Here is a 57,033-nt window from a genome sequence, read left to right as displayed (position 1 = left end):
GCGGGCTCGAGTTCCGCGGCGGTCGCACCCAGCGTCGGCAGATAGAAGTACGGGTCGTAGCCGAAGCCGTTCGCACCGCGCGGCGCGTCGAGCACCTCGCCATGCCAGCGACCTTCGGCGATGAGCGGCTCCGGGTCGTCGGCGTGACGCACAAGCGCGAGCACGCAGTAGTAGTAGGCGCGCCTGTCGCTCTGGCCCGCAAGTTGTTCGACGAGATACGCGTTGTTCGCCGCATCGCTTTTTTCGCCGCCCGCGCGTTGCGCATAGCGCGCCGAATACACGCCCGGCGCGCCGCGCAACGCGACGACACACAGACCGGAATCGTCGGCGAGTGCGGGCAGCCCGGTGATTTTCGCTGCGTGCCGCGCTTTCGTGAGCGCGTTTTCGACGAACGTCGGATGCGGTTCCTCGGCTTCCGGCACGTTCAGGCGCCCCTGCGGAATCAGCTCGATGCCGACGGTTTCAAAGAGTGCAGCGAATTCGCGCAGCTTGCCCGCATTGTTCGACGCAAGTACAACCTGCTTCAGTGACGAAGCGATCGTACCGGCGCCTGTTTCCCGATCATTCACCCTTCGACTCCAGCGCTTCCTTCTGTTTCGCGATCAGCGTCTCGATGCCGCTTTGCGCGAGATCGAGCAGCGCGTTCATTTCATCGCGCGAAAACGGTACGCCTTCGGCGGTGCCCTGAATTTCGACGAAGCCGCCGTCGCCGGTCATCACGACGTTCATGTCGGTGTCGCATTGCGAGTCTTCGTCGTAATCGAGGTCGAGCACCGGCAGACCGTCGAACACGCCGACCGAAATCGCCGCGACGTAATCCGTGATCGGCGACGTTTCGATGCGGCCGGTCGCGAGCAGCTTCGCGACGGCGTCATGCGCGGCGACAAACGCGCCGGTGATGCTCGCCGTGCGCGTGCCGCCGTCGGCCTGGATCACGTCGCAGTCGATGTGCAGCGTGCGCGCCCCGAGCTTCTCCAGATCGAACACCGAACGCAGCGCGCGGCCGATCAGGCGCTGGATTTCCTGGGTGCGGCCTGTCTGCTTGCCGCGCGCGGCTTCGCGGTCGCTGCGCGTGTGCGTGGCGCGCGGCAGCATGCCGTATTCGGCGGTGAGCCAGCCCTGTCCACGGTCGCGCAGGAAGCCCGGCACGGTTTCAGCGATGCTCGCCGTGCAGATCACCTTGGTGTCGCCGAATTCGACCAGAACGGAGCCTTCTGCGTGCTTCGTGTAATGACGCGTGATGCGCACGTCGCGCAGCTGGTCGGCGGGGCGGCCGCTGGGACGTTTTGTGGAATGTGTCATGGTCGGGAGCCGGGGAAAGGAATAGAGGAGGGGAAACCGGGATTTTACCGCCGATCGGCGCGGCGGGCCCGGGCGAACCGGTCGCGCGTGGACGAAGCGTTGCCGCCAAAGATGGGATAATGCGCGTTCTTCGCCCCGCGTCTCGTACACGCCGGGCGGCTCGAATCCTCAGGTCTGTCTGCCGGCATGAGCGCCGGCAGACAGACCGCCCTTCGCGAGACGAATGATGATCTACAGCATGACTGGCTATGCGAGCGCCACGCGCGAACTCGCAGCGGCTTCAGGTACAGGCGGCGTGAGCGTCTCGGTCGAGCTGCGCACCGTGAATTCGCGCTTTCTCGACCTCAACTTCCGCATGCCGGAAGATGTGCGCGTCTGCGAACCGACGTTGCGCGAAATGCTGATGAACAAGCTTTCGCGCGGCAAGGTCGATATCCGTATCAACCTGCAGCGCAGCGAGCAGTCGGCGAACGCGGGTTCGGTGAGCCGCGAGACACTCGACCAGCTCGCGCTGCTCGAGCGTGCGGTGCTCGGCGTATTTCCGGAAGCCGGCCGTCTGCGCACGGGCGAAATCCTGCGCTGGCCGGGCGTGCTCGCCGAAAGCGGCGTGGCGCCGGAAACGCTGCGCGACGCGGTACTCGCCTGCGGCAAGCAGGCCATCGCCGACCTGATTGACGTGCGTGCCCGCGAAGGTGCGCAACTCGCGACGATGCTGATTGCGAACGTCACCGAAATGGAAGCGATCGTCACGAAGATCACGCCGCTCGTGCCGGAACTGATCACGAAGCACCAGCAAAAAATCGTCGAGCGGCTGCAGGAAGCGCTCGGTATCGCGGCGCCGGACGGCGCGGCCACGATCGTCTCGCGCGAGGAAATCGCCGAGCGTATCCGCCAGGAAGTGACGATCTACGGCATCCGCATCGACATCGCCGAAGAGCTCACACGTCTCACCGCGCATCTGAACGAAACGCGTCATGTGATCGAGAAGGGCGGCAAGGTCGGCAAGCGTCTCGACTTCATGATGCAGGAACTGAATCGCGAAGCGAACACGTTGGGATCGAAGGCGGCCGCGAAGGAACTGGCCGATTCGTCGATGACGCTGAAGCTCCTGATCGAGCAGATGCGCGAACAAGTACAAAACCTGGAGTGACACGCCCATGACTGGCCAGACACGCGAAGGCAACGCGCCGCGCAACCCTTACGCCGGCGCTTATCCGGGCAACCTGTTCATGGTCGTGGCGCCGTCGGGCGCGGGCAAATCGACGCTCGTGAACGCGCTGCTCGCGAAAGATCCGCAGATCCGTCTGTCGATTTCCTACACGACGCGCCCGCCGCGTCCGAAGGAACAGGACGGTCAGCACTATCACTTCACGTCGGTCGATGACTTCCTGTCGCGTCACGCGCAGGGCGAGTTTCTCGAAAGCGCCGAAGTGCACGGCAACTACTACGCAACCTCGCGCGTGTGGATCGAGGAACAGATGAAAAGCGGCCACGACGTGCTGCTCGAAATCGACTGGCAAGGCGCGCAGCAGGTGAAAAAGCAGTTCCACAATGCCGTTGAAATCTTCATTCTGCCGCCTTCGCTCGATGCGCTCGAAGAGCGTCTGAAGAAGCGCGGCCAGGACGAGCCGAACGTGATTACGCGGCGTCTCCTCGCAGCGGGTAGCGAGATGGCGCATGCTGCCGAAGCCGAATACGTCGTGATCAACGAGAACTTCGATCGCGCACTTGCCGAGCTGCAATGCCTCGTCGCGGCGACGCGTTCACGCTTCGCTTCGCAGTACGCGCGCCACACCCAGCTTTTCGTGCAACTCGGCATTCATTTGCCGCACGGCGGCTAACGGCGGGGTTTCCGGCACATAAGGTAGAATAAGCAACATACTGAGAAGGAATTTCCAACATGGCCCGCATTACCGTCGAAGACTGTCTGAAACAGATCCCGAACCGTTTCGAACTGGCGCTTGCCGCAACCTATCGCGCGCGTCAGCTCGCACAAGGCCACACGCCGAAGATCGAAAGCCGCGACAAGCCCACCGTTGTCGCGCTGCGCGAAATCGCGGCTGGTCAGGTCGGCGTCGAAATGCTGAAGAAGGTGCCGGTTTAAGGCGCTTCATCTGCATTCGATTGCTGAATTATTGAATCAACGCGTGCAGACCGGCTTGTCGCCAGCACGTATTCCGGCACGGAGGCGAACATGAGCACGACCCCATCGCCTGCCGCATCGGAAGCGGAGCACGATTCCCACGACAACGCCCAGGAAGGCGATTCGCCTTCTACTGCACGCCGCTACATCGACGCGGTCCTCGAACAGTCGTTTCGCCATCTGTTCGGGCCGACCGCCACGCCGGAGCAGCCGCGCCGGCACGACGTCGTTTCGATCGCGAAGCTGACGTCGGCGCTCGCCGAATTCATCACGCCGGAAGAGATCAAGGACGTCAAGGCGGCCTTTCATTTCAGCGATGAGGCCCATCTCGGCCAGTATCGTCAAAGCGGCGAACCCTATATCACGCATCCAGTCGCCGTCGCGGAAATCTGCGCCGGCTGGAAGCTCGACGCCCAGTCGATCATGGCGGCGCTCCTGCATGACGTGATGGAAGACCAGGGCGTGACCAAGGCGGAACTCGCCGAGCGCTTCGGCGCGAAGGTCGCCGAACTGGTCGACGGGTTGTCAAAGCTCGACAAGATGGAATTTCGCAATCGCGAAGAGGCGCAGGCGGAAAACTTCCGCAAAATGCTGCTCGCAATGGCGCGTGACGTGCGCGTGATTCTCGTCAAGCTGGCAGACCGCCTGCACAACATGCGCACGCTGGGCGCGGTGCCGCACGAAAAGCGTCGCCGCGTGGCGCGCGAAACGCTCGATATTTACGCGCCGATCGCGCACCGGCTGGGCCTGAACAATACATATCGCGAGCTGCAGGACCTGAGCTTCGCGAATTTCAACCCGCATCGCTACGCCACGCTCGAAAAGGCTGTGAAGGCGGCGCGCGGCAATCGTCGCGAAGTGGTCGGCAAGATCATGGAGTCGGTGCAGCGCGCGATCGCCGACGCAAAGCTCCTTGCCGAGGTCACCGGCCGCGAAAAGACCATCTTCAGCATCTACAAGAAGATGCGCGACAAGCAGCTGTCGTTCTCGCAGGTGCTGGACGTGTACGGCTTCCGCGTGGTCGTCGAGAGCGCGCTGGAGTGCTACACCTGCATTGGCGCGCTGCATGCGCTCTACAAGCCGGTGCCGGGCAAGTTCAAGGATTACATCGCGATTCCGAAGGTCAATGGCTATCAGTCGCTGCACACCACGCTCGTCGGCCCGTTCGGCGCGCCGATCGAGTTCCAGGTGCGCACGCGCAAGATGCACGAGATCGCGGAAGCGGGCGTCGCCGCGCACTGGCTGTACAAGAACGGCAGCGCCGATCTCAACGATGTGCAAAAGCGCGCGCACCAGTGGCTGAAGTCGCTGCTCGATATCCAGAGCGAAGCCGGCGATTCGAGCGAATTCCTCGAGCACGTGAAGATCGACCTGTTCCCGGACGCGGTCTACGTGTTCACACCGAAGTCGAAGATCATGGCGTTGCCGCGCGGCGCCACGGCGCTCGACTTCGCGTATTCGATCCACAGCGATCTGGGCAACCAGTGCGTCGCGGTAAAGATCAACAACGAACTGCTGCCGCTGCGCACCGAGCTGAAAAGCGGCGATATCGTCGAAGTCATTACCGCGCCGTATTCGAAGCCGAATCCCGCGTGGCTCGGTTTCGTGCGGACGGGCAAGGCGCGTTCGGCGATCCGTCACTACCTGAAGACGATGCGCCTGAACGAGTCGGTGCAGCTGGGTGAGCGTCTGGTCGATCAGGCGCTGAAGGGCTATGGTTTTGCGCTGTCGGACGTGACACCGGAGGTCTGGGAAAAGCTGGTGCTGTGGACGGGCAACAAGAATCGCCAGGAGATTTTCGCGGACATCGGTCTTGGTCGGCGCGTCGCAGCCGTCATGGCGAAGCGCATCGAAGTGCTGATGAGCGGCCGCGACGCCGACGACGACGGCACGCGCCACGATTCCGGCGGCTCGCATGCGCCGCCGGTGGTGATCACGGGCACCGAAGGCATGTCGGTGCAGTTGTCGGCGTGCTGCCGCCCGATTCCGGGCGACGACATCATGGGCTACATCGGCATCGGCCTCGGCATGGCGATCCACACCACCGATTGTCGCGTCGCGCAGCGTATTCACCGCCGCGATCCGGGCCGCTGGATCGACGTTGCGTGGGCGCCGCAGCCTGGGCGTCTCTTCGACGTCGCGATCAAGGTGCTGGTGAAGAATACGAAGGGCGTGTTCGCCCGCGTCGCCGCCGACATTACCTCGGCCGATGCGAATATCGTTCACATCGCGATGGACGAGGACCTCTCACAGGAATCCACTGTCCTGCGCTTCGTCATCCAGGTCAGCGACCGGGTGCACCTCGCCAACGTCATGCGCCGGGTGCGTACGAACCCGGACGTCATGCGCATCGCGCGCGAGCGTCCGAGCGAAGAAGGCCATCATCGTCACGACGGCGGCATGCGGATCGACCGCGAACGCGGGGACTACTGACGGCTTCATCCACGTCCGGGTTGGACCCGCGCGTAGTTGCGGCCGTGTCAGCGTCTGCGGCAGGTACGGCAAATGCGTCTTTCATCCATTATCTGAATCAGGGTCGTCACGCTTTGAGACGGCTTCGGTCGCGTACCTGTCGTGCCGCGATTTGAAGTTTTGACGTGCGCGACGGTCGTCCCATTCTCGCAGCGAAAAGGTAAGCCGATGAACGTTGCCGATCTGACCGATGTCGCGCTCGATTATTGGGTGGCGCGAAGCCTCTACGACTTTGTCCGCGAAATCCATTTCACCGACGGCGGCCGCACGGTAGCGATCCGCGGCACCGATCGTGGCCGTCCGTGGGACGGACGGTTCACGCCGTCGGGTTCGTGGGAGGCGGCTGCGCTCGTGCTCGATCGCGCACGGAGGCTGGAAATCGTCGCGGGCGCGCACGGGACCGACGCACACTGCGTCGCCGATTTCGAGGGCGGATTGCGAGCGGTGGAAGGGCGCGGGGAATCGACGCGGATCGCGTTGCTGCGGGCGTTCGTCGCGAGCCGCTTCGGCGATACGGTCGCCGACGGCATGTTGCGTGAGCCTCAGGCCCTGATGGGGGCGATTGCCGAGGTGATTGGCGAAGCGTCAGCGCAGCCCTCGCCGGAAGACGTGCCGACACCGAACGGCCGCATCGGTGACATCCAGTCGGCGCCGCGCTGATTCCCTCGGCACAAAAAGCAAAGGGCCTTCCGACGGAAGGCCCTTTATAGGTGGTGCGGCTGGCAGGATTCGAACCCACGACCCCTTGGTTCGTAGCCAAGTACTCTATCCAACTGAGCTACAGCCGCACGCGAAACAGGTAATGCTTGCACTCAGACGCTTTGCCGTACAAAAACCAGACGAAACGCCGGTGAAACAAAAGGGCCTTCCCGGAGGAAGGCCCTCGAATAAGTGGTGCGGCTGGCAGGATTCGAACCCACGACCCCTTGGTTCGTAGCCAAGTACTCTATCCAACTGAGCTACAGCCGCACGCAGAAACGAGATTATAGCAAAGCCTCGAAAAAAGGGAAGCCACAAACGCCAATTTGTCTCATTATCCTTGTTATGTATCTTGATGGACGGGGCCTCGCCCCCTCGAAGCACCATGAACAAAGCCTTTGTCAAAGAGTCGACCGACGATCAGGACGACGACGCCGATGTCGCCCAGCCCGAGATTCCCGCGGGCGCGAAGAATTACATCACGCCCGCCGGCTACCGGCGGTTGCGTGACGAACTGCTGCATCTGATCGACGAGGCGCGTCCGGAAGTCGTGAAGCTGGTTTCGTGGGCGGCGTCGAACGGCGACCGCTCCGAAAACGGCGATTACATCTACGGCAAACGACGTCTGCGCGAAATTGACCGACGCATCCGTTTTCTGACAAAGCGGCTCGATCTGGCGGAAGTCGTCGACAGCAGCCGGCAGGAAAGCGTCGACCAGGTATTTTTCGGCGCGAGCGTCGATTACGGCACCGTAGATGGCGAAACGCACACGGTGACAATCGTCGGCGTGGATGAGGTGAACCTGGACATCGGGCACGTAAGCTGGGTGTCGCCCATCGCGCGCGCGCTCCTGAAAGCACGGATCGGCGACGAGGTCACGTTGCACACGCCTGCCGGTCCGGAACCCATCGATGTGCTCGACGTCCGCTATCCGCCGCCCGATACGGGCGGTTAGGGCTTAAACCTGGATGCGGTTACTGTCGTCGGAAAGCAGGCGAGGAGCACTTCCCTTACAGCTATTGCGGGTCGGTACGTGCGCTGAGATCAATAAAAAAGGCGCCGCAAGCGGCGCCTTTCAATACTGCAGATACTGACTTGAAGCTTAGAAGCGGTGACGCAGACCAGCCGTCACAGCAATTTGCTTGTTGTTGCTCGAAGCGGCCAGGCCGTTGATGACTGCATTGACCGGCGCGCCGTCGTTGACTTCCTGGTATTCGCCTTGCAGGTACACGTCCGTGCGCTTCGACAGCGCGTAGGCGGTTTGCAGGTTGAACTGGTTCCAGTGCGGGCTCGTGCCTTCCAGGTTGCCACGCGTATACGTGTACGAACCAGCGATGCTCAGAGCCGGCGTCAGCGCGTAGCGTGCGTTCGCTTCGAAGTTCTGGAAGCGTGCGCTGTCGCCGTTCGTGGCGATGCCGCCCGTCACGCCCGATGCGCCTGCGCCGATGCCGGCCAGACCGTTCAGGTTCGTTTGCGAGTACACGAGGCCAGCCGTTGCCGCGCCGAACGTGTAGCTTGCACCTGCGCCCCACGTTTGCTGACGCGCTGCGAAGAACGTGTTGTCGCTCGACACCGCGCCACCTGCGTTGAACGCTGCAGCCGCGCCCGTTGCGCCGTTGCTGTTCAGTTGCAGGTAAGCCGCGCCGACGTTCAGGCCGCCGTAGTTATACGATGCGCCCGCGCTGTATGCACGGTTGTTCGCAAAGCCGTCTGCCTGGTTCGAGAAGCCATACAACGCGCCGAACTTGAAGCCGCCGTAAGCCGCGCTCTGGTACTTGACCGAGTTGTTCACGCGGAACGAGTTGTTCAGGTTGTCGTTGTCGAACGGGTGGGCGAACTGCGTGCCGCCGTATTGCGTGCCGGTCAGCGCCAGCGGGCCGACGTAGTCAACCATGCTGTCGTATTGACGGCCGAGCGTCACGGAACCGAACTGGTTGCTCGACAGGCCGACGAAAGCCTGGCGACCGAATTCACGGCCGCCTTGCTTCAGCGAGCCGTCGTTGATGCCGAAGCCATTTTCCAACGTGAAGATGGCCTTCAGACCGCCGCCCAGATCTTCCGCACCGCGCAGGCCCCAACGGCTGCCGTTCACCGAGCCGCTCGTTTCCTGCCAGTTGCTGTGACCGTTCTGATTATTGGTATAAGTGATGCCAGCATCGATCAGGCCGTACAGTGTGACGCTGCTTTGTGCATGAGCGGCAGTAGCGAACACGCCCGACAGGGCCGCGACCATGAGTGTCTTTTTCATCTTTGTAGCTCCGAGAACAGGATGGGTTTTCGAAAAACCCAGGCTTCAAGGAAACAATCACGCAACGCTGCGAGAGGCGGAATGCACGTGAAAACGCGCGATACAACAAGCGCGTTTGTTTCCGGGACAGACAAAGTGTAAGTAGGTGCGTTGTGATGCGCTCATTCCGAAATGCACAATAAAGTATTACTGGATCGGAAATGATAATTAGCCCCGGCTGAAGCCTTGCTGGTAAAGGCTTGAGTGGGTTTTTGACGTTACACGGGAGGGCGTGTCAACCTTTGGACGTTGTTCAATTACGACAGCAAAAGTGGCACAAAAACGACAATGATTGGCCAGAATTGCAATTGTTGTCGTTTTAGAAATGGTTGATTGTTGTTATTGCGGCTAATTGGCTTTCATGGCGGCGCTATACTAAACTTTCTGCTTTTCGAAGCAGACTTTTTCGTTGATGAAAAAGATCTCCAAACCTTTGTCGGCGCGGCTTTCCAGCCGCGCTCTTTTTTTGTCCCGCCGTTCTGTCATTCCTTCCTAGCCAGCGCCGGTTGCCACCGGATCCGGCTCGTCGAACCCGAAGTTGTCTGGCACGCTCCAATCTTCCATGACGTAACGACGTGCGTCCATAGGGGAAGACAGCAGGTTCTGCCAGTGATCGCCGTGCCACATCGGGTCGAGCGCAAAGGCCGAAGAACTGGCCGTTTCCATGGGGATGGCCGCCTGTATCGAAGACGGTCGCGAATGAAAAAGCCGGGTGGCCAGTCGTCCGAGTTCCTTTAAAAACATGGCGATCTCCCGTTGCTCGCTGCGTACATCCGATCGTGAAGTGAATGCGTTACATGAACAACCCGGATAAACACTTACCAAATACACCATATGTTACATAACGGCAATTATTCCCGAATTTAAATTCAGTAAATCTTTAAGATGTAATAATGACCTCGAGCTTTAAAGATGCGTTTTGTATCAGGCGACCGTGTCATTCTGGCTTTGCATTCCTGCTGCTAAACAACTACCGGAATATCTCTTGACGGATTCTCATCGTTCCCCGTATAACGGCAAGGCTGAATTCCGGAGCCCGATGTGTGCCTGGCAGGCCCATGGAGTTGGCATAAAGGGCATTGCCCGTTTTACTTAAAATCTTGAAGGAAACTGGAATATGGAAACCGGTATCGTCAAATGGTTCAACGATGCTAAAGGCTTTGGATTCATCACGGCTGATTCGGGTGGCGAAGATCTTTTCGCGCATTTTTCGGAAATCCGCTCGGAAGGATTCAAGTCGCTGAAAGAAAATCAGCGCGTGTCGTTTGAGGTGAAGACCGGGCCGAAGGGCAAGCAGGCTGCAAACATCCAGCCGCTGTAAGCCTCGGCGCACGCCTCGGTACGCCGCGCGCAGACGCCGCGGTGACCTCTGGAGCCCTCGCATCTGTCGGGGGCTTTTTTACGTCCGCGAATGATGTCCTGTATGGTCGGATGCGGCAGAACATGAGGTTCCTCAATTAGCGAGGGCGCGCCATGTTGGTTAATGATAAAACCGCATTTTTGTCCGATCGGTTTATAGATTCCCAATAGAAATATCGAATACTAAAAAGCGTGCTGGCGCGCCCCGTTTTAATGCCCGGCCGCGCGATAAAAATTTCCCCGTGCAATCCTGCTGATCTGCCAAGTGGTGCATACTTGCGCGAAGTCACGCCTACAACGCCTTCCCATGCCTGAACAGTATCTGGCGGCTTCCGCCATCGACGTACCCATTGTCTTTGTCGACCTCGAAACCACCGGTGGGTCTGTCGGCGAGCATCGGATTACCGAAGTCGGCGTCGTCGAAGTGGGGCCGCAAGGTGTTTCGCGCTGGAGCACGCTGCTCGATCCGCAGCAGCCCATTCCGCCCTTCATCCAGCAGCTCACCGGCATTACGGATGCGATGGTGCGTGGCGCGCCGACGTTCGAGTCGATCGCGCCCGCGCTGTTCGAGCACCTGAAGGGCAAGCTTTTTGTCGCGCATAACGCCAGTTTCGATCGCGGCTTCCTGCGCGGCGAGTTCGCGCGGGTGGGGCTGACGTTCAATCCAGACGTGCTTTGCACGGTGCGGCTCTCGCGCGCCCTGTTTCCGGCCGAGAAGCGCCATGGCCTCGATGCACTGGTTCAGCGTCACGCGCTCGTGCCGTCCGATCGCCATCGTGCACTGGCGGACGCCGATCTGCTCTGGCAATTCTGGCAGCGTCTGCACAACCTCGTGCCAGTCGACGCACTGCGCACGCAGATCGAGCGCACTACGCGTTATTTCCAGCTTGCCGGCGATATCACCGAAGATCTGCTCGACACCGCACCCGCCGGTTGCGGCGTCTACGTGTTCTACGGCGAAGATGATCTGCCGCTTTACGTTGGCCGGAGTGTGCGTGTCCGTCAGCGGGTGCGGGCGCATCTCACGGCTGAACGGCGTTCGGCGAAGGATGTCCGTCTCGCGCAGCTGGTTCGGCGCGTCGAATGGCGTGCGACGGGCGGCGAGCTTGGCGCGTTGCTCGCCGAGGCGCAATGGATCGCGACGCTGCGACCGCGGCATAACCGGGCACCTCGCGTCGGCCGGAACGATCCCATCGATGCGCCCTGGCCGTTCACCGGGCCCATCGTCTTCGAGGAACGCGACGCGCAATCGCAGGCCTCGGCGTTTCATGTGATCGACCGCTGGCGGTATCTCGGCGGTGCGGCGACGCGGAAAGAGGCCGCCTTACTCGTCGTGCCCGGCGTTGCGAGTGCGTTCGAACTGTCGACGTACCGCATCCTCCAGACGCATCTCGACCGCGGCCTCGCGGTTTCGCTGCTGGGCACAGCCGCGTCAGCGCCGCTCGCCGCAAGCGATGCCGCCACGGTCTAGCGGCCGTTTCAACCCGTCGCGCCGACGCCGCCCGATTCGCACACGTGCGAGAGCGCGTGCGTGAGCGCGCTCGAATGCGCGGCGTCGTAGCGCGTCAATGACTTCCAGTTTGCAATGCCCTGCGCGACCCGCGACGGACAGTCCGGCGCGCCGCGTAGCGGCTGAACTCGCGCAAGGCCGGCCATCATCGACTGGGTCAGGCGGTCCACTTGCGGGCGCGTGCTGGTGGCGAGGTCTGGCGCGGCGCCAGCGGGCGGCTGGCCATTGCGCCATGCTTCGAACAAGGCGTTCTGCACATCTTTACTGGCATCGATCTGATCGCGGAAGAACGCCTGCGCGAAGGCGGGATCGACATTCGCCGCCATCGCGCGCTTCGCGACATCCTGTAGCAGCGCGTTTTCGCGCGGCGTGTCGGTAATCGGCTGGTGCGTGGCCCACTTGTAGCGCGCAACCGGCTCCGCAAGTGCAAGACGTTGCGACGCAAGCGCGATGAGATTGGTGAGCGCCGTGTCGTCGCCATCGGCGGAGGCGGGAAGCGGGGCGACGGCAAACGTGGCCGCGAGCAGCGTCGCGCAAAGCACGCGAGCGCGTTTTGGAAGTGTCATGAGGAATAGCGGGCCAACAGGCCAGAACGTAAACAGCAGAAGAATAGACCATCAGCGCATCGGTGCGGTCAAGGCGACGCGCGCAACCCTGCACGCCGGGTTCTGCAACCCGGCGCGCATGCAACAATCAGACGGCAGCCGCTTGCGCGAATGCGCGCGGTACGCGGCGCACCCAGGCGCCTGCGCACGACAGCCATCTCCGCGCGGATTGGGCGTAACCCAGCGCGTATCCCGTATTGCCGTGTCTGACCACGCTTACTTCTGGTCGCACGACTTGCGTTGTTCGTCGAAGAATGCGCGAACGTGTTCTGGAAGTTCGGCCCCGAGGAACTCAACGCCTGCCGGTTCCGGATCCGGACTCAACACCTGGTCTGGGGTCGGAATTCTTGGCGGTTTGGTATCCATGATCTTTCTCCTTTACAAACCGATTATCTGCCTCGGTCTTCGTTTTGCACCAGTGCTGCGAAGCGGCAACTCTGGTTTCGCCGTTTCACTGTTGCTTTAACGGCACAGCTCTTCCGGAATTGAACTTGAGTGAATAGAATTTATCGGTTGTCTGCTAATCCTCTCGCTTCAGTCCCGCCCTTACAACCGGTCTCCCCTTGCTTCCCGCCCTTGTTCTGTGCGCCTGCATACATGTGGGCCATCGAAACAGATAACGCTTTTATTGTGCGCTGCAGCGAAAAGACGCTCGACTTCACATTCATGCGAAATACGATCTTGCGTGATCTTTCATTAACGGATCATTAAGGCGTGCCGTTGACGCCCACATATATTTTTCTGTGCCGTTTTTTGTGAATGAGGGCGCATTCGACTTTAAACGATCATTCGTTCGAAAATCAGTTTGCACAAATATCGCTAATATTTTTCGGGCACGCCGACATGCGTCGGGTTTGCGGACGACGCGCGCGTTATCGGGCAGCGACATGGCCGCCGCCCGGTGCGGGCTCGTCGTTTCGTCGCCCCTTTCCTGACCTACGGGGTTTCGACAGGTGTTTTGTCCGGGGCCGGTACGCGAACCGGGCGGTCATAACCCTCAGGCTTGCCGACCACGTCGATCTGACCGTGGATGCGCGCCTGATGTCCGTCGGCGAACATGTAGTACGGAAACGGCCGGGCCGGTTCCGAAACAGCGTCGAGCCGCGCGAGGTGTTCCGGCGCGAGCATGAAATCGAGCGCACCGAGCGATTCCTGCAACTGCTCCGCTTTCGTCGCGCCGACGATGATGCTCGACACGCCGCGCTTCTGATGCAGCCAGTTCAGCGCGACCTGCGCCATCGGGCGGCCGGCCTCGTTCGCGACCGCTTCCAGTTCGGCGACGATACGGAAGTTGCGTTCGGTGAGCTTGTCGAAGCCCGGGGGCGGCGCAGCCGCAAGGCTCGCAAGCCGCCCGTCGCCTGAAAATCCCTTCGTCTGGAACGATGCGGCTTGCGACGGCCGGTATTTGCCCGACAGCACGCCCATGCCAAGCGGACTCCAGGGCACGAGCCCCATGCCGAGATTGGCCGCGAGATCCGCAAACTCGTTTTCCGCATTGCGCTCGATCATCGAGTATTCCAGCTGCATTGCCGCGACCGGTTCGAAGCCGCGCCAGTCGGCGAGCGTTTGTGCGCGTCCTGCGAACCATGCCGGTGTATCCGAGAGCCCGACGTAGCGGATCTTGCCCGCGCGCACGGCGTCATCCATTGCACGCATCACTTCGTCGACGGGCGTCATGCGATCCCACGTGTGCAGGTAGTACAGATCGATGTAATCGGTGCCGAGGCGTTTCAGCGAGCCTTCGAGCGCGCGGATCAGATTCTTTCGATGATTGCCGCCCGCGTTCGGATTGCCGCTTTCGGCGTTGTAGCTGTACTTGGTGGCGATCACGAGGCGTTCGCGCAATCCGCGCTGTGCCGCGAACCGGCCGACCCACTGCTCGCTCGTGCCCTCGGTGTACAGGTCGGCCGTATCGATAAAGTTGCCGCCTGCGTCCACGTACAGATCGAAGAGCCGCTGGGCGGCTTTCTCGTCGGCGCCCCAGCCCCATTCGGTGCCGAACGTCATCGTGCCGAGTGCGATCGGGCTCACGCGCAGGCCGGAGCGACCGAGCAGGGTATAGCGTTGCATCGTCATGAGTTGTCTCCTTGGGAACGTTCAGGTTGCATTCCGCGAAAGCCGGAAGTGCGAAGGCGATGAACGTATCGTGCGCCGAATATTTTTGTGGAAAAATCGGGTCTTTCTGAATGAATTGTGAAGTGATACTTCACAATGGAGCGCAGCCATGGATCCGTCTCATCTGCCCGGGTTAACGGCCTTCGTCGCGGTCGCCCGGCACGGCAGCTTCACCCGCGCGGCAGGCGAAACGGGGGTATCGCCTTCCGCGTTGTCGCAGACCATCCGGGCGCTGGAAACGCAGCTCAACGTGCGGCTCTTCAATCGCACAACACGCCGTGTCGCATTGACGGAGGCGGGCGCGCAGTTTCTGGAGCGCGTGCTTCCCGCGCTCGCGACGCTGGAGGCGGCGTTCGATTCCCTCGATGAAACGCGCAATCATCCGGCGGGCACGTTGCGCATCAATCTGCCGCGCATTGCGAGTGAAATGCTCGTGCAGCCGTATCTCGCGGAATTCACCCGCACTTATCCGCATATCCGGCTGGAGTTGACGCTCGACGATGGTTTCGTCGATCTCGTCGGCGAGGGCTTCGATGCCGGAATTCGTCTGGGCGAACGCGTTGCGCGCGATATGGTTGCCGTGCCGCTGAGCGGCGAGGTGCGTATCGCGGTGGCCGGATCGCCGGCGTATTTCGAGCGCCATCCGAAACCCGCGACGCCCGGGGATCTCGTCGCGCACGATTGCCTGCGCTACCGGTTCTCGACAAGCGGCGGAATGTATCGATGGGAGTTCGCGCAACCGGACGATCCGCGTCGCGTGTTCGAAGTGGAGACGCAGGGGAGCCTCGTCACCAACGATCTGCGCACGATGGTGAAGGCGGCTGAGCAGGGCGTCGGGCTGTTGCATGTGATCGACGGATACGTGCGTGAGCAACTCGAGGATGGCCGGCTGGTGAAAGTGCTGGAGGCGTGGTGTCCTGTGTTTCCCGGCTTCTATCTGTATACGCCGGGCCGCGCGCAGATGCCGCTCAAGGTGCGTGCGCTGATTGATTTCTTTCGGGCTAAGCGGGCGCTGCGGGAGTGATGGTGTGGCGCGTCGTGTCGAGCGCGGTGTTCGTCATTCAGGATTCTTAAACATTGCTACGAGGTATGACGACAAGGATAAGCGCGCTCGCATGGTTCGCTGACGATGCTCGGTGGTGTGTGGACCTATCGTGCGTTGCGCCGTCGTCGATGTCGTTCAGGCGTGACGACAGGGCTCGGGATATCCGTCGACGCCCTCTGCTTGTGTATCAACGGATTCCAGAAAGCAAAAAGCCCAGTCGCAATGACTGGGCTAAGTGCTTGAATCTTATGGTGCCGGAAAGAGGAATCGAACCCCCGACCTTCGCATTACGAATGCGCTGCTCTACCGTCTGAGCTATTCCGGCATCAGAGAAACGAGATTATAGGGACTTCTCCGATACTTTGACAAGCCCCCTCAATCAACTTTTTCAACTTTTTGTTTCATGGTGGTAGCGGGTCACCCGATCGACCTCGTTCTTCGAGCCAAGGAACACCGCCACACGTTCGTGCAGGCTCTTCGGCATCACGTCGAGAATGCGTTTCTCGCCGTTCGTCGCGGCGCCGCCCGCCTGTTCGACGATGAACGCCATCGGGTTCGCTTCGTACATCAGGCGGAGCTTGCCGGGCTTGTCCGGCGTCCGCTTGTCGGCGGGGTACATGAAGATGCCGCCGCGGTTCAGGATACGGTGAACGTCCGCGACCATCGATGCGATCCAGCGCATGTTGAAGTCCTGCTGGCGCGGGCCGTCGGAGCCCGCGTTCAACTCACCGATGTATTGCTGGACCGGCGCATGCCAGTGGCGCGCATTCGATGCGTTGATCGCGTATTCGCGCGTTTCGACCGGAATGCGCATGTCGCTTTGCGTGAGCACCCACGAGCCGAGTTCGCGATCGAGCGTGAAGCAGTTCACGCCATTGCCGGTTGTCAGCACGAGCACGGTTTGCGGACCGTACACGGCATAACCCGCGGCGACCTGCTGCGAACCGGGCTGCAGGAACGACTGTTCGGTCGGCTGCTGGCCGTCCGGGCAGCGCAGCACCGAGAAGATCGTGCCGATCGAGACGTTCACGTCGATGTTCGACGAGCCGTCGAGCGGATCGAACACCAGCAGGTATTCGCCCTTCGGATAGTTGCTCGGGATCGGGAAGAACGTTTCCATTTCCTCCGATGCCATCGCGGCCAGGTTGCCGCCCCATTCGTTCGCATCGAGCAGGATTTCGTTCGACAGGATGTCGAGGTTCTTCTGCACTTCGCCCTGCACGTTTTCACTGCCAGCGGTGCCGAGCGCTTCGCCCAGCGCGCCCTTGCTGACGTGATAGCTGATCGACTTGCATGCCCGCGCAACGACTTCGATCAGGAGGCGCAGATCGGCAGGCAGGTTATTGTTTTCGCGTTGCTGCTCGATCAGGTACTTCGTAAGAGTGGTACGGCGTTGCAAAGACATTGCTTACTCCGGAGAGGCGAAGGAATGCGCTGATTTTACCCGCTTGCACCCGCGTGCCTCGCGTTTTGAGATGGCGTGCGTGCTTTTCGCATCACAGCAGTTCGCGCTGTAGCGGGTCGCAACGCCCGTTTCCCGCAAGATGAAGATGAATTGAGCGGCGTAAGGCCGTTTTGAGCGCGCGGGCAACGAGGAGCCGGCACCGCACGCCGGCTCCTTTCCCAGGCAGTTGCGCCGGAAAATCAGCCCAGCGCTTTCTCCACGATCTCGCGCACGTCGCGCGATTTCACTTTCGCGGCGACGGATTCCAGCGCCGCGCGCATGCTATCGCGCAGCGTGGGCGTGAACCGGCGCCACAACTCCAGCGACCTTGCGAGACGTGCCGCGACCTGCGGATTCATCGCGTCGAGCGCGATGACCTGTTCGGCCCAGAAGCGGTAACCCGAACCATCCTCGGCATGGAACTGCGACGGATTCGCCGTGCAGAAACTGGAGATCAGCGAGCGCGCCCGGTTCGGGTTCTTCAACGTGAACGCCGGATGCGCCATCAACCTGCGCACGATGTCGATCACCGGTCGCTGCGCGCTTCCGCGTTGCGTCGCCTGAAGGGCGAACCACTTGTCGATGACGAGCGGTTCTTTTTCGAAGCGTCGATAGAAGTCGTCGAGCGCGGCATCGGCAAGCGTTCCGCCCGTCGCCGCCGACGCATTCAGCAGCGCCGACAGTGCCGCCGACCGGTCCGTCATGTTGTTCGCCGCGTCGTACTGCGCGCGCGCGAGCCGTACGGCTTCAGCAGGGTCGTCCAGGTCGGCGAGATATGACAGCGCGAGATTCTTCAGTGCGCGATGGCCCGATGCTTCGGGCGTTGCTTCGTATGCGCCCGGCGTCTGATGGCGATCGTAGATCGCGAGCCAGTCGGCGCGCAGCGCGTTCGCCAGATGGTTGCGAACGAACTGCCGGGCCCGGTGCACAGCGGCCGGATTCGACTCGACCATCTGCTCGGCCAGGTAGGCTTCCGATGGCAGCATCAGCGCGAGTTCGCGAAACGCCGGCGAAAGCGTTTCGTCGCGCAGCACACGGGCAAACGCAGCGACAATGGAATCGTCGAGCTGTAACGGGGCGCCTGTTGCGGCGCGCGAAGCAAGTGCGAGCAGCTCGCGCGTCGCGAGGCGCTGACCGGCCTCCCAGCGGTTGAACGGATCGCTGTCGTGGGCGAGCAGGAAGGTGAGATCTTCGTTCGAGTAGTCGTATTCGACGATCACCGGTGCCGAGAAATTGCGCAACAGCGAAGGCAGCGGCCTGTCGGCAACATCGACGAACGTGAAGGTCTGCCCGGTCGTCGTGAATTCGAGCACGCGTGTTGTGCCGGCACCCGGGGCAGTTTCGCCTTCGAGGCGCAGCGGCAGATCGGCGCCGTCCTTGCCGATCAGGCCGATTGCAAACGGAATCAGCAGCGGACCCTTCTGCGTTTCGCGGGCGGCCGGTGAACTCTCGCCATAACCCTGCGTCAGTGTCACGCTGTAGCGGCGCTGCGCTGCGTCGTAAGTGGTCTTGACGGACACGCGTGGCGTGCCGGCCTGGCTGTACCAGCGTTCGAACTGCGCGAGATCGCGACCGTTGGCATCGGCGAGTGCGTGGCGGAAATCGTCGCACGTCACGGCCTGCCCATCGTGGCGCTCGAAATACAGGTCCATGCCGCGGCGAAAGCCGTCGCGACCGAAGAGCGTCTGATACATCCGCACGACTTCCGAGCCTTTTTCGTACACCGTCATCGTGTAGAAGTTGTTGATCTCGACGTAGCTTTCCGGGCGCACCGGATGCGCCATCGGGCCTCCGTCTTCGGCGAACTGCATCTGGCGCAGCACGCGCACGTCCTCGATGCGCTTCGTGGCACGCGCTGCTTCGTCCGTTGCACCGCCGGCCATGTCGGCGGAAAACTCCTGGTCGCGGAACACGGTCAGGCCTTCCTTCAGGCTCAACTGGAACCAGTCGCGGCACGTCACGCGGTTGCCGGTCCAGTTGTGGAAGTACTCGTGGCCGACCACGGCCTCGATGTTCGCGAAGTCGGTATCCGTTGCGGTTTCGGGGTTCGCCAGCACGTACTTCGTGTTGAAGATGTTGAGCCCCTTGTTCTCCATCGCGCCCATATTGAAGTCGCTCACGGCGACGATCATGAAGCGGTCCAGATCGAGTTCGAGCCCGAAGCGCTGCTCGTCCCAGCGAATCGAATTCTTCAGCGAATCCATCGCGTGCTGCGTCTTGTCGAGATCGTGCGGTTCGACCCACACCTGCAGCAGCTTTTCCTTGCCCGAGCCGGTCTTCACGCGTTCCTCGAGCGCGACGAGTTTGCCCGCCACGAGCGCGAACAGATAGCTCGGCTTGCGAAACGGATCCTCCCAGCGCGCGAAGTGACGGCCGTCGGGCAGGTCGCCTTCCTCGATCAGGTTGCCGTTCGAGAGCAGCACCGGAAACGCCGCTTTATCGGCGCGCAGTGTGACCGTGTAGGTCGCCATCACATCGGGGCGGTCGAGGAAGTACGTGATGCGGCGAAAGCCTTCGGCTTCGCACTGGGTGAAGAAGTTGCCGCCCGATACGTAGAGACCGGAGAGCGTGGTGTTCTCCGCCGGGTTGCAGACGCTCACGAGCGTCAGTTCGAAATCGCCGGGCACGTCGTCGAGCGTCAGGCCGCGCTCGTGAGGATGCGCGGCGGCATGCGCGTTGCCGTCGATCGTCGCGCTGACGAACTCCAGCTGTTCGCCCATCAGTTCGAAATGCGGCGCGTGCGCGGCGTCGGGATTGCGGCGCACGCGCATCGTGTTGCGGACGACCGTGCGCCCGGGGACGAGATCGAACTCCAGCGCGACGGTTTCGATCAGGAAGGCGGGCGGCGCGTAATCGGCGCGGCGGATCACAGCGGGCGTAGCGGTGTCGGACATGGCGGATTCAGTAGAGAGTGCAGGGCGGCCGACGGCCGCGCGGGATGCGCGGCGACAAGCCAGTCGGACCATTGTACAAAGCCATTTGAGATCGTGCGCCTCGAACTTTTTACCGGTGACGCGGGTCAGCGTAATATCGGGTCAAGGTGAGATGGCGCAGGGCGCTGACCCGATGCCGAAGATGCTGAAAACGAGGAAGACCATGAAGCTCGACCGTTGGACCCGCCGTGTCGCCATGTTGCTGGCTGCCATGGCTGCAACCCTTTCTGGCTGTACCACCTATGTGGCCACGCAGGTTACTGCCTTCTCCGACTGGAACGGCAACGACGCGACCCGAACCTATGCATTCACCCGCGCGAGCGACCAGCAGAACAATCTGGAACTGTCCACTTACGAAGCGCTTGTCGCTGACGAGCTCGCGAACCAGGCATTCCACCGCGTGAGCGCGCAGGACGCGCACTATCTGGTTGGGCTCGGGTACGGCACCCGCAGCGACATGGTGACGGTTTCGCAGCCGGTCTATTACTACAACCCCTGGCCGGGCCCGTACTACTGGGGGCGCCCGATTGATCCGTGGGGCCCGTTCGGACCGTTTCCGGGTGGCTACATCGACCAGAGCTATCCGGTCTACACCCACCTGCTCAGCATCCGCATCACGGACCGCGCGTCGGGCAAGGAGGTGTACAACGTGACAGCCCGCAACTCGGGCGCCGAGTCGTCGCTGGTGCGCGCCATGCCCTATCTTGCGCGCAGCGCGCTCGCGGATTTTCCGCTGGGTAACGGGGTCGTGCGTACGGTGCGCATTCCGCTCGATGGCAGCGGCGCTGCGTCGTCGAACGAAACGGCGGCGGCCGCGGCGCCACCGTCGCCGGCTTCTGCGGTCAAATCCGTCCAGTAAGCCACGCGTCGCAGCTTACGCCTCGCGCAGCGGCTGCAGCGCAACATCAGGGGAAAAAGCCGGCCCCGCGTCATACGCGGGGCCGGCTTTTTTGTCTCGACCCGTCGGGGCGTGGAGCGCGCCTCAAAGTCCCACGCCGAAGAGTGCCATTGCGCCCAGCACGACGAACATGACCGCGGCGATACCGTGGACGACGTTGGTCGGCAGCCTGTGGGCGAAGCGGTCGCCGAGCACGATGGCGGGCACGTTTGCGATCATCATGCCAAGCGTCGTGCCGGTCACCACGCCGAAGAAATCGTGGAATCGTGCGGCGAGTGCGACGGTTGCGATCTGCGTCTTGTCGCCCATTTCGGCCAGAAAGAACGCGACGACGGTTGCGCCGAACACGCCGAGGCGCGTGCGGTTCGCATTGGCTTCGTCTTCGTCGAGCTTGTCAGGCACGAGAATCCACAACCCCATGCCGATGAACGATACTGCGAGCGCCCAGCGCATGATCGTCGGTGTGACGAGCGTGCCGAGCCACGCGCCGAGCGCGCCGGCGCCGGCGTGATTGACGAGCGTAGCGACGAGGACGCCGAAAATGATCGGCAGCGGCTTGCGATAACGGCCGGCGAGGACGAGCGAAAGCAGCTGTGTCTTGTCGCCGATTTCGGCAAGCGCGACGGCACCCGTCGAGATAAGAAAGGCTTGATCCACGTTGTGATGGTTTCCTCGGGCCGTGTAATGAGCGAGCGACGACCCACAACCGGCCGGGCCCTATAGCGGCAGCTGTGGATCATCGGTCTCGCCAGGCCTCAAGGCTGCGTCTGCCATGGCCGTACTGGCCAAGTCTGTTGACAGGCGCCCCCGCGTGACACGTGCGCGGCGCGATCTTCAACTCTGAAAGACTGCGCGGACATGCAGCAGGGCGGCTACTCCCCAATGAGGGGCAGATTATAACACGCGCGTTTTGTGCCACTGCGCTGCCAGGTATGTTTTTGTCCGGGCAGTTGCGCCTTCTGGCCCGATATTCCGGACGCCAACGAAGGACGTAAGACGGCGGCGCAAGGTTCTTTCAGAAAGTAAAAGGGCGGAATGAGAAATCGCGTCTACGCACACCACATTTCGCCAATGTCCGAAAGGGTTTGCGGCTTTCCAGGATTGCATTTACGTTTTCGTGGCGGCGTTCAGACGGATACAGATGGATACGTCTTTTGTGGCTGATTTAATTCACAATATTCAGTATGATGCCGGCGACCGCCGGGGAATCTGAGTCTAACTAACATCATTGTCCGGCGAGTCCGCCCCCTAAATAATCCCGGGGATTGGCCGTTAATTCGCCTGAACATATAACAAGACTGGATTCACCTCGGTGGCGTCTGCCTCGGGCTGGGCGGCGCCCGTGCGCCGCCTCCGGCCGGCGTGCCTGATGGGGCGCCAGCAGCCTTAGCCGCATTCAATCGCGCGAACACCGATATGCCCGATCTGCACTGGACTATTCCGGTTGCTCGCTGGTCTTCCTGGCCTGCCGCCGCAGCCGCTGCCCCCGATATTGGCTTCATCGAGCCGATCGTGCGCCGGCGGCTGAGCACATTGTCGCGCGCCGCGCTGAAGGTGGCGCACGACTGCGTGGGCGAGGACGTCGCTGCCGTGCGCACAGTGTTCGCCTCGCGACACGGTGAACTGCGCCGCACGACCGACATCCTCCGTAATATCAGCGCGGGCGAGCCCGTATCGCCGACCGCGTTCAGCCTTTCGGTTCTCAACGCGATGACAGGCGTGTTCGGCATTGCCCGAGGCGACCGGTCACCGGCGAGCGCGATTTCGGCCGGCGCCGAAACGCTCGGCTACGCATTGCTCGAAGCGCACGCGCAATACGCGACCGATTCCACGACGCCCGTCCTGCTCGTCTACGCCGACGAACCCGCCGACCCCGCGTACGGCACGATCGAAGACGAAGTGCAGGGCGGCGCGCTCGCCATCCTGTTCGATGCCGCCGCGGCCGCGAGCCAGTTGACGTGTACGATTGCCCGCGGACCGGACGCCGCCGACGGGTCGTTCGCGGTTTTTCCGACGCAGAGCCAGGCCGTGCATCACTGCCTCGACACGCACGCGAGCGCGGCGTGGCAGGGCGCCGACGCAACCTGGCAATGGAGCTGGCACCATGGCGCGGCTTGAATTCGTGTGGCGGCTGATCGCAACCGGCCTCGCGATGGCCGTGTTCGGTGTGTGCGGTGTCCTGTTTTCCGCGATCGTGTTCCCGCTCGCGTGGCTGTGGCCGCACCGGGCGTCGCGGCAGCGTGCGGTGACCGCGGTCATTCACGGCTTTTTCCGCGCGCTCGTAGCGGTGCTGCAGTTCGTCGGCGTGATGAAGCTCGAAGTTAAAGGCGGCGACGCGTTGCGCACGCGTCATCCGGCGATTGTCGTGGCGAATCATCCGACGTGGCTCGACGTGATGGTGCTGCTTTCGCTCACGCCGCGCGCATGCTGCGTCGTCAAGAATGCGCATTGGGGCAACCCGTGTTTCTACGGCATCGTGCGGGCGGCCGAATACGTGAGCAACGCCGATCCGGTCGAACTCGTCGAAGCGGGCTCGCGACAGCTCGAAGCCGGCTATACGATGATCATCTTTCCGGAGGGCACACGCAGCCCCGCGCCGAACCGCCTGCATGCGTTTTCGCGCGGGTTTGCGCATATGGCGATCAAGGCGGGCACGCCGATTTTGCCCGTGCTGATGGATTGCGATCCGCCTGTTTTTACGAAGCAGCTGCGCTGGTACAACGTGCCGGCGCGCGCATTTCGTATGCGGGTCAACGTGCTCGAGCCCGTTGGCGTCGAACAGCTTTCAGACCACGAGACTTCGCCGGCACTTGCCGCGCGTTCCGTGACCAGCGCCATCGAGGCCCACATTACACAGCATCTGTTCGACTATGGATTCTTTAAAACTGGAAATTAAGCAGCTTCTGATCGCAGCACTGGATCTGGAGGACCTGACACCTGCCGACATCGACGACGATGCGCCGCTCTTCGATACCGACGGCATCGGTCTCGATTCGATCGATGCGCTCGAAATCGGCATCGTGCTGCGCAAACAATACCAACTGACCATCGCTGCGAACGACGAACGCACGCGCGAGCATTTCCGCTCGATCAACACGCTGGCGGCATTTGTCGCCAGCCAGCGCGAGCCCGTAGACGCAGCGAACGAAACCGCAAGAAAAGGGGAGTAAATCGTGACCGAGGCAGATATTCTTGAGCGCATCCGCGCCATCTTCAAGGAGAACTTCGCGATCGAGCCCGAGCGCGTGACGCCCGAGGCGAATCTGTTCGAAGATCTCGATCTGGACAGCATCGATGCAGTCGATCTCGCGATCAAGCTGCAGGAAATGACAGGCCGACGCATCAAGCCCGAAGAGTTCAAGTCGGTGCGCACGGTCGGCGACGTGATCGGTGCGGTCGAATCGCTGCTGGCGGCGCAGGGCTGATGCAGTCTGCTCCATCAGGCGCGGCGGAGGTTGCGGCGGGCGGGGCACGTCGGGTGCTGGGCGTGACCATGCAGGTGCTGTTGAAGCTGGCGTATCCGGCGCTGATCCTGTGCGCCTGGAAGTGGGACACGCCGCGCTACGTCGGGCTCATGCTGTTCGCCATCCTCTGGCTGCAGCGCTGGGCGGGAACGGGCAGTGTGGCGTCGTCGCTGCGCAGGCTGACGGCCGTCGACTGGTGCGTCGCCGGTCTCCTGAGCTGCGCCTCGGCCGCTATCGTCGCGACCAACAGCGAGATGCTGTTGCGTATCTATCCGTCGCTCGTCAATCTGGGCCTGTTGATCGCGTTCGGCGCGACGCTCGTGCGCGGACCCACGATGATCGAAAAATTCGCCCGCATCCGGACGCCCGATCTCAGCGCGCCGGCCGTGCTGCACACGCGCCGCGTCACGCAGATCTGGTGTGGGTTCTTCGCGCTCAACGGCTCATTCTCCGCGTATACGGCGTTCTTCTGGACGCGCGAAGCGTGGTCGCTCTATAACGGCGCGATCGCGTACGGTCTGATCGGCGTGCTGCTGGGCGGCGAAATCGTCTGGCGCTATCTGGTGGTGCTGCCGCGCGCGGCGCGCTCGGGCGCGGCATGAGCACACTGACCGCGCTGCACGATCTGCTGCAGTCCACCCGCACGGACGCGACACCCGTCTGTCGCGACGGCGACACGGTGACCGGTTTCGCCACGTTTCGCACACGGGTGCTCAGTCTCGTCGATACGTTGCGCGCGCAACCTTCAACGCGCTACGCACTGTGCGTCGACGACGCTTATGACTTTGCGTGTGCACTCTTCGCGCTCTTTGCCGCGGGCAAGGTGCCGGTGATTCCCGCGAACGCGACGCCGGGCTACCTCGCTGATCTCTCGAACGCGTTCGATGCCGTGCTGACCGACGCGAGCCTGCACGCGCTCGTCAGCGAAGCGCCGGTAGTGAACAGCATGCAGACCGCCACCATCGATCCCGCCGCGCCGCTCACGCTCTACACGTCGGGCAGCAGCGGCACGCCGAAGCCCATTCACAAGACGCTCGCGCAGTTCAACGCCGAAGTGCAGACGCTCGAAACGCAGTGGGGCGCAGCGGTGAGCGACGCAACGGTGCTGGCGAGCGTTCCGCATCATCACATCTACGGTTTGCTGTTTCGCGTGATGTGGCCGCTTGCCGCGGGCCGCGCGTTCGACCGTTCGGTCTGCATCGGTCCGATGCAGTTGCAGGACCGTATCGTTCAATGTGACGGCAATGCCGTGCTGGTGTCGACGCCTGCGCAACTCTCACGCTGGCCTGCGCTTGCCGGATTCGCGACGCTCGCGCCCGTGCCGCGCGTGATCTTTTCGTCGGGCGGACCCCTCGCGCTGGATACCGCGCGCGAATACGCGACCGCGTTCGGTGCGGCGCCGGTCGAAATCTACGGCAGCACCGAGACGGGCGGTATCGCCTGGCGGCAGCAGAGCGAATCGGAGGCGTGGCAGCCGGTGGCCGGCATCGAAGTGCGTCGCGATGAAGACGGCGCGCTCAACGTGCGCTCGCCGCATCTCGATCACGCCGGCTGGCATCGCACCGACGACGCCATCACGTTCGACGACGATGGCCGGTTCCGTCTGCGAGGCCGGCTCGACCGCGTGATCAAGCTCGAAGGCAAGCGGGTTTCGCTGCCCGAGCTCGAAGCGAGGCTCGCGTTGCATCCGTACGTCGCGCAGGCAGCGGTCGTGCCGCTCGCGGGCGCAACGCGCGAACGTATCGGTGCGCTCGTCGCGCTCACCGATGCAGGTAGCGCCGCGTTACGCAGCGAAGGCCGGGTCGCGCTCGCGAAAATATTACGACGCCATCTCACGGCCTGGTTCGACGTGGTTGTGCTGCCGCGGCACTGGCGCTTTCGCAGCGCGTTGCCGTTCGATGTGCGCGGCAAGCTGCCCGCCGCCGCCGTCGCCGCGGCGTTCGATGCACGCAGCGAAGGCGTCGAGGTGCTGGCCGAAGCGCGCACCGGCGACGACGTGCATTACGACCTGCGCGTACCGCCGGAGCTGGCGCATTTCGCGGGTCACTTTCCGGGCTTGCCGATACTGCCGGGCGTCGTGCAGGTCGACTGGGCGATCCGTCTTGCCGCCGACCATGTCGCCGATGCGCGTGCAATTGCTTCAGTCGACCGGCTGAAGTTCATGGCGCCCGTGCCGCCAGGCGCGATGCTGAGCCTGAAGCTTTCCCATGACGCAGCGCGCCGTCGCGTGCAGTTCACGTACCGCCTGGGCGAACGTGAATGCGCGTCGGGCGTGATCGTGTACCAGGAGCGCGCATGAAGTTCGCGCCCTGCGTCGTCATTCCGATCTACAACCACAAGGACGCGATCGGCTCGACCGTCGCGCACCTCGTGGTGCACGGCCTGCCGCTTTTCGTCGTCGACGATGGCAGCGACGAACCTACGCAATGCGTGCTCGCCGCGCTCGCCGTGCAATACGCGGGACAGGTGACGCTGTTGCGTCTGCCGGTGAACGGCGGCAAGGGTGCGGCTGTGATGGCCGGCCTGCGGGCCGCACGCGCGGCCGGCTATACGCACGCGTTGCAGATCGACGCCGACGGCCAGCACGACGCCGCCGACGTGCCGCGCTTCATCGCAGCGGCCCATGCCGAACCGGCCGCGGTGATACTCGGCCGGCCGGTATACGACGAAAGTGTGCCGAAGTCGCGTCTCTATGGCCGTTATCTGACGCATGTATGGGTGTGGATCGAAACGCTGTCGTTCGAGATCCGCGATTCGATGTGTGGATTTCGCATGTATCCGCTCGATATCGCCTGCGCGCTCATCGATAGTGTCGAGCTGCCCACGCGCATGGATTTCGACATCGAAATTCTCGTGCGTCTCTACTGGCGTCGCATCGCGTTTCGCGCGATCCCCACGCGTGTCACGTACGCAACCGATGGCGTCTCGCACTTCGACGTGCTGTGGGACAACGTCCGTATCAGCCGCAGCCATACGCGACTTGTCGCGGGCATGCTGCTGCGCCTGCCGTTGCTGCTCGCACACAAGGTGATGCCGCGACGTGCGTTGCCCGTAGCTGACGTCGATGCCGATGCCGCAGGCGATGCGCCGCGTGAGAAGCACTGGTGGCGTGTCGCTGAACGCGGCAGCCGCATCGGCATGTCGTTGCTCGCGCTGAGCTGCCGCCTCTTCGGCATGCGCTTCACGGCGTTGTGGCTGCATCCCGTGGTCGCGTATTTTCTGCTGACGGGTCGTGCCGCGCGCGTGGCGTCGAATAACTATTTTGCGCATCTCGCACGGGCGTCTGCGCCCGACGTAAAAACGCCGCGGCCTGGCTGGCTTTCTGCATACCGCCAGATGCTCGCGTTCGCGCAGTCCGGCCTCGACAAGCTCGCCGCGTGGTCCGGGCGCGTCAGCATGAACGACGTGCGGTTCGACGATCCGCGTGCCTTCGAGGCGTTGAATGCGAGTGGTCGCGGCGCGCTCGTGATCGGCGCGCATCTCGGCAACCTGGAAATGACGCGTGCGCTCGCTGCGCGCGGCGCGCACACCAGGGTCACCGCGATTGTCTATACGGAACACGCACGCCGCTTTAACAGCGTGCTCGCTTCGTCGAATAGCGACTTTGCGCGGCGACTCGTCGAAGTCAGCGACTTCGGTCCGGAAACCGCAATGATGATGCAGGAGCGCGTCGATGCTGGCGAGCTGCTGGTGATCGTCGGCGATCGCGTGCCGGCGCACGAGGCAGGGCGCACCACCGAGGCGCAGTTTCTCGGCGCGACCGCACCGTTCGCGCAGGGCCCCTATGTGCTCGCGCATGCGCTCGGCTGCCCGGTGTACCTGTTCTTCTGTATCCGTGAAGAGTCGGGTTACCGGCTTTATTTCGAACCGTTCGCGGAGCGCATCGACCTGCCGCGCCGCGAACGTGCGCAGCATCTTGCTGCCTGGGCGCAGCGCTATGCCGCGCGCCTCGAACACTACTGCCGCAAGGCGCCGTTTCAATGGTTCAATTTTTTCGATTTCTGGGCGCGCCCAGGTGGAGGCGCGAATGGCCGAACATGATCTGATTAACGACGTTTCACTCGACGGGCACGCTGATGCAGACAACGCCGCGGCCGAAGCGATCGTCATCGGCGGACACCGGCTGACGATCGAAGACGTGGTCGCGATCGCCGAGCGTCGCGTGCCCGTTGCACTCAGCGACGATCCGGCCTGGCGCTCGCGCATCGAGCGCGGTGCGGATTTTCTGCGTCGGCATCTCGCTTCGGGCGCGACCGTGTATGGCGTCAATACGGGCTATGGCGATGCATGTGTGGTCGATGTGCCAATGGACCTCGTCGAAGCGCTGCCGTTGCAGCTCACGCGTTACCACGGCTGCGGCATGGGCGTCCATCTCGACGACGCCCAGACGCTCGCCGTGATCGCGGCGCGCCTCAACTCGCTCGCATATGGTTTCTCGGGCGTGCGGCCGGTTCTGCTCGACCGTCTCGCGGATCTCATCAACCATCGCGTGCTGCCGCGTATTCCGTCGGAAGGTTCGGTCGGCGCAAGCGGCGATCTGACGCCGCTGTCGTATGTCGCAGCCGCGCTGGTCGGCGAGCGCGATGTGCTGTTCGAAGGCCAGTTGCGCGATGCGTCGGGGGTGTGGGCGCAGCTCGGTCACGCGCCCCTCACGCTCGCGCCGAAGGAAGGTCTCGCGCTCATGAACGGCACCGCCGTGATGACGGGTCTTGCGTGCCTTGCATTCGCGCGTGCCGATCATCTGACGCGGCTCGTCGCGCGCCTCACCGCGCTCTCGACGGTCGCGCTCGACGGACGTGCCGCGCATTTCGACGAGATGCTGTTCGAAGCGAAGCCGCACGCCGGTCAGGCGGAAGCCGCCGCGTGGATTCGCGAAGATCTGACCGGCCGCGCCGATACGCCGGGGCATCGTCTGCAGGATCGCTATTCGATTCGCTGCGCGCCGCATGTGATCGGCGTTGCACGCGATGCGCTCACGTGGGTGCGGCGCGACGTCGAGAACGAACTGAACAGCGCCAACGATAACCCGCTGATCGATCCCGACGGCGAACGCGTGCTGCATGGCGGTAACTTCTACGGCGGACACATCGCGTTCGCCATGGATTCGCTGAAGGTGGCCGTCGCGAATCTCGCGGATCTGATGGACCGTCAGCTTGCGCTCCTCGTCGACGACAAGTTCAACAACGGTTTGCCGCGCAACCTCTCGGGCGCATCGCCTGCGCGCGCGCCGATCAATCACGGCTTCAAGGCCGTGCAGATTTCGTCGTCTGCCTGGACGGCCGAGGCGCTCAAGCTGACGATGCCCGCGAGTGTCTTCTCGCGTTCGACCGAAGCGCACAATCAGGACAAGGTCAGCATGGGAACGATCGCCGCGCGCGACTGCCTGCGCGTGCTCGAACTCACCGCGCAGGTCGCGGCCGCGCATACACTCGCGACGGTTCAGGCGATGCAACTGCGCCTGCGCCTGAATGAAACGACGGTTGTGCCCGCGCCGCTGCATGCGTTCGCTGAACGCGTCACCGCGCAGTCGCCGTTCGTCGACGAAGATCGCGCGCTCGAATACGACCTGCGTGCGTTGACTGCGCGCATCGTGGATTGCGCGTTGATCGACGACTTTCGCGGAGCGCCCATCGTATGACTGCATCCAGCAAGGTGCTCAAGGCGAGCGCGACGGTCGAAGTGCCGTTCCATGACGTCGATGCAATGGACGTCTGCTGGCACGGTCACTATCTGAAGTACTTCGAAATCGGCCGCGCGGCACTGCTGCGCGCATTCGACTACGACTATCCGCAGATGCGTGCGTCGGGCTACCTATGGCCGATTGTGGAAGTGCATCTGAAATACGTACGGCCTGCCACGTACGGCCAGCGCATCGATGTGCGCACCGAACTGCTCGAATACGAGAACCGTCTGAAGATCGGTTATGAAATCGTCGACACCGTGACGGGCACGCGACTCACAAAGGGCTACACAATCCAGGTAGCGGTCGACGCGGCGACGCAGGAGCTTCAGTTCGTTTCGCCGCCTGTCGTGTTCGAGCGACTGGAGCGCGTATGGTCAAGTTGAAACGTCGTGCGGGCGCAGTCGCAGCGGCGGTCGCGCTGACGCTGACGCTGTCGTCGCTCCCTGCGGGCGCCGCGGCCCGGCAACCGGCGGCGTCGGCGAACGAAATGCAGCTGGTCCAGCAGATCGCCGCTCATCTCGCGCAGGCGAAGGGCATCCGCGCGCAGTTCACGCAGACGCAGACGGTATCCGCGATGAACCGGCCGCTCGTGAGTACGGGCACGCTCGTGTTCTTCCGCGAGCGCGGCGTGATCTGGCAGATGGATACGCCTTACAAGGCGACGTACGTCATGACCGACGCGGGCGTCACGCAGGTCGATGCGACCGGCAAGCCCGTCACGTCTAACCGCCAGCCGCAGGGCGCACGCGGCGTCGCGCAGGTTTCGAAGATGATGCGTGCGATGCTGGGCGGCGACCTCTCGGCGCTCTATTCGCAGTTCGACGTGAAAGCGGAGGGCACGCCGACGCAATGGCGCATGCACCTCAATCCGAATCAGCCGCAACTCGCGCAGTCCATCAAGGGCTTGCAGATGGAAGGCGGCGATTATCTGAAGACGCTGCGCATCACGCTCGCCAACGGTGACGTCACGCAGATCGAATTTGCGAACAGCAAGGCGATCGATGCGCTCGATCCAGCCGACCTGACGCTCCTGGGAGCACAGTGATGCAGGTGCTGCAGCAACGCGCCGGGCGGCACACATGGGGCGTTCGCGCCGCATGGCTGGTGCTCGCCGTGGTCGCGTCGCTGTATTGTGTGTGGCGCTTCACGGTCGGCTCGCCGTTGCAGACCAATCTTCTCGCGCTCCTTCCCGCCACCGAGGCGGACCCCGTCGCCGAAAAAGCCGTCGATACGCTCGCGGCCGCGCTCGGCGACCGCACGGTGTTGCTGGTCACATCGAACGATGCGGCCCACGCGAAAGCGGCCGCAAAATCGCTCGGCGGGTCGCTCACGAAGAGCGGTGCGTTCTCATCCGTGATCGCGGAACTGCCGCCGTTCGATACCTCGCAGATCGCGCGTCTCTATCTGCCGTACCGCTTCAATCTGCTTGCCGCGGATGATCGCGCCGCGGTTGCGGGCGGTTCCGCCGCGCTGCACGACGCACTGGCGCAACGGCTATACAGCCCCATACAGGGCGGCCTGTCGACACCCGTGGCGGACGATCCGTTCGGCTGGCTTCAGCACTGGATGGCAGGCCTGCCGCTCGCAACGTCGAATCTGGAAATCGAGGACGGCCTGCTGGTCGCGCATCGCGGCGCGGTGACGAGCGTCCTGATCGTCACCACACTGCCGGGCTCGGCATACGAATCGAAGACGCAGCGTGCGGTGCTGGATGCAGTCGCGCAGGGCGAATCCGCGCTGAAATCTTCATGGCCCGACGTCACAGTGGCGCGTACCGGCGCCGTGTTTTATGCGCAGTCCGCACGCGCCGCTTCCGAGAGCGAAGTGCATCTGATCGGCGTCGCATCGATTTGCGGCATCGCGCTGCTGATGATGTGGGTGTTCCGCTCGCCACGTTTGCTACTGCTGGGTTTCGTATCGACGGCGCTCGGCGTTGTCTGTGCGCTCGCGGTGACGATGCTGGTATTCGGCAAGCTGCACCTGCTGACGCTTGTATTTGGGGCGAGCCTGATTGGCGAAGCCGTCGACTATTCGATCCAGTACTTTGTCGTGTACCTCGGCGGCGCGCGCGACTGGGAGCCGCGGCGCGGTGCGCGCGAAGTGCGGCCCGCGCTGAGCGTCGCGCTCGCGACGAGCCTGCTCGGCTACGCGATCCTCGCGTGGGTGCCGTTTCCCGCGTTGCGGCAGATCGCCTGCTTCGCGATCGCGGGCATCTGCACGGCGTTTGCTTCGGTGCTGTGGTTGCTGCCTGCGTTGCTCGTGCATGCGCCGAAGCGCACGCCGCAGCGGCTCTTCAACGGCGGCGCGACACTGCTTAAGCGCTGGCACGCCGTAATCGGCGGACGCCGCGCGTGGGGCGTCGCGGTGCTGCTGGTGATCGTCGCGATTCCGGGCTGGCTGCGTCTCACGAGCGATGACGATATTCATCTGCTGATCCAGCGTGATCCGGCACTCGTCGCGCAGGAGCAGAAAGTGCGCGACGCGATTGGCGTCGACAACAGCGCGCAGTTTTTTGTCGTGCGGGGCGAGACGCCCGAGATGGTACTGCAGCGCGCGGAAGCGCTCGGCACGCGTCTCAATGCGTTGACCGGCAAGCTGAAAACCGGCGGCTGGCAATCGGTGACATCGTTCGTACCTTCAGCGAAACGTCAGCGTGAAAATCGCGCGCTGCTCGCGCAACACGTATTCAACGATCCAGCCGCATTGCGCGCGATGCTGATCGACGCCGGCTTTCGCGACGAGGTCGGCGATGCATGGCTGAAAGCCTGGACGCAATCCGGCCAGGCCGTGCTGACAGTCGATCAGTGGCTCGCCGTGCCGTGGTCGCAACCCTACCGGCATCTGTGGCTCGGCGAAGTCGATACGGCGACGCATGGCTATGCTGCCGTTGTGATCCCGCAAGGCGTTACCCCTGCTAACGAGCCAGCGCTGCTCGCCATGGCGCATGCGTCGCCGGGCGTCGTGTTTGTCGACAAGGCGGCGAGCGTGTCGTCGCTCTTCGGCGCGTACCGTGTGGATAGCGGGATCTGGCTTGCAGGCGCGCTCGCGCTCGTGATGGTGTTGCTGATGGCGCGCTACCGGCCGCGCGGCGGCATCATGGTGACGTTGCCCGTCCTGCTCGCAGTCGGCGTGACGCTCGCGGTATTCGGCTACGCGCGCGTGCCGCTCAATCTCTTCAACTGGCTTGCATTGATGCTCGTACTTGGCGTTGGCGCAAACTATGCTGTATTTCTGCGCGAAGGATGCATACGTGCCCCCCACGAACTCGGCGCGGTGTGGACGGGCGTGCTGCTTTCTGCATCCACGACGTTGCTGTCGTTCGGTCTGCTCGGGTTGAGCGCGATGCCCGCACTGAAAAGTTTTGGCGCCACGCTGGCGCTTGGCATTGCCGTGTCGGTGCTGCTTGCGCCGGCCGGCATGCCGTCACAGGATGAAAGGAGGGCGGTATGAGCGCGCCACGGGTTTACTTACATGCCCTCGGCATGATCAACGCGCTCGGCGACGATCTCGATGCAATCGTGCCGGCGCTGGCCGCAAGCCGCGCGCCCGGCTTGGGCATTGCGCACATGGGTATCGGCGATGCGTTCGTTGGCCGCGTGTGTGCTCCGCTCGACATTGCACCGCCCGCGCCGCTCGCGCGATATGACTGTCGCAACAACCGGCTGCTCCTCGCCGCCCTGAAGCAGATCGAACCCGCGGTTCAGGCGGCGCGCGAACGATACGGCGCGGATCGCATCGGCGTCGTGCTCGGCACGAGTACGTCCGGTATCGATGCCGCCGAAATCGCGTTTGTTCATCAGGCGCAGGCGGGCGAGCTGCCCGCGAGCTTCAACTACCGGCAGATGGAAATCGGTACCGTTGCGCCGTTTGCTGCGGCCGCCCTCGATATTCATGGCCCCGCGTTCACGATTTCCACCGCGTGCACGTCGAGCGCGAAGGCGTTCGTGTCGGCGCGAAGGCTTCTGCAGTTGCAGATGTGCGATGCCGTGATCGTCGGTGGCGTGGATTCGTTGTGCGAGTTGACCGTGCAGGGTTTCGCCTCGCTCGAATCGACGAGCAACGCGCGCACCAATCCGATGAGCCGCAATCGCAGCGGCATCAACGTGGGCGAAGGCGCCGCGGTGTTCCTGATGAGCCGCGACGAGAGCGCAGTGCGGCTGGCGGGCGCAGGCGAATCGAGCGACGCGCATCATATTTCCTCGCCTGACCCGCAGGGCGTCGGAGGCGAAATGGCGTTGCGCGCCGCGCTCGTTGACGCGGGACTCGCGCCATCGGCGATTGGTTACGTGAATCTGCACGCCACTGCCACGCGCAAGAACGACGAAATGGAAGCGCATCTGATGTCGCGCGTTTTCCCCGAAGGCGTGGCGACGAGCGGCACGAAGCCGCTCACCGGCCATCAACTCGGTGCGGCGGGCGCGACCGAACTCGGCTTTGCATGGCTCGCGCTTGCACGCAGTGACGTTGCGCTACCAAGGCACCTGTGGGACGGCGAGGCCGACGCGGCGTTACCCACGCTCGATCTCGTGGAGAGCGAGCGTTATCTGTCGCAGACGGCAGGCCCGCGGCATGTGATGAGCAATTCGTTCGCCTTTGGCGGCAGCAATGTCAGCCTGATTCTCGGAAGGTAATGGACGCGATGGATATCCCAATCCCCAGCATTCACGCGATGCCCGGCGGGCCGGTCCCCGGCGCGACATCTGATCCAGCGGGTCCGTTTGGTCCGATCGAAACGATTCTGCCGCATCGCGGCACGATGCTGCTGGTCGATGCCGTGCTGACGTGCACGGACAAAACGCTGACGGCCAGCGCGCATGTCGAAAGCGGCGCATGGTATGCGGACGCCGATGGCGCGATGCCCGCGTGGATCGGCATCGAGCTGATGGCGCAGGCGATTGCCGCGCACGTCGCGCTGCTTGCGATGCGTGCGGGTGGCCGGGCGCGTCCGGGCGTGCTGCTCGGCTCGCGCAGCTACCACGCACTCGTGCCCACGTATCCGGCAGGTGCGCGCCTCACGATCGAAGCGGAAGAACTGTTGCGTAGCGAGGAAGGTCACGGCGCCTACGAATGCACGATCGATCACGACGGGGTGCGTTACGCGGAAGCCGTGATCAAGGTGTTTCAGCCCACTGATTTTCAGTCATTCATCGAAGGGAGCCTCAGCACATGAGCCGGCGTGTTCTCGTAACCGGTGCAAGCCGCGGTATCGGCCGCGCGATTGCCTATCAACTGGCCGCCGACGGCTTCACGGTGTCCGTGCATTGCCGCACCGGACGCAGCGAAGCCGAAGCCGTCACAGCCGGCATCGCCGCGCAGGGTGGGGCGGCGCGTGTGCTGCAGTTCGACGTACGCGATCGCGCCGCGTGCCGGGAAGTGCTCGAAGCCGATATCGGCGCGCATGGACCGTACTACGGCATCGTGTGCAGTGCGGGCGTGACGCGCGATGCGGCGTTTCCCGCGCTCACCGAAGAAGACTGGGACATCGTCATCGAGACCGGTCTCGATGCGTTCTACAACGTCGTGCATCCGCTGACGATGCCAATGGTGCGCGCGAAGAAGGGCGGCCGCATCGTTACGATCGCGTCGGTGTCGGGCGTCATGGGCAATCGCGGCCAGGTGAATTACAGCGCGGCGAAAGCCGGCCTGATCGGGGCAAGCAAGGCGCTCGCCGTCGAACTCGCGTCTCGCAGCATCACGGTGAACTGCGTGGCGCCGGGTCTGATCGAAACCGGCATGCTCGACGACATGCCGCTCGAACATGCACTGAAAACCGTGCCGATGAACCGCGTCGGCCAGCCGGCCGAAGTGGCTTCCGTGGTGAGCTTCCTGATGTCCGATGCGGCTTCGTACGTGACGCGGCAGGTGATCGGCGTGAACGGCGGGATGATCTGATGAAGCGCGTCGTTATTACCGGCATGGGCGGCGTCACCGCGTTCGGCAGCGGGTGGGACGACATCGAGGCTGCACTGCGCAGCGGCCGCAACGCCGTTCGACGGATGCCCGAATGGGATTACTTCGAATCGCTGCATACACGGCTCGCATGCCCACTGCCTGAATTCACGCTGCCTTCGCACTATCCGCGCAAGAAGACCCGTTCGATGGGGCTCGTATCGATGTATTCCGTGCGTGCGAGCGAGCTGGCGCTCACGGACGCAGGCCTCATCGACGAACCGACAATCAGCGACGGACGCATGGGCGTTGCGTACGGCTCATCGTCCGGATCGGTGCAACCGATCCGCGCGTTCGGCACGATGCTCGAAACCGGTTCGATGGGCGACGTCACCTCGAACAGCTACGTGCAGATGATGCCGCATACCACGGCCGTCAACGTCGGCCTGTTCTGGGACCTGAAAGGGCGCATTGTGCCGACGTCGTGCGCGTGCGCGTCGGGAAGCCAGGCCATCGGCTACGCGTACGAAACCATCGCGACCGGCAAGCAGACGCTGATGCTCGCGGGCGGCGCCGAAGAACTGTCCGGCCCCGCCGTCGCCGTATTCGACACGCTTTACGCGACGAGTACGCGCAATGACGAGCCGCATCTCACGCCGCGTCCGTTCGACGTCGCGCGCGACGGGCTGGTGGTGGGTGAAGGCGCGGCGACGCTCGTGCTCGAAGAGTACGAGCATGCGATGGCGCGCGGCGCGCGCATTCATGCGGAGATCGTCGGCTTCGGCTGCAACTCGGACGGCGCGCATATGACGCAGCCCACCGCGTCGACGATGGCGCTCGCGATGCAGCTCGCGCTTGATGACGCAAAGCTTCCGCCCGAAGCGATTGCGTATGTGAACGCGCACGGCACGTCGACGGATCGCGGCGACGTCGCGGAAAGCCACGCGACCGCGCACACGTTCGGCGCACGCATGCCGATCAGTTCGCTGAAGAGCTATGTCGGTCACACGCTTGGCGCGTGCGGCGCGCTCGAAGCCTGGTGGACGATCGAGATGATGAAGCGCAACTGGTATGCGCCGACGCTCAACCTGACCGACGTCGATCCGGCCTGTGCGCCGCTCGATTACATCATGGGCGAAGGCCGTGCGATCGACGCAGAACACGTGATGAGCAACAACTTCGCATTCGGCGGCATCAACACGTCGCTGATTTTCAGGCGCGCACGGTGAGCGCAGTGACAAAGCGCGGCATGCAGCGCGTCGTCGTCACCGGCATGGGCATCGTGTCGTGTCTGGGTAATACGCTCGACGACGTATCCACCGCACTGCGAGCTGGGCGTGGCGGCATCACGCGTATTGACGCATGGCGCGAGCGTGGTTTTGGCAGCCAGGTGGCCGGCGTTGCAGACGTCGCAAACGAAGCGCCGTTCGATCGCAAGCTCGAACGCTTCATGGGCGACACCGCGCGATTCGCGGCGCATGCCGCCCGCAAGGCGATCCATGACGCCGCGCTCGACCCCGCTGCGTTGCGATCACCGCGCGCTGGCGCGGTGATCGGCTCAGGCGTCGGCACGATGTCGACCTACGATGCTGCGATGGCAATCGCGCATGCGCGTGGCGTGGAGAAAACGCCGCCTTATACCGTGCCGCAGGCAATGAGCAGTACGGCCTCCGCGAATGTCTCACAGGTGTTCGGCATCGAGGGCGTGACATATTCGCCTTCGTCCGCGTGCACGACGTCGTCGCTTGCGATTGGTCAGGCGATGCAGCTGATCCAGACCGGCCGCCAGGACATCGTGCTTGCAGGCGGAAGCGAATCGCTGCATGACAACATGACGTTGATGTTCGACGCGATGGGCGCATTGTCGCGACGCTTCAACGACACGCCCGGAAGCGCGTCACGTCCTTACGATGCGGCGCGCGACGGCTTTGTGATCGCTTCGGGCGGCGGCGTGCTGGTGCTCGAATCGCTGGAGCATGCGCTGGCGCGCGGCGCGCGCATTTACGCCGAGCTGACCGGATATGGACATTGCACCGACGGCGTCGGCATGGTTACGCCGCACGCGGGCGGGATTGCGCGCGCGATGCGCGAGGCGCTCGATGAGGCCGGCGTGCGTCCCGATTACATCAACACGCACGCACCGTCGACGCCACGCGGCGACGCCGAGGAACTGCTCGCGCTGCAGTCGATTTTTGGTGGAGAGATTCCCGTGTTTTCGTCAACCAAGGGATTGACCGGGCATCCGCTTGGTGCGTGCGGCGCTCACGAGACGATCTACGCATTGCTGATGATGCGTGACGGTTTCATTGCTGGAACGGCAGGTCTCCATACGCCTGATCCGGCGCTGGAGCTCGACCGCCTGCCGCTCGTACGTGAATCGCGAGAAGCGGTGATCGACACGGCGATGTCTGTTTCATTCGGGTTCGGCGGCAGTTGTGCGAGCCTGGTATTGAGTGCCTGGAAAGGCGCGTGAAGTACAAGAAAAACAAACCATCACGAGGGCAATAACAATGAAGATGCGTTACACGCAGGGTGCTTTGGTCGTGGCGGTCGCGTTTGCGGCTTTGTGCCAGACCGCGCAGGCTGGCACCGAAGTGAAGCAGTTGCCGCTGCAGGCCGCGCTCGGGCAGGCGGCGCCCGCGCAGACCACATCGGGAATTCACACTCAGGTCGTCGCGCAGCCGCAGTCGGGCGCCGAGATTGCGTTGTTCTTCGGTGACGAAGCACATCCGGCGGTGCGGAGCCAGCTCGGCGACGCATCGGAGTCCGCGCGCATTGCGCGCAGGACCGACGATCAAACGACCGCGTGCAATCGCGCGCTGATTGAGGCGGTCGACAGGTTGCGCACGTATGCGCATGACCACCACGCGAACGCGATCATCCATATCCGCACGAGTTTTCATACCACCGAAACTTCGTCGGCGACGGATTTCACGTGTGGCGTGAGTGGTTCTGCTGCCGCGCTGCGTCTGCGCGGCGATGCTGTTGTACTCGAAACCAACTGATAAACGGGGAACATGATGATGAAACGCCATTTGATGTTTGCTGCAGTCTTCGCATCGCTGATGACGGGCCACGCGTTCGCGCGCGACACCGTGCACTACTTTCCGGTTGACGTCGCAATGAAGAGCGAGCCGGGCAAGGTCGGTGACGACATTCCACTGTATTTCGCGGGCCAGACGCATCCGGCAGTCGTGAAGTCGTTCGGCGAGTTCGCGACCAACAAGAAGACCAATGCGTTCGGCAAGAGCGATGACGTCGCGTGCCAGCACGTGTTTCTGTCAGCTGTGATCGAGTTGCAGGAGCGTGCGCGCAAGGAAGGCGGTAACGCGGTCATCAACATCAGGAGCAACTACAAGAATGAAGAGCGCGCGAGTGCGACCGAATACACATGCGGCGCGGGTGCCGTGGTGGCGGGTGTTGCGCTGAAGGGCGACGTGGTGACGTTGAAGAAGTAAGTGCACCAGGTGGTCGACGTGGCAGCGTGGCTTTTGTCGCGCTGCCACGCCTGAGCGGCGTCAAGGCGTCAGGGCGTGCGGATTGCTGCCACATTGACCAGCGTTTCGCGGCGCCTGCCGGGTTGCGGATGATGCAGGCCGAGCCGTTCGAAGAGACCGAAGTCTTTGGCGCGACTCCACCAGAGATAAGGCAGTGAGACGTTGCGTTCGCCGAATGCGAAACCGGCGTGGCGGATCATGTCGAGGTAACCGTCAGCGCTTTTCTGCACGTGCATCGGATGTCGGAACAGCAAACGGATGACCCACGATTTGATGTACGCATCGGTCGATTCGGCGAAGAGCAGCACGCCACCCGGTTTCAGCACGCGACGGAATTCTGTCAGCGCGCGTTCCTGCTCGACGAGGTGATGGAACGTCTGATGGCAGAACACAATGTCGGCGCTGGCGTCGGGCACGGGCAGACTGGCGCAGTCGCCGTGCATGATGTCGACGGCTACGTGCGGCGGGCAGGCGCGTGCTGCATGTCGGGCGAGCGCGAGCGACGGCTCATGAAAGTCGATGCCGACGATGCGTGCCGGCCTGAACGCTTCGGCGAGCAGGCGAAACGAAATGCCCTGGCCGCAACCTGTATCGACGATGACGGGCGCAGCGGGCAGGGGCGTATCGATCAGGCGCTTGAGGTCGTCGATCGCGACGCGCAGTACGTGGTGTTCCCAGATGTGGGTACGCAGGAACCAGATGCCGAAGGCCGTTTCCGGCACGTACGGCACGCGGGATGTTTCGGTTGGCGACATGTGGTCTCCTCGTCGCGATGTAATGTAATGGTCGATCGATTGATCTGCGCGTCATTGTAATTGGAAGCCGACGGCGCGTGAGGGCATGGCGGATAGAGGGAGCGGCTGCGGTGAGCAACCGCGAATTTCCAGAAGAGGGCGGCTTTGAATACGAACACTGAAACTGAAACGACGGCGGGCGACGCGGTGGATGTCGCGATCATTGGCGCGGGGCCGGCGGGCGCGGTTGCTGCGGCGTTGCTGCGTAAGGCCGGGCGCTCCGTGCTCGTGCTCGAGCGCCAGCATTTTCCGCGGTTTTCGATCGGCGAGAGCCTGTTGCCGCAGAGCATGGAGTATCTCGAAGAGGCGGGCATGTTGCAGGCCGTCGTCGAGGCAGGGTTTCAGTACAAGAACGGCGCGCATTTCATCTCGGGCGATCGCGTATCCGCGTTCGATTTCCGTGACAAGCACACGGCGGGATGGGGCACGACGTATCAGGTCGAACGGGGCACGTTCGACAATCTGCTGATTGGCTGCGCCACGAAGGCGGGCGCGGAAGTGCGTTTTGGGCACGCTGTGCGTACGATGCAGACGGGCGATGCGCCGGTCCTCGATGTCGAAGACGAAGCGGGCCACGCGTACAGGGTGCATGCGCGGTTTGTACTGGACGCCAGCGGCTTTGGGCGCGTCTTGCCGCGGCTGTTGAATCTTGAGTCACCGACGCGGATGCCGACGCGGGCCGCGATTTTCACGCACGTTCAGGACGGGATTCCGTTTGGCGCGACGGATCGCAACAAGATCACGGTTGCGGTTCATCCGGGGCATCGCGACGTGTGGTACTGGATGATTCCACTTGCGGGCGGCCGCTCGTCGGTGGGATGCGTGGCGGAGGCGGCGTTCCTCGACGCACCCGAGGAAGTGCGTGATGCGCGGTTACGCGAGTTGATCCGCGAGGAGCCTACGCTTGCGCGCTTGATTGGCGACGCGCCGTTTTTGATGCCGGTGCGGCATATCGGCGGTTATTCGGCGAACGTCGAGCAGTTGCATGGTGCGGGGTACGCGTTGCTGGGTAATGCCGGGGAGTTTCTCGATCCCGTGTTTTCATCGGGCGTGACGATTGCGATGCGGTCGGCGCATCTTGCTGTTCAGGTGTTGTTGCGCGCGTTTGATGGTGAGACTGTCGACTGGCAGCGGGAGTATGACGTGCCGTTGCGCAAGGGGATCGATACGTTCCGCGCGTTTGTTGAACGGTGGTACAGCGGTGAGCTTCAGGACATTATTTTTTATCCTCATCAGACGGAATCCATCCGGAGGATGATCAGCGCTGTGCTCGCTGGCTATGCATGGGATGAGAGTAATCCTTATGTCGCTGATCCTGTGCGGCGGCTCAATACACTGTATGAGGTTTGTTCCCAAACCTGATTGTTCCGGGTTTTTTTCGTGCCGATGCTGTTTCTTTGCTTTGGCCTTTCCTTGTTTTGCTTTTGGTCTATTGGCGTTGCTCCTGTGCGGGGCGGCACTTACTTTTCTTTGTCCCCCAAGGGGACTTCCTTCGGGGCGTCTTCCAAAGAAAAGTAAGCAAAAGAAAGGCGCTTCGAAAACTCATCTTTTCCTGGTGTGTCACTCGCGGGGAATGGCAACCCGTGAGATGTCGCCCTCGCGCGTCACCCCGCGCGGGTCCGCACGCGATCTGATCCCCCGCACAGCACCAGCCGTGACACAGGGCTCATCCATCCCACTCCGCACTTCGTGCGTCGCGGTGCGGCCGCTCGGCGCCGCGTGCGCAGGGCCGCGGATCATTGCGATCGCAGCGACGGGTCCGGGTACAAAGCAGGTGCGTTGTGGGGGAGTGAGAGCTGCCGGCGGGGTTATGCCGGTCGGCGACGCGCGCAGCGCGGAGTCGGGTGGATGACAGCCTTGTCACCAAGGTGGAATGCGCGTGGGCTGGGATCGCGCGGGGACCTATGTCCCATGAGGTGTGGGGGCGACACTTCATGGGTTGCCATTCCCCGAAAATGACACACCTCGAAGAAGTGAGTTTTCGAAGCGCCTTTCTTTTGCTTACTTTTCTTTGGAAGACGCCCCGAAGGAAGTCCCCTTGGGGGACAAAGAAAAGTAAGTGCCGCCCCGCACAGGGGCAACGCCAATAGACCGACGCGAATACAAGGAAAGGCCAAAACAGAGAAACAGCTTCGGCACGAAAAACCCGAAATGCCGCCCCGTCAAAGGGGCAACGCTAATAGACCAAAAGCAAAACAAGGAAAGGCCAAAGAAGAAACACCTTCGGCACGAAAAAAAGAATCAAGCCGCGACGCAAGGAGCAACCGCCCCCCGTTGTGCATATCGCTGATGAACCCTCACCCCAGCCGAATAAGTTTCAAACACAGCGCGGTCATCGCCTAAAAGAGCGAACGAGAACAACAACTCTTCCAGCGACTCACACCGGGCATTCCGCCGCGCGAGCAACGGCGTCCCAGCCGGATCGAGCACCACAAAATCCGCTTCACTGCCCGCGGCCAGCGTCCCGACCTTGTCGCCAAGATCCAGCGCCTCGGCCGCGCCAGCCGTAGCCAGCCAGAACATCCGCGTAGCGGTCAGATGATGCCCGTTCAGCCGTGCAACCTTGTGCGCCTCATTCATCGTCTGCAGCATCGAGAACGACGTGCCACCCCCTACATCCGTCGCCAGTGCCACCGGCATGCCCGCCTCACCCGCTGCATCGAAATCGAACAGCCCGCTGCCAAGGAACAGATTCGACGTCGGACAATGCGAGGCCACCGCGCCTGTCTCCGCCATCCGGCGACGATCCTCGCCATCGAGATAGATGCAGTGCCCGTACACCGCCCGACGACGCAGCAACCCGTAGTGGTCGTAAATGTCCAGATAGCTGCGATGCCCCGGGAACAGGTCGGCCACCCACTTCACTTCGTCCGTATTCTCGGCAACGTGACTCTGGATAAACACATCCTGATGCTCGCGCGCGAGCACGCCACACGCTTCCAGTTGCGCTTCAGTCGAAGTCGGCGCGAAGCGCGGCGTCAACGCGTACATCTGGCGTCCACGGTTATGCCAGCGGCCAATCAGCTCGGCGCTGTCGTCGTAACCGGATTGCGCCGTGTCACGCAAAAACTCGGGGCAGTTGCGATCCATCAACACCTTGCCCGCCACCATCCGCAAGTTCCGCGCTTCGCTTTCGGCAAAAAGCGCGTCCGCAGACTGCTTGTGCACAGTGCAGTACACAAGCGCCGTCGTCGTTCCGCAGGCAAGCAGCTCGTCGACGAAAAAGCTCGCGGTGTCGCGCGCATACGCCGGGTCCTCGAAGCGTCGCTCCGTCGGAAACGTGTAGGTGTTTAGCCACGGCAGCAAACCCGGCGCGGGCGACGCAATCATGTCGGTCTGCGGATAGTGAATGTGCGTATCGATAAACCCGGGCACGATCAGCTTGTCGCGCATCTCGGTCACATGTGCGCCCGGCGCGAACTGCTTCGATAGCGCCGCATACGGGCCGCTCGCAACCACGTGGCCGTTCTCGACGATCAGAAGACCGTCTTCATTGAAGACCGCCGCGTTGGACGATTGCGCAGGATCGCCATTGAAGGTCAGCAGTTGTGCGCGGTAAGCCGTTTGAGTCATGAAAGAACCGTCTCCATCATAGGGAATCCAAAGTCTCAAGGCCGGCTTGACTGCCGGCTCTTGTTATCAGGTTTCAAGGTCGAAATCGCACGTTCGATGTCACGCGCGTGCGTCAGGCGTTCCAGTGCGCGTCGAGCTTTGCGAACATCGTGTCGCGTTCTGCGGGTGTCACGAACGAAGCCTCAAAGCTGTTGCGCAGAATCGTGTAGACCTCGGCATCGCTCAGCTTCAATGCCTCGATGGTCGCGACGTAATTCGCGTTCACGTAGCCGCCGAAATACGCCGGGTCGTCGGAGTTGACTGTCACTGCGACACCGTGATCGAGCAGGTCCTTCAACGTGTGTTTCGTCATGTCGTCGAACACGCACAGCTTGAGGTTTGACAGTGGGCACACGGTCAGTGCAACGCGCGCATCGGCAAGACGCGCCACAAGCGCAGGATCTTCGATACTGCGCACGCCATGATCGACACGGTCCACCTTCAACAGGTCGAGCGCTTCGTAGATGTACGACGGTGGACCTTCCTCGCCCGCATGCGCGACGAGCTTCAGCCCCTTGTCGCGCGCCTTCGCGAACACGCGCTCGAACTTCGACGGCGGGTGCCCACGCTCGGACGAGTCCAGCCCCACACCAATCAGCCGGTGCCCGTATTGCTCGAAAAGGGGCAGCGCTTCGTCGAAGGTTGCGAGTGCATCTTCCTCGGAAAGGTGGCGCAGAAAACACAGAATCAGCTTGCTGGTGAGTCCGCGCTTTTCGGCGTCCGCAAGCGCGCGCTCGATACCCGCCACCGCCGTCGCAATCGAAACACCACGTTCGGTATGCGTCTGCGGATCGAAGAAAATTTCAGTGTGGATGACGTTGTCCGCAAGCGCGCGTTCGCAGTACGCCATCGTCATGTCGTAGAAGTCCTGTTCCTTGAGCAGCACGCTCGCGCCGGCGTAATAGATGTCGAGGAACGACTGCAGATCGGTGAATGCGTAAGCGGCGCGCAATGCGTCGATCGAGTCGTACGCGAGCTTCACGCCGTTGCGCCCGGCCAGCGCGAAAATCAGCTCGGGTTCGAGCGAGCCTTCGATATGAATATGCAGTTCCGCTTTAGGCGCGGCGGCTGCTTTAGTAGTGAGGGCGTCGATTGTGGTCATGTTCGGTCGGTCAGGTTATGTCTATGGAGCATCCGTCGCTCCTTATGTCGCGGGTCTGGTCCTGCTGCTGTCTTCAAGCCGTTTGCGCCGTGCCGGCATGCGCTTCGACGGCCTGGAGCAATTGCGCCGCAGCTGAAATCGCGATGATCTCCGGCGACTTGTCGATGATGCCGTCCACGCCAAGCGGGCATTTCATCCGCGCAATCTGAGAAGGATCGATGCCGCGCGCGGCAAGCCTGTGCTCGAACTGCTTGCGCTTCGAATGCGAGCCGATCATGCCGAAGAACGCAAAGTCGCCGCGTTGCAGGATGCGCTCGGCAAGCGCCAGGTCGACGCGATGATCGTGCGTCATCACGATGAAGTACGTGTTCGGCGCGGCGCGGTCGACAGCTTCGTCGGGCGCATCGTTCGCGTCGATCGTGAGGTTCGGCGCGTTAAGCGTTTCGCGCGGCGGAAACTGCGCGTCCCGTTCGTCGACCCATAGCACGTGGCACGGCAGCGTCGCGAGCACGCGCACGAGCGCGGCACCGACGTGCCCCGCGCCAAACAGCACGACGGCGAAGTCGCGCGGCGCGATCGTCTCGGTAAGCAGCGCGCCGCTTTCGTCGAAACCGGCGCCATCCCACAGCAGACAGTCGGCGCCTTCGACGCCGGGTTCCGGATCGGACAGCATCACGGCATCCGGAGCGGGGCCGAATGATACGCTACGTACGGTCGACTGGCCGGCAGCATTGCGTCTCGCAAGCGACGTCACCCAGCCAAGATCGCCGACGTCGAGCCGTTCGAACGCGAGCACCACCGCTCCGCCACAGCATTGTCCGAGGCTCGGGCCCAGCGCGAAGCGTTCGAGCCTGCGCAGATGGGGCGTGCGCATGCCGTCCTTGAGCACCTGACGCGCGGTCTCGATCGCCTTCCATTCCAGATGTCCGCCGCCGATCGTATGCTTCGCGGAATCGCGCGTGACGATCATCTTGGTGCCGGCATCGCGCGGCGCGGAACCCTCGGCGCGCGCGACCGTCACGAGCACGACGGCATCGCCATGAGCGAGCAGCTGTTGCAGATCGGGCAGCCAGGTTTGCATCCGTCATTCTCCATACAGGGCCTCACGGGATCGCCGTAAAGCCAGTTGATCGTCGCTAAGTCGCTACGTCGCGCTCACCGCGCGTTATGTGCGCGGCGAGCGCGTCTTCAATGCGTCATGCGGTTGAATCGGCCGTTGCGGGTGTTGCGGCCGGCTGCGAACGCGTTTGCAAATACAGATGCATCGCATCCACTGCGTCGAGTATCGCTTCGGGCGTCGCGGGCGCCCGCAGCGGCGGGGCGGTGTCCGCATCGGGCGCCACGGCGGCAATCGCATCGCGCAGCGCAAGCAGCACCGAAAACGGTAGCAGCAGCGGCGGTTCGCCAACGGCCTTGGAGCGGAATACGGTGGGCTCGGCGTTTTCGTTGCGATACAGCTTGACGTTGAATGCCGCCGGCGTGTCGTTGACCGCGGGAATCTTGTACGTCGAAGGCGCATGCGTCATCAGGCGGCCGTCACGGTTCCACCAGAGTTCTTCGGTGGTGAGCCAGCCCATGCCCTGGATGAATCCGCCTTCGACCTGTCCGATATCGATGGCAGGATTGATCGACTGCCCGACATCGTGCAGCACATCGGCACGCACGAGCTTCCATTCACCGGTAAGCGTATCGACGACGACTTCCGATACCGCCGCGCCGTACGCGAAATAGTAGAACGGATGACCGGTGAGCGTCTTCGCGTCCCAATGGACTTTGGGCGTCGTGTAAAAACCGTCGGACCACAGCTGGATGCGCGCCAGATACGCGGCGTTGACCAGTTGCGCGAACGGGATCGATGCGCCGTTGACGCTCACCATGCCGTCGGCGAAGGTGACGTCTTCGGCGGCGCCGTTCAGTTGCTGCGCGGCGAGTGCGGCAAGCCGGTTGCGGATCGTGCGCGCGGCGGCTTCGGCGGCCTTGCCGTTCAGATCGCTGCCGGTGGACGCAGCGGTCGCCGACGTGTTCGCCACTTTCGACGTATCGGTCGCGGTCGCGCGCACGCGCGAGAGCGCAACGCCAAGTTCGCTCGCCACGACCTGCGCGACCTTCGTGTTGAGCCCCTGGCCCATTTCGGTGCCGCCGTGATTGACGAGAATGGAGCCGTCCTTGTAGACGTGCACGAGCGCGCCGGCCTGATTCAGGAACGGCACGTTGAACGAGATGCCGAACTTCAGCGGCGTCATCGCGATACCGCGCTTGAGCACAGGGCTCGTCGCGTTGAACGCGGCAAGGGCGTCGCGACGCGTGCGGTAGTCGCTCGTCGCGAGCAGTTCTTCGGTGAGCGGCGCGATCACGTTGTCTTCGACGCGCTGCCCATACGGCGTCACATCGCGCTCGCCGATACCGTAGTAGTTGGCGGTTCGCACGTCGACCGGATCGCACTTCAGTTGACGCGCGATGCTGTCGAGCATCACTTCCATCACGAGTGCGCCCTGTGGTCCGCCGAAGCCACGAAACGCAGTGTTCGACTGGGTGTTCGTCCGGCAGCAGAGCGCGAGGATTTCGACGTCCGACAGATAATAGGCGTTGTCGAAGTGGCAGACGGCGCGCGTCGCGACCGCGCCCGACAGATCCGCCGAATAGCCCGCGCGTAACGCGATCTCGACGCGTGCGCCAAGAATCCGTCCGCTGTCATCAAAGCCGGCTTCGTATTCGTAGACGGCATCGTGACGCTTGCCGGTGATCATGAAGTCGTCGTCGCGATCGGCGCGCAGTTTGACCGCGCGTTGCAGCTTGTGCGCCGCGAGCGCGGCAACGCACGCGAAGAGCGCGGACTGCGATTCCTTGCCACCGAAACCGCCGCCCATGCGCCGGCATTCGCACATGACGCTGTGCGTCGGCCAGCCGAGCATATGCGCGACGACATGCTGCATCTCGCTCGGATGTTGCGTCGAACTGTAGACGAGCATGCCGTCCATCTCCTTCGGCAGCGCGTACGCAACCTGGCCTTCGAGATAGAACTGCTCCTGTCCGCCCACTTCGAACGTGCCGGAGATACGATGCGGTGCTGCGGCGATTTTCGCTTCAGGACTGCCGCGCTTCAGATGCAGCGGCGGCAGCACGAACTGCTTCGCCGCTTTCGCTTCGGCAGGTGTGAGCACCGCTTCGAGCGGTTCATACCGCACGACGTCATCGCTCCTCGCGAGCGAAGCCGCACGCCGCGCGAGTTCATGGCTTTCGGCGATGACAGCGAAGACGGGCTGACCCAGATAAAGCACTTCACCGTCCGCGAGAATCGGGTCGTCGTGCAGCACCGGGCCACAGTTGTTTTCGCCCGGGATATCGGCGGCCGTCAGCACCGCGACGACGCCAGGCGCGGTGCGCACCGCGTCGAGATCCATCGAAACGATGCGTGCATGCGCATGGCGCGACAAGCCAAGCGCCGCGTGCAGCGTGCCGTGGAGTTCGACGATATCGTCGGTGTAGGTCGCCTCGCCGCTCACATGCAGCGCGGCCGATTCGTGCGGCAACGCAGCGCCGACGGCGGGCGGGACTGCCACCGGCTCAGTGTCGCCGGCGGAATGAGTCATGAATGCATCGGTTTGCCTGTTCATCACGACGGCTCCCTTGCAGCATCGGCGACTGCTTTACCAGGTTCGACAGCTTCGCCAGGTTCGTCCGCCTCGAACGCGAAGGCGTTCACGTCGGACAGCGCGAGCGGCGCGGCGTCGCGCGTTTCCAGATGAAAGCGCCACAGCAGGTTGCGGGCGACCTTCAGCCGGTAAGCGCTCGATGCGCGCATGTCGGTCAGCGGCTGATAGTCGGCAGTGATCGCGTCCATCGCATTGCGGGCGCAGGCTTCGTCCCACGCCGCACCGGTCAGTGCGGCTTCGGCGTGCGCGGCGCGCTGCGGTGTCGCCGCCATCCCGCCGAACGCAACGCGGGCTTCCGAGATCGTGCCGCCTTCGCCGATTCGCAACGCAAACGCCGCGCACACGGCCGAGATGTCCTGATCGTACCGCTTCGAGACCTTGTAGGTGCGAAAGCGCAGGTTGGGCGCGGGACGCGGCACGCGAATCGCCGCGACGAATTCGCCGGGCTGCAGCGCGCTTTTCTGATAGCCGAGGTAAAACGCATCGAGCGGCAGCGTGCGCGTGGCGCCCCCGTGCCGCAACACGACTTCCGCGCCGAGTGCGATCAGCGCCGGCATCGAATCGCCGATCGGCGAGCCATTCGCAACGTTGCCGCCTAGCGTGCCGGCGTTGCGGATCGGCAGCGAAGCAAAGCGCGTCCAGAGTTCCGCGAGTTCGGGATAGTCGACGGCGAGGGCCGCGTACGCTTCTTCCAGCGAAGCCGCCGCGCCGAGGGTGAGCGTCTGCGCATCACGCTCGATGGTCTTCAGTCCGGCGACGTTGCCGATGTACAGCACATTGCCCAGATCGCGAAACTGCTTCGTCACCCACAGGCCGACATCGGTGCTGCCGGCGAGAATGCGCGCGTGCGGATGCTGGGCGCGCAGCGCGGCGAACGCTTCGACGGTGACGGGTGCATAAAACACCGGTGAACCGAACGAAGCGCCTCGCGCATCGGGCGCGGCGTATTCGAAGGTGTCGCTGCGCTGGAGCGTGCGCAACGTTTCGGCGATGGGCGCGCGCTCGAGCGGCACGCGCGGATAGTGCTGATAGTCGAACATCTTCTGGGCGGCTTCGACTATCGGCCGATAGCCGGTGCAGCGGCACAGGTTGCCGGACAGCGCGGTGTTGATTTCATCGCGCGAGGGCAGGCCGGCGCTGGCGGGCTGGTTCTCGTACAGCGCCCACATCGACATCACGAAGCCTGGCGTGCAAAAACCACACTGTGAGCCGTGACAGTCGATCATCGCCTGCTGGACAGGATGCAGCGCGCCTTCGGCATCGCGCAGGTCTTCGACCGTGAAGAGCGCGCGGCCGTCGAGCGTCGGCAGGAACTGGATGCAGGCATTGACCGCTTTCAGCGTGAGCGCGCCGTGCGTATCGCATTCGCCGACGACGACGGTACACGCGCCGCAGTCGCCTTCCGCGCAGCCTTCCTTGGTGCCTGTGCAATGGAGATCCTCGCGCAGGTGCTGAAGCACAGTGCGCGACGCGGGCACGTCGCGCACTTCACGGACGGACCCACGATAGAAGAAACGGATGGTTTGCGTTGTCATGGCGAATCCAGAAGACATTGCGGACCGGGCGCGCGTTACGCATGGGGTCGAGCCATAGCCGGCCTCGCGCACGTAGATCGCCATCCATGACCGAAGATAGCACCGTCGCGCACAGGAAAGTATTCCCGTCCGATGATGCGGGCTATCAGCCTGCAGTCATGCCTTCCATACGATTCGTATTGTGCGGACAAGTTGCGTCGCGCGGCAAAGGTCGCGGAACAAGGCGGGGCGGGGGAGAGCGGCCGGGGCGCCGGTTTGGGGCGTGCCGCGAAGGCGGAAACAGGGGCGCCGGAGGCAACCAGGTGTTTACGCGCAGGCGGCCCGCGGTGGGGCGCGGCCTGCGCGCGATGTGCGCAAAGCGTGCCGTGCGGCGTCAGTGGCGGTGACGGTTGCGCACGAGGCTCAGCGTGAGCAGCACGAACGCGATCACGAAGGCGATCAGCGACCAGGTGGGCAGCGAAAGCCCGAAGATCGGCGGATACGGCGTTTCGCACAGACCGGCGACCTTGAAGACGGACGGCAGCCAGTGCGCGGGAGGCAGGCTGTCGACAACCGGTTGCAGTGCATCGAAACCGCAGCTGAAACCCGGGTGCGCCTGCACATAGACATGCCGTGCCGCCGTGACGATGCCGGCGAGCGCCGAGAGTGCGGCCAGCACTTCGAGCAGCCGCACGCCGCGCCAACGGTCGAAACGCGCGCCGAGGAACGCGAAAATCGCGACCAGCAGGAAGAAGTAGCGCTGGATGATGCACAGCGGACACGGATCTTCGTGCTTCACATACTGGAGATAGAGCGCGCCGGCAACCAGCGCGACGCAGATGAGACCGAGCAGGACGAGCCATGTGCGCTCGCTGCGCAGCACGGGATCCCGATGATGCATGAGGTGGTTTAGAGCCATTTTGGTATAAATAGGGGCCGAAGTAGCGTGAGTGTGACCGCGATTCTAGCGCGAACATCACCCGTATCGCTGCTGGCCTATCGGATAGTGTTCAGGACGGCTTCCACGGCGCGGCCGATGGCGAGCAGCGCGTCGTCCCCATAAGGCTCGCCGGCCAGCATCAGGCCCACGGGCGCGCTGCCGCGCGCGTGACAGGGCAGCGACAGCGCGCAGGCGTCGAGGAAATTGAATGCGCTCGGATTGCGCAGGATCAGGGCATTCGTGCGGCCGAACGCCTCGTCGTCATCGACGAGCCCGGCGAGGCGCGGTGGCACGACCGGCACGGTCGGCGCGACAATCGCGTCGAAGCGCTGCCAGAGCGCCCGCGCTGCCTCGAGCATCGCGTTGCGTTCGGCGACGAGGTCGAGGTAGTCGGCGGCGCTCGCGGGCTGGCCCTTCAGGATGCGCACCCGCACGCGCGGGTCATATTCGTCGCTGTGTTTTTCCAGCAGCGGACGGTGCCACGCGTACGCTTCAATCGGCGCAAAGCCGAAGCGGTTGATGGCCGGCAGCCGGTCGAGCGGTGCAAAGCGCACTTCGCTCACGATCGCGCCGGCGGCTTCGAGATGCTTGAGGGCCGTATCGATGGCTTCGGCGACCGCCGGCTCCACATCGTCAGTCACGAAATGGGTGAGCACGCCGAGCCGCACGCCTTCGAGCGGCCGCGCGGCCGGAATGCGCGGCTCGAGCCCGGCCAGCATCCGGTCGACGAGCGCGCAGCACGCTACCGTTACGCCGATCGGGCCGAACGAATCGAGCGTCATCGAAAGGGGCACGCCGCCCTGTTTGGGGATGCGTCCGGCCGTCGGCTTGAAGCCGGTCAGGCCGCACAACGCAGCCGGAATGCGGATCGAGCCGCCGGTGTCGGTGCCGAGCGCGACAGCCGCCATGCCGTCCGCGACCGACACGCCCGCGCCCGACGACGAGCCGCCCGAGATCCGCTCGTCGCCTTTCACGTTGCGCCGCCACGGCGACAACGGATGGCCGTAGTGCGGATTGAGCCCGAGCCCGGAGAACGCAAACTCGCTCATGTTGGTACGCCCGACGATCACCGCGCCCGCACGCTTGAGCCGCGCAACGACGAGCGCATCGGCGGTGGCGGGCGCGGCGCCGGCCAGCGCGAGCGAGCCGGCGCGCGTCACCTGACCTTCGATATCGAACAGGTCCTTCACTGAAACCGGAATGCCGGCGAGCGGCGAGAGCACGGTCCCGGCGGCGCGCAGGCGGTCGTGGGCGTCGGCGGCGGCGCGCGCGCTGTCTGCGTCGACATGCATGAAAGCGACCGCGCCCTGGCCGGATGGATCGGCAATCCGGCCCAGCGCGGTTTCAACCAGTTGCCGGCTTGTCGTGCGGCCAGCGGCCAGATCGGCCGCGAGCTGGGCAAGCGGCGGGAAGGGCGTAAATTCGGTAGCCATGGCGGTTCGTGTCCGTAAGATGATGCGATGCGCAGTTTCACAGGGCACAACGGGGCGGTGTGCCGCTACCGGCGACTGCATCGGCCGGCTGCTGGAACACCGCGCGACGCGCGTCGGTGAAACCGTCAGGCGATATCGTTCGCATTGTAGATCGGCACGCAGGCGACTTCTCGCCCGGCTGGGTTACCATGCGTTTTTTACTGTTTGTAAGGATTCGGACGCATGCACCACGGTATCGGCTTTATTCAGGATCTGGCGGTGGTGATGGCGATCGCGGGCGTCGTCACGGTGTTGTTCCATCGCCTGAAACAGCCGGTGGTGCTGGGTTACATCGTGGCGGGCGTGATCATCGGGCCGTACACGCCGCCGTTCCAGTTGATCCACGACGAGCAGACCATCCAGACGCTCGGCGAGCTTGGCGTCGTCTTCCTGATGTTTTCGCTGGGTCTCGAGTTCAGTCTGCGCAAGCTGTTTCGCGTCGGCGCGACGGCGATCGTCGCGGCGCTGTCCGAGATCGTGCTGATGCTGTGGCTCGGCTACGAGATCGGCAGCGCGTTCGGCTGGAGCCGGATGGACTCGCTGTTTCTCGGCGCGATCCTCGCCATTTCGTCGACGACGATCATCGTCAAAGCGCTCTCCGAACTGAACCTGAAACGCGAAAGCTTCGCGCAACTCGTATTCGGCATCCTGATCGTCGAGGATATTCTCGCGATCGCCATGCTGGTGCTGCTCTCCGGCATTGCGCAGACGGGCGAGCTGAGCGCGGGTATCGCGTTCGTGACGCTCGGCAAGCTGCTGCTCTTCATGACGGTTTCGCTCGTGGTCGGGATTCTGCTCGTGCCGCGCGCGCTCAACTACGTCGCGCGCTCGAAAAGCGACGAGATGCTGCTCGTGTCGGTGCTTGGCTTCTGCTTCGGCTTTTGCCTGCTCGTCGTGAAGCTCGACTACAGCATCGCGCTCGGCGCGTTCCTGATCGGCGCGATCATGGCCGAGTCGCGTCATCTGCACCGTATCGAGCATCTGATCGCGCCATTGCGCGACGCGTTCTCGGCGATCTTCTTCGTGACGATCGGGCTGATGCTGAACCCGGCCGTGCTGCTTGACTACGCCTGGCCGATCGCGGTGATCACGGTGGCCGTGATCGTCGGCAAGATCGCGTCGTGCGGGCTCGGCACCTTTCTGGCGGGCAAGGATGGCCGCACGGCGATGCGCGTCGGCATGACCGTTTCTCAGATCGGCGAGTTCTCGTTCATCATCGCGTCGCTCGGGCTGACGCTGAAGGTGACGAGCGCGTTTCTCTATCCGATCGCGGTGGCCGTGTCGGCGCTCACGACGCTCTTCACGCCGTATCTGATCCGCGCCGCCGACCCGCTGACGCGCCGTCTCGCCCACGCGATGCCAGAGACCCTCACCAACGTGTTCGGCATGTACGCCCAGTGGCTCGGCAGTCTGGGGCCGGCGACGGGCGGCCCGACGGTCTTCAGCATCACGCGGCGCATCGTCGTGCAGATCGCCGTGAACCTCGCGCTCGTCGCGGCCATCTTCCTCGCGGCGTCTTACGGTTCGTCGTACGGAAGCCACTGGATCGCGCGCTGGATTGCCGCCGAGCCGGCCCAGCGCGTCGTGCTGTGGAGTGCGGCGTTGCTCGTCTCGATGCCGTTTCTCGTCGCCGTGTACCGGAAGACGAAATCGCTCGCGCTGTTGCTGGCCGAGATCAGCGTGCAGCCCGCGAAGGCGGGGCGCTTCACGCGCGCAATTCGTTACGCGATCTCGGACCTCGTGCCGGTTGTCTCGATGATCGGCGTGTTCCTGCTGGTCGCGGCGCTTTCGGGCGCGATCCTGCCGCCGACGGGTCTGCTCATCGCGGTGCTGGTCTGCGCCGCGCTGCTCGTGGCGCTATTGTGGCGATGGTGTGTGCGGATCCACGCCGCGATGCAGATCGCGCTGCGCGAAAGCTTCGACGAGCAACCCGATCCCTGAGCGCCGGGCTTCGCGCAACAAGCCGCAACAATGTGAGCAATTGTTTGCTGGTTTGCCGCTGATGGCGCGCTGGCGGATAATCAAGGCGTGTCCCATTCGTTCGCGTGCACGGCGCGCCTGCCCCACAGTCATGAGCGAAAACAAACCAACCAATCCAGGAACACCCGCGGACGCTTCGGCGGGTACACCCGGCGCTACACCTTCTTCCACTGATTTACCCGGCACATCGTCGCCCGATCCCGATGCGCGGTCCGCGTCGGCGGCCGGATCGGCTGCATTGCCCACGGCGCCAGCGGCCGCACCCGAGGCAGCCGCCCGTGCTTCGACGGACGACCCGCAGAGCGCGTCGACCGTGACGCCTGCCGCGACACCGAAAACCCAGCAACAGATCGACGCGGCCGAAGCCCGCGCTTCGGCCGCCCAGTCGATGGCGAAGCAGGAGGCCGCGGTCCACGAGCGCGATCACAAGTCGCGAACGGGAGCGCCGGCGTCCTCCTCCGCGCAGGCGACGGGGTCCCCAGGGACCGCCGGCGCTGCGACTGGGGCGGCAGCCACACCGGGTTCACCGCCACCGGGCTTCACGTCGCAGCCCGACTTCTCCACGTTCAACCCGCCGCCGGCCAGCGCGGTGCCGCCTTCGGCCCCGCGCTATCTGAAGCAGAGCGACTCGGCGTGGTCGGTCTTCGGACGGATCATCGCCGCGCGTGCCCGGCAGCTGTTCGATCGCGCCGGCCAGCGCATCACGCAGCGCACGCTGCGCATCGGCGTGTCGGCGCGGATCTTCCATCCGGAACCGGGCGCGAAGGGCCTGCGTGGCAAGACGCTGCAGTACCTCGAAGAGTCGATCGCGCACTGGGTGATGTCGCGCGACGTCATCGTCTTCATGATTCCGACGGTCGGCCATCAGGGCATGCTGCATCCGAGCAACATCCGCCTGCGTGACTACGCGAAGCACCTCGACGGCCTGTTGTTGCAGGGCGGCGCGGACGTCTCGCCGCAGTCTTACGAGGAAGCCGCGACGCGCCCCGAGTGGCCCGGCGACCGCGTTCGCGACATGTACGAACTGGAATTGCTGCACGAGTTCGTCGAATCGGGCAAGCCGGTGCTGGGCGTCTGCCGAGGATGTCAGCTGATCAACGTCGCGTTCGGCGGCACGCTCTACCAGGATATCGCCACCGATGTGCCGACTGCCGGCGTGCACGTGAGCGAGCATTACGACCAGCATCGTCACTCGGTGCATTTCCCGGACGGCTCGACGCTCGCGAACATGTTTCCGGGGCGGCGCGAAGCGATCGTCAATTCGATTCACCATCAGGCCGTGAAGACGCTCGGCCGCGACCTGAACATCGAGGCGGTTTCGGCATCGGACGGCATTATCGAGGCGGTGCGGTATCGTCGTGCACCGTTCGTGATGGGCGTGCAGTGGCATCCGGAGTTTCACCGTGCGGGTGGCCCGGAACTGCTCGACTGCACACCGTTGCTCGATACGTTTTTACGCGTCGCGCGCGAGACGCGCTTCTAGCCTCGTCGTTTTCGACAGCAACAGGAAAGCCGGCCGCGTGCCGGTTTTTTTGTGGCTTTTTTGTGTCTGTCCACGGGCTCTCTGCCGCTTCTTGCGCCGATCCATTTCGACGGGTGGCGACAGGCCGTCTGGGTCGAAGATTCGGGCGTTCTTTCGGAAGACTTCTATCTTGATTTAAAGTCTGCGCGGGTTGCTGAGAACGCTTCGCTTCGCTGCCAAACCGCGCGATAATTGCGGGCTATTCAGGATCTGCACGGAGCATGCACGATGAAGTACTCCTTATGTTTGCGGCGCGCAATGCTGCTCGCGATGGCGGGCGCGTCGCTGCTCGGCGCGGCGGCGCAGGCGCAGGAGAGCGACTCCTCGGCGCCTCTTGTCGGCACGCGGCCCGCGATGAACACACTGACGCCGCAGGCGAGCCCGTCGCCGCAGCAAGTGGCGTCGGGCGCAAGTGCCGCGGGTGATGCGCAGGGCGACGTCGCTGAACTGATGCAGATGATTCACGATTCGAAGCTCGTGGAACTGCGCACCACGTACAACGGGAGCTACGGCGCGAATCTCTTCTTCTATCCGCAGGAAATGACGTTTTACATCGCGCTGTTTCAGGACCGTCACTTCTGGCGCGTAATCAAGTCGCAGGACGACGTGCGTGCCGAAGCGATTTATGCGGGCTTCGTGAAGCAGACCGCGGAACTCGCCGACATCGAAATCCATCGAACGGAACTGCAGGCGCAAAAGGCGTTTCTCGATCGCGTGATTGCCTTGTCGGAAGACCGCGCGAAGCGGTTGCAGGCCGACCTCGACGTTGCACGGACGCAGCAGGCACAGGTCAACGAACACCAGCGCGCGGTGCAGGGAGAGGCAGTTGCGTTGCGCGCCGAGAAGGACCGCGCGCAGGCGCAGTTGCGTGAACTGCAGCGGCAGGTGCAGCAGTTGCAACGCCAGACGGAAGCAGGCTTGCCCGGCGCGCGATAGCGTTGCGAATTTCGTTCGCCTGAAACGAATCAGCCCGACCTGTGTCGGGCTGTTTTTTTTGTGCGCCCGGCAGGGCGCACTCACTGGGAGGTGAAAGTCCTCTACACACCCGGCAAGGGGAAGTGTTAGCCAGAGGCAAGGGTTTCGCGGGCGACTGCGAGTC

General features: G+C 63.3%; 50 protein-coding genes, 3 tRNA genes and 1 riboswitch (1 of these 54 only partly in view). Of the genes, 32 read left to right on the top strand and 21 right to left on the bottom strand.

The window, feature by feature from the left end:
• A protein-coding gene (gene rdgB, locus LPA36_RS04410) for an RdgB/HAM1 family non-canonical purine NTP pyrophosphatase (protein ID WP_228874933.1) crosses the window boundary here: on the bottom strand, window positions 1-569 show its 5' portion. The gene continues 73 nt to the left of window position 1, outside the view; 569 of the gene's 642 nt are visible here — the first part of the coding sequence; the start codon lies at window positions 567-569; its stop codon lies off the left edge, out of view.
• Window positions 562-1,302 carry a ribonuclease PH gene (gene rph, locus LPA36_RS04405; RefSeq protein ID WP_228874932.1) on the bottom strand — a complete coding sequence of 247 codons (741 nt, stop codon included), beginning with the start codon at window positions 1,300-1,302 and terminating at the stop codon, window positions 562-564. Before rph ends, rdgB begins: the two co-directional genes overlap by 8 nt.
• 226 nt (window positions 1,303-1,528) lie before the next feature.
• On the opposite strand from rph, the gene LPA36_RS04400 reads away from it, so the two are divergent.
• The 5 genes from LPA36_RS04400 to LPA36_RS04380 all read left to right on the top strand — a co-directional run bounded on the left by LPA36_RS04400 (window position 1,529) and on the right by LPA36_RS04380 (window position 6,577).
• Window positions 1,529-2,452: a YicC/YloC family endoribonuclease gene (locus LPA36_RS04400; protein ID WP_228875610.1), complete on the top strand. Its 924-nt coding sequence runs from the start codon at window positions 1,529-1,531 to the stop codon at window positions 2,450-2,452.
• Between the two features lie 7 nt (window positions 2,453-2,459).
• A complete protein-coding gene (gmk, locus tag LPA36_RS04395; protein ID WP_228874931.1) occupies window positions 2,460-3,143 on the top strand; it encodes a guanylate kinase in 684 nt (227 codons plus the stop codon).
• Between the two features lie 59 nt (window positions 3,144-3,202).
• On the top strand, window positions 3,203-3,406 hold the full coding sequence (rpoZ, locus tag LPA36_RS04390; RefSeq protein WP_006025620.1) for a DNA-directed RNA polymerase subunit omega: 204 nt from the start codon (window positions 3,203-3,205) through the stop codon (window positions 3,404-3,406).
• A 90-nt stretch (window positions 3,407-3,496) separates the two neighbouring features.
• Window positions 3,497-5,878, top strand: a complete 2,382-nt coding sequence (locus tag LPA36_RS04385) for a RelA/SpoT family protein (RefSeq protein ID WP_228874930.1) — start codon at window positions 3,497-3,499, stop codon at window positions 5,876-5,878.
• A 207-nt stretch (window positions 5,879-6,085) separates the two neighbouring features.
• Window positions 6,086-6,577 (top strand): phage protein NinX family protein, encoded by a 492-nt coding sequence (locus LPA36_RS04380; RefSeq protein WP_228874929.1) that lies wholly within the window; start codon window positions 6,086-6,088, stop codon window positions 6,575-6,577.
• A gap of 51 nt (window positions 6,578-6,628) precedes the next feature.
• Here LPA36_RS04380 and LPA36_RS04375 read toward each other — a convergent pair.
• Window positions 6,629-6,705, bottom strand: a tRNA-Arg gene (locus LPA36_RS04375).
• A 104-nt stretch (window positions 6,706-6,809) separates the two neighbouring features.
• Window positions 6,810-6,886, bottom strand: a tRNA-Arg gene (locus LPA36_RS04370).
• 115 nt (window positions 6,887-7,001) lie between these two features.
• Between LPA36_RS04370 and greB the strand changes: the two genes are divergently transcribed.
• Window positions 7,002-7,571 carry a transcription elongation factor GreB gene (gene greB / locus LPA36_RS04365; protein WP_228874928.1) on the top strand — a complete coding sequence of 190 codons (570 nt, stop codon included), beginning with the start codon at window positions 7,002-7,004 and terminating at the stop codon, window positions 7,569-7,571.
• A gap of 147 nt (window positions 7,572-7,718) precedes the next feature.
• Here the strand turns inward: greB and LPA36_RS04360 are convergent, their stop codons facing one another.
• Together LPA36_RS04360 and LPA36_RS04355 are read right to left on the bottom strand one after the other, a co-directional pair.
• Window positions 7,719-8,864, bottom strand: a complete 1,146-nt coding sequence (locus tag LPA36_RS04360) for a porin (protein WP_228874927.1) — start codon at window positions 8,862-8,864, stop codon at window positions 7,719-7,721.
• 531 nt (window positions 8,865-9,395) lie between these two features.
• Entirely contained in the window at window positions 9,396-9,647 is a 252-nt protein-coding gene (locus LPA36_RS04355; protein ID WP_228874926.1) for a hypothetical protein, read from the bottom strand.
• A 373-nt stretch (window positions 9,648-10,020) separates the two neighbouring features.
• Here LPA36_RS04355 and LPA36_RS04350 point away from each other — a divergent pair, with 373 nt between their 5' ends.
• Window positions 10,021-10,224 carry a cold-shock protein gene (locus LPA36_RS04350; protein WP_228874925.1) on the top strand — a complete coding sequence of 68 codons (204 nt, stop codon included), beginning with the start codon at window positions 10,021-10,023 and terminating at the stop codon, window positions 10,222-10,224.
• A gap of 345 nt (window positions 10,225-10,569) precedes the next feature.
• A complete protein-coding gene (locus LPA36_RS04345) occupies window positions 10,570-11,733 on the top strand; it encodes an exonuclease domain-containing protein (protein ID WP_228874924.1) in 1,164 nt (387 codons plus the stop codon).
• An 8-nt stretch (window positions 11,734-11,741) separates the two neighbouring features.
• Here the strand turns inward: LPA36_RS04345 and LPA36_RS04340 are convergent, their stop codons facing one another.
• From LPA36_RS04340 to LPA36_RS04330, 3 genes are all read right to left on the bottom strand, one after another.
• On the bottom strand, window positions 11,742-12,338 hold the full coding sequence (locus tag LPA36_RS04340) for a chorismate mutase (RefSeq protein WP_228874923.1): 597 nt from the start codon (window positions 12,336-12,338) through the stop codon (window positions 11,742-11,744).
• A gap of 255 nt (window positions 12,339-12,593) precedes the next feature.
• Window positions 12,594-12,743: a hypothetical protein gene (locus LPA36_RS04335; RefSeq protein WP_228874922.1), complete on the bottom strand. Its 150-nt coding sequence runs from the start codon at window positions 12,741-12,743 to the stop codon at window positions 12,594-12,596.
• 570 nt (window positions 12,744-13,313) lie between these two features.
• Window positions 13,314-14,453 (bottom strand): aldo/keto reductase, encoded by a 1,140-nt coding sequence (locus tag LPA36_RS04330; RefSeq protein ID WP_228874921.1) that lies wholly within the window; start codon window positions 14,451-14,453, stop codon window positions 13,314-13,316.
• Window positions 14,454-14,601: 148 nt separating this feature from the next.
• Between LPA36_RS04330 and LPA36_RS04325 the strand changes: the two genes are divergently transcribed.
• Window positions 14,602-15,516, top strand: coding sequence for a LysR family transcriptional regulator (locus LPA36_RS04325; protein WP_228874920.1), 915 nt, complete (start codon window positions 14,602-14,604; stop codon window positions 15,514-15,516).
• A 270-nt stretch (window positions 15,517-15,786) separates the two neighbouring features.
• On the opposite strand, the gene LPA36_RS04320 is transcribed toward LPA36_RS04325, so the two are convergent.
• The 3 genes from LPA36_RS04320 to pepN form a co-directional block, all read right to left on the bottom strand.
• Window positions 15,787-15,862: transfer RNA gene (locus LPA36_RS04320), tRNA-Thr, on the bottom strand.
• Window positions 15,863-15,925: 63 nt separating this feature from the next.
• Window positions 15,926-16,942 (bottom strand): class 1 fructose-bisphosphatase, encoded by a 1,017-nt coding sequence (locus LPA36_RS04315; RefSeq protein ID WP_228874919.1) that lies wholly within the window; start codon window positions 16,940-16,942, stop codon window positions 15,926-15,928.
• 239 nt (window positions 16,943-17,181) lie between these two features.
• Window positions 17,182-19,875: an aminopeptidase N gene (pepN, locus tag LPA36_RS04310; RefSeq protein WP_228874918.1), complete on the bottom strand. Its 2,694-nt coding sequence runs from the start codon at window positions 19,873-19,875 to the stop codon at window positions 17,182-17,184.
• A 202-nt stretch (window positions 19,876-20,077) separates the two neighbouring features.
• Here pepN and LPA36_RS04305 point away from each other — a divergent pair, with 202 nt between their 5' ends.
• A complete protein-coding gene (locus LPA36_RS04305) occupies window positions 20,078-20,773 on the top strand; it encodes a DUF4136 domain-containing protein (protein WP_228874917.1) in 696 nt (231 codons plus the stop codon).
• A 123-nt stretch (window positions 20,774-20,896) separates the two neighbouring features.
• Here the strand turns inward: LPA36_RS04305 and LPA36_RS04300 are convergent, their stop codons facing one another.
• A complete protein-coding gene (locus LPA36_RS04300) occupies window positions 20,897-21,469 on the bottom strand; it encodes a TMEM165/GDT1 family protein (RefSeq protein ID WP_228874916.1) in 573 nt (190 codons plus the stop codon).
• Between the two features lie 18 nt (window positions 21,470-21,487).
• Window positions 21,488-21,705: riboswitch (yybP-ykoY riboswitch) on the bottom strand.
• Window positions 21,706-22,228: 523 nt separating this feature from the next.
• Here LPA36_RS04300 and LPA36_RS04295 point away from each other — a divergent pair.
• Genes LPA36_RS04295 through LPA36_RS04210 form a run of 18 tightly spaced genes read left to right on the top strand, consistent with a single transcriptional unit; the run spans window position 22,229 to window position 39,306 of the window.
• On the top strand, window positions 22,229-22,930 hold the full coding sequence (locus LPA36_RS04295; protein WP_228874915.1) for a beta-ketoacyl synthase chain length factor: 702 nt from the start codon (window positions 22,229-22,231) through the stop codon (window positions 22,928-22,930).
• Window positions 22,917-23,708 carry a lysophospholipid acyltransferase family protein gene (locus tag LPA36_RS04290; protein WP_228874914.1) on the top strand — a complete coding sequence of 264 codons (792 nt, stop codon included), beginning with the start codon at window positions 22,917-22,919 and terminating at the stop codon, window positions 23,706-23,708. Before LPA36_RS04295 ends, LPA36_RS04290 begins: the two co-directional genes overlap by 14 nt.
• Entirely contained in the window at window positions 23,683-23,982 is a 300-nt protein-coding gene (locus LPA36_RS04285) for a phosphopantetheine-binding protein (RefSeq protein ID WP_228874913.1), read from the top strand. Before LPA36_RS04290 ends, LPA36_RS04285 begins: the two co-directional genes overlap by 26 nt.
• Window positions 23,983-23,985: 3 nt before the next feature.
• Window positions 23,986-24,237 carry an acyl carrier protein gene (locus tag LPA36_RS04280; protein ID WP_090528833.1) on the top strand — a complete coding sequence of 84 codons (252 nt, stop codon included), beginning with the start codon at window positions 23,986-23,988 and terminating at the stop codon, window positions 24,235-24,237.
• Entirely contained in the window at window positions 24,237-24,878 is a 642-nt protein-coding gene (locus LPA36_RS04275) for a COG4648 family protein (RefSeq protein WP_228874912.1), read from the top strand. The genes LPA36_RS04280 and LPA36_RS04275 overlap by 1 nt, the downstream gene beginning before the upstream one ends.
• 5 nt (window positions 24,879-24,883) lie before the next feature.
• Complete coding sequence (locus LPA36_RS04270; protein ID WP_228875609.1) at window positions 24,884-26,575, top strand: AMP-binding protein; 1,692 nt, start codon at window positions 24,884-24,886, stop codon at window positions 26,573-26,575.
• A complete protein-coding gene (locus LPA36_RS04265) occupies window positions 26,572-28,317 on the top strand; it encodes a glycosyltransferase family 2 protein (protein ID WP_228874911.1) in 1,746 nt (581 codons plus the stop codon). Before LPA36_RS04270 ends, LPA36_RS04265 begins: the two co-directional genes overlap by 4 nt.
• Entirely contained in the window at window positions 28,304-29,914 is a 1,611-nt protein-coding gene (locus tag LPA36_RS04260; RefSeq protein WP_228874910.1) for an HAL/PAL/TAL family ammonia-lyase, read from the top strand. Before LPA36_RS04265 ends, LPA36_RS04260 begins: the two co-directional genes overlap by 14 nt.
• A complete protein-coding gene (locus tag LPA36_RS04255) occupies window positions 29,911-30,342 on the top strand; it encodes an acyl-CoA thioesterase (protein WP_228874909.1) in 432 nt (143 codons plus the stop codon). Before LPA36_RS04260 ends, LPA36_RS04255 begins: the two co-directional genes overlap by 4 nt.
• Window positions 30,330-31,004, top strand: coding sequence for a LolA family protein (locus LPA36_RS04250; RefSeq protein WP_228874908.1), 675 nt, complete (start codon window positions 30,330-30,332; stop codon window positions 31,002-31,004). Before LPA36_RS04255 ends, LPA36_RS04250 begins: the two co-directional genes overlap by 13 nt.
• Window positions 31,004-33,409 (top strand): MMPL family transporter, encoded by a 2,406-nt coding sequence (locus LPA36_RS04245; RefSeq protein ID WP_228874907.1) that lies wholly within the window; start codon window positions 31,004-31,006, stop codon window positions 33,407-33,409. The genes LPA36_RS04250 and LPA36_RS04245 overlap by 1 nt, the downstream gene beginning before the upstream one ends.
• Window positions 33,406-34,590 (top strand): beta-ketoacyl-[acyl-carrier-protein] synthase family protein, encoded by a 1,185-nt coding sequence (locus LPA36_RS04240; protein WP_228874906.1) that lies wholly within the window; start codon window positions 33,406-33,408, stop codon window positions 34,588-34,590. Before LPA36_RS04245 ends, LPA36_RS04240 begins: the two co-directional genes overlap by 4 nt.
• A gap of 38 nt (window positions 34,591-34,628) precedes the next feature.
• Entirely contained in the window at window positions 34,629-35,129 is a 501-nt protein-coding gene (locus LPA36_RS04235) for a hotdog family protein (protein WP_228875608.1), read from the top strand.
• Window positions 35,126-35,851: a 3-ketoacyl-ACP reductase FabG2 gene (locus tag LPA36_RS04230; protein WP_228874905.1), complete on the top strand. Its 726-nt coding sequence runs from the start codon at window positions 35,126-35,128 to the stop codon at window positions 35,849-35,851. Before LPA36_RS04235 ends, LPA36_RS04230 begins: the two co-directional genes overlap by 4 nt.
• On the top strand, window positions 35,851-37,077 hold the full coding sequence (locus tag LPA36_RS04225; protein ID WP_228874904.1) for a beta-ketoacyl-ACP synthase: 1,227 nt from the start codon (window positions 35,851-35,853) through the stop codon (window positions 37,075-37,077). Before LPA36_RS04230 ends, LPA36_RS04225 begins: the two co-directional genes overlap by 1 nt.
• Window positions 37,078-37,097: 20 nt before the next feature.
• A complete protein-coding gene (locus LPA36_RS04220; RefSeq protein ID WP_228875607.1) occupies window positions 37,098-38,321 on the top strand; it encodes a beta-ketoacyl-[acyl-carrier-protein] synthase family protein in 1,224 nt (407 codons plus the stop codon).
• Window positions 38,322-38,358: 37 nt separating this feature from the next.
• Window positions 38,359-38,853 carry a signal peptidase gene (locus LPA36_RS04215; protein WP_228874903.1) on the top strand — a complete coding sequence of 165 codons (495 nt, stop codon included), beginning with the start codon at window positions 38,359-38,361 and terminating at the stop codon, window positions 38,851-38,853.
• An 18-nt stretch (window positions 38,854-38,871) separates the two neighbouring features.
• Window positions 38,872-39,306 carry an excinuclease ABC subunit A gene (locus LPA36_RS04210; RefSeq protein WP_228875606.1) on the top strand — a complete coding sequence of 145 codons (435 nt, stop codon included), beginning with the start codon at window positions 38,872-38,874 and terminating at the stop codon, window positions 39,304-39,306.
• A gap of 68 nt (window positions 39,307-39,374) precedes the next feature.
• Here LPA36_RS04210 and LPA36_RS04205 read toward each other — a convergent pair whose 3' ends face one another.
• Window positions 39,375-40,100, bottom strand: a complete 726-nt coding sequence (locus LPA36_RS04205) for a class I SAM-dependent methyltransferase (protein ID WP_228874902.1) — start codon at window positions 40,098-40,100, stop codon at window positions 39,375-39,377.
• Window positions 40,101-40,244: 144 nt separating this feature from the next.
• Between LPA36_RS04205 and LPA36_RS04200 the strand changes: the two genes are divergently transcribed.
• On the top strand, window positions 40,245-41,501 hold the full coding sequence (locus tag LPA36_RS04200) for an NAD(P)/FAD-dependent oxidoreductase (RefSeq protein ID WP_228874901.1): 1,257 nt from the start codon (window positions 40,245-40,247) through the stop codon (window positions 41,499-41,501).
• A gap of 879 nt (window positions 41,502-42,380) precedes the next feature.
• Here LPA36_RS04200 and guaD read toward each other — a convergent pair.
• From guaD to LPA36_RS04165, 7 genes are all read right to left on the bottom strand, one after another.
• Window positions 42,381-43,712: a guanine deaminase gene (gene guaD, locus LPA36_RS04195; protein ID WP_228874900.1), complete on the bottom strand. Its 1,332-nt coding sequence runs from the start codon at window positions 43,710-43,712 to the stop codon at window positions 42,381-42,383.
• Window positions 43,713-43,824: 112 nt separating this feature from the next.
• Window positions 43,825-44,853: an adenosine deaminase gene (locus LPA36_RS04190; RefSeq protein ID WP_228874899.1), complete on the bottom strand. Its 1,029-nt coding sequence runs from the start codon at window positions 44,851-44,853 to the stop codon at window positions 43,825-43,827.
• 73 nt (window positions 44,854-44,926) lie between these two features.
• Window positions 44,927-45,934 carry a xanthine dehydrogenase accessory protein XdhC gene (gene xdhC, locus LPA36_RS04185; RefSeq protein ID WP_228874898.1) on the bottom strand — a complete coding sequence of 336 codons (1,008 nt, stop codon included), beginning with the start codon at window positions 45,932-45,934 and terminating at the stop codon, window positions 44,927-44,929.
• A gap of 115 nt (window positions 45,935-46,049) precedes the next feature.
• The gene (xdhB, locus tag LPA36_RS04180; protein ID WP_228874897.1) at window positions 46,050-48,467 is read right to left on the bottom strand and encodes a xanthine dehydrogenase molybdopterin binding subunit; all 2,418 of its coding nucleotides are present in this window, start codon (window positions 48,465-48,467) and stop codon (window positions 46,050-46,052) included.
• Entirely contained in the window at window positions 48,467-50,041 is a 1,575-nt protein-coding gene (xdhA, locus tag LPA36_RS04175; protein ID WP_228874896.1) for a xanthine dehydrogenase small subunit, read from the bottom strand. Before xdhA ends, xdhB begins: the two co-directional genes overlap by 1 nt.
• A gap of 373 nt (window positions 50,042-50,414) precedes the next feature.
• Window positions 50,415-50,921 carry a disulfide bond formation protein B gene (locus LPA36_RS04170; RefSeq protein WP_228874895.1) on the bottom strand — a complete coding sequence of 169 codons (507 nt, stop codon included), beginning with the start codon at window positions 50,919-50,921 and terminating at the stop codon, window positions 50,415-50,417.
• 95 nt (window positions 50,922-51,016) lie between these two features.
• The gene (locus LPA36_RS04165) at window positions 51,017-52,393 is read right to left on the bottom strand and encodes an amidase (protein ID WP_228874894.1); all 1,377 of its coding nucleotides are present in this window, start codon (window positions 52,391-52,393) and stop codon (window positions 51,017-51,019) included.
• Between the two features lie 222 nt (window positions 52,394-52,615).
• Between LPA36_RS04165 and LPA36_RS04160 the strand changes: the two genes are divergently transcribed.
• From LPA36_RS04160 to LPA36_RS04150, 3 genes are all read left to right on the top strand, one after another.
• Window positions 52,616-54,373, top strand: a complete 1,758-nt coding sequence (locus tag LPA36_RS04160; RefSeq protein ID WP_228874893.1) for a cation:proton antiporter — start codon at window positions 52,616-52,618, stop codon at window positions 54,371-54,373.
• A gap of 130 nt (window positions 54,374-54,503) precedes the next feature.
• Entirely contained in the window at window positions 54,504-55,895 is a 1,392-nt protein-coding gene (locus LPA36_RS04155) for a gamma-glutamyl-gamma-aminobutyrate hydrolase family protein (RefSeq protein WP_228874892.1), read from the top strand.
• 267 nt (window positions 55,896-56,162) lie between these two features.
• On the top strand, window positions 56,163-56,870 hold the full coding sequence (locus tag LPA36_RS04150; protein ID WP_228874891.1) for a DUF2968 domain-containing protein: 708 nt from the start codon (window positions 56,163-56,165) through the stop codon (window positions 56,868-56,870).
• Window positions 56,871-57,033: the final 163 nt, after the last annotated feature.

Origin of the sequence: Paraburkholderia saeva (assembly GCF_907164555.1) — a bacterium.
Classification (GTDB): Bacteria; Pseudomonadota; Gammaproteobacteria; order Burkholderiales; family Burkholderiaceae; genus Paraburkholderia; species Paraburkholderia saeva.
Note: the sequence above shows the minus strand (reverse complement) of the source record. Positions and strands in the feature narration are given on the sequence as shown.

Coding starts and splice junctions, on each gene's coding strand:
- rph (WP_228874932.1), bottom strand. CDS start 1,302: ATGACACATTCCACAAAACGTCCCAGCGGCCGCCCCGCCGACCAGCTG.
- LPA36_RS04400 (WP_228875610.1), top strand. CDS start 1,529: ATGATCTACAGCATGACTGGCTATGCGAGCGCCACGCGCGAACTCGCA.
- gmk (WP_228874931.1), top strand. CDS start 2,460: ATGACTGGCCAGACACGCGAAGGCAACGCGCCGCGCAACCCTTACGCC.
- rpoZ (WP_006025620.1), top strand. CDS start 3,203: ATGGCCCGCATTACCGTCGAAGACTGTCTGAAACAGATCCCGAACCGT.
- LPA36_RS04385 (WP_228874930.1), top strand. CDS start 3,497: ATGAGCACGACCCCATCGCCTGCCGCATCGGAAGCGGAGCACGATTCC.
- LPA36_RS04380 (WP_228874929.1), top strand. CDS start 6,086: ATGAACGTTGCCGATCTGACCGATGTCGCGCTCGATTATTGGGTGGCG.
- greB (WP_228874928.1), top strand. CDS start 7,002: ATGAACAAAGCCTTTGTCAAAGAGTCGACCGACGATCAGGACGACGAC.
- LPA36_RS04360 (WP_228874927.1), bottom strand. CDS start 8,864: ATGAAAAAGACACTCATGGTCGCGGCCCTGTCGGGCGTGTTCGCTACT.
- LPA36_RS04355 (WP_228874926.1), bottom strand. CDS start 9,647: ATGTTTTTAAAGGAACTCGGACGACTGGCCACCCGGCTTTTTCATTCG.
- LPA36_RS04350 (WP_228874925.1), top strand. CDS start 10,021: ATGGAAACCGGTATCGTCAAATGGTTCAACGATGCTAAAGGCTTTGGA.
- LPA36_RS04345 (WP_228874924.1), top strand. CDS start 10,570: ATGCCTGAACAGTATCTGGCGGCTTCCGCCATCGACGTACCCATTGTC.
- LPA36_RS04340 (WP_228874923.1), bottom strand. CDS start 12,338: ATGACACTTCCAAAACGCGCTCGCGTGCTTTGCGCGACGCTGCTCGCG.
- LPA36_RS04335 (WP_228874922.1), bottom strand. CDS start 12,743: ATGGATACCAAACCGCCAAGAATTCCGACCCCAGACCAGGTGTTGAGT.
- LPA36_RS04330 (WP_228874921.1), bottom strand. CDS start 14,453: ATGACGATGCAACGCTATACCCTGCTCGGTCGCTCCGGCCTGCGCGTG.
- LPA36_RS04325 (WP_228874920.1), top strand. CDS start 14,602: ATGGATCCGTCTCATCTGCCCGGGTTAACGGCCTTCGTCGCGGTCGCC.
- LPA36_RS04315 (WP_228874919.1), bottom strand. CDS start 16,942: ATGTCTTTGCAACGCCGTACCACTCTTACGAAGTACCTGATCGAGCAG.
- pepN (WP_228874918.1), bottom strand. CDS start 19,875: ATGTCCGACACCGCTACGCCCGCTGTGATCCGCCGCGCCGATTACGCG.
- LPA36_RS04305 (WP_228874917.1), top strand. CDS start 20,078: ATGAAGCTCGACCGTTGGACCCGCCGTGTCGCCATGTTGCTGGCTGCC.
- LPA36_RS04295 (WP_228874915.1), top strand. CDS start 22,229: ATGCCCGATCTGCACTGGACTATTCCGGTTGCTCGCTGGTCTTCCTGG.
- LPA36_RS04290 (WP_228874914.1), top strand. CDS start 22,917: ATGGCGCGGCTTGAATTCGTGTGGCGGCTGATCGCAACCGGCCTCGCG.
- LPA36_RS04285 (WP_228874913.1), top strand. CDS start 23,683: ATGGATTCTTTAAAACTGGAAATTAAGCAGCTTCTGATCGCAGCACTG.
- LPA36_RS04275 (WP_228874912.1), top strand. CDS start 24,237: ATGCAGTCTGCTCCATCAGGCGCGGCGGAGGTTGCGGCGGGCGGGGCA.
- LPA36_RS04265 (WP_228874911.1), top strand. CDS start 26,572: ATGAAGTTCGCGCCCTGCGTCGTCATTCCGATCTACAACCACAAGGAC.
- LPA36_RS04260 (WP_228874910.1), top strand. CDS start 28,304: ATGGCCGAACATGATCTGATTAACGACGTTTCACTCGACGGGCACGCT.
- LPA36_RS04255 (WP_228874909.1), top strand. CDS start 29,911: ATGACTGCATCCAGCAAGGTGCTCAAGGCGAGCGCGACGGTCGAAGTG.
- LPA36_RS04250 (WP_228874908.1), top strand. CDS start 30,330: ATGGTCAAGTTGAAACGTCGTGCGGGCGCAGTCGCAGCGGCGGTCGCG.
- LPA36_RS04245 (WP_228874907.1), top strand. CDS start 31,004: ATGCAGGTGCTGCAGCAACGCGCCGGGCGGCACACATGGGGCGTTCGC.
- LPA36_RS04240 (WP_228874906.1), top strand. CDS start 33,406: ATGAGCGCGCCACGGGTTTACTTACATGCCCTCGGCATGATCAACGCG.
- LPA36_RS04235 (WP_228875608.1), top strand. CDS start 34,629: ATGCCCGGCGGGCCGGTCCCCGGCGCGACATCTGATCCAGCGGGTCCG.
- LPA36_RS04230 (WP_228874905.1), top strand. CDS start 35,126: ATGAGCCGGCGTGTTCTCGTAACCGGTGCAAGCCGCGGTATCGGCCGC.
- LPA36_RS04225 (WP_228874904.1), top strand. CDS start 35,851: ATGAAGCGCGTCGTTATTACCGGCATGGGCGGCGTCACCGCGTTCGGC.
- LPA36_RS04220 (WP_228875607.1), top strand. CDS start 37,098: ATGCAGCGCGTCGTCGTCACCGGCATGGGCATCGTGTCGTGTCTGGGT.
- LPA36_RS04215 (WP_228874903.1), top strand. CDS start 38,359: ATGAAGATGCGTTACACGCAGGGTGCTTTGGTCGTGGCGGTCGCGTTT.
- LPA36_RS04210 (WP_228875606.1), top strand. CDS start 38,872: ATGAAACGCCATTTGATGTTTGCTGCAGTCTTCGCATCGCTGATGACG.
- LPA36_RS04205 (WP_228874902.1), bottom strand. CDS start 40,100: ATGTCGCCAACCGAAACATCCCGCGTGCCGTACGTGCCGGAAACGGCC.
- guaD (WP_228874900.1), bottom strand. CDS start 43,712: ATGACTCAAACGGCTTACCGCGCACAACTGCTGACCTTCAATGGCGAT.
- LPA36_RS04190 (WP_228874899.1), bottom strand. CDS start 44,853: ATGACCACAATCGACGCCCTCACTACTAAAGCAGCCGCCGCGCCTAAA.
- xdhC (WP_228874898.1), bottom strand. CDS start 45,934: ATGCAAACCTGGCTGCCCGATCTGCAACAGCTGCTCGCTCATGGCGAT.
- xdhB (WP_228874897.1), bottom strand. CDS start 48,467: ATGAACAGGCAAACCGATGCATTCATGACTCATTCCGCCGGCGACACT.
- xdhA (WP_228874896.1), bottom strand. CDS start 50,041: ATGACAACGCAAACCATCCGTTTCTTCTATCGTGGGTCCGTCCGTGAA.
- LPA36_RS04170 (WP_228874895.1), bottom strand. CDS start 50,921: ATGCATCATCGGGATCCCGTGCTGCGCAGCGAGCGCACATGGCTCGTC.
- LPA36_RS04165 (WP_228874894.1), bottom strand. CDS start 52,393: ATGGCTACCGAATTTACGCCCTTCCCGCCGCTTGCCCAGCTCGCGGCC.
- LPA36_RS04160 (WP_228874893.1), top strand. CDS start 52,616: ATGCACCACGGTATCGGCTTTATTCAGGATCTGGCGGTGGTGATGGCG.
- LPA36_RS04155 (WP_228874892.1), top strand. CDS start 54,504: ATGAGCGAAAACAAACCAACCAATCCAGGAACACCCGCGGACGCTTCG.
- LPA36_RS04150 (WP_228874891.1), top strand. CDS start 56,163: ATGAAGTACTCCTTATGTTTGCGGCGCGCAATGCTGCTCGCGATGGCG.